Source organism: Streptomyces sp. NPDC046870 (assembly GCF_040704595.1).
GTDB lineage: Bacteria > Actinomycetota > Actinomycetes > Streptomycetales > Streptomycetaceae > Streptomyces > Streptomyces argyrophylli.
This window is the reverse complement of record NZ_JBEYXM010000002.1, coordinates 194,909-251,532: the sequence shown is the minus strand read 5'-3', so window position 1 is coordinate 251,532 and position 56,624 is coordinate 194,909. Positions and strand designations below refer to the sequence as shown.

The window sequence follows — 56,624 nt, the reverse complement described above, 5'->3', positions numbered from 1 at the left end:
CGCCGCCGCCCGCCTGGTCGCCGCCCTCCACGACGAGCACGCGCGCGTGGCGATCCCCGGCTTCTACGACGGCATCGTCGAGCTGACCGACCGCGAGCGCGAACTCTTCGCCGAGCTGCCCTTCGACGAGGAGCGCTGGCTACGCACCGCCAAGTCCTCCGCCCTCCACGGCGAAGCCGGCTATTCGACCCTGGAACGCATCTGGGCCCGCCCCACCGTCGAGGTAAACGGCATGGGCAGCGGCTACCAGGGCCCCGGCAGCAAGACGATCATCCCCGCCACGGCCATGGTGAAGCTGTCCTTCCGGCTGGTCGCCGGCCAGGACCCCGACCACATCGAGAAGGCCGTCCGCGCCTGGGCCGCCGAACAGGTGCCCACCGGGATCCGGCACGAGATCGAGTTCGGCTCCGCCACACGCCCCTGCCTGACCCCGCTCGACCACCCCGCGCTGCGGTCCGTGGCCCGCGCCATGGGCCGCGCCTTCCAGGAGCCCGTCCGCTTCACCCGGGAGGGCGGCTCCGGACCCGCCGCCGACCTCCAGGAAGTCCTCGGCGCCCCCGTGCTCTTCCTGGGCATCTCCGTCCCCTCCGACGGCTGGCACGCACCCAACGAGAAGGTCGAGCTCGACCTCCTGCTCAAGGGCGTCGAGACCAGCGCCTACCTGTGGGGTGACCTGGCCCGGAACTGGCGCACCGCACCCTGACCGGCCGGCGCCGTACGGCGGGGCACCGCGCGGGGGGCACACTGGAAGGACCGCCCCGACCGACCCGCCGCCCCGGCCCCGCCCGGCCCGGTGCCCTCCCGCCCTACGTCCCGCCGAACCGCCCGCCGAAAGAACCGCCGCACTGGGGGAGTTGGAAGCACCCGTGACCACCTGGACCGACCACACAGCCGACCGACCCATCTCACTGACCGCCCCGAGCGGCATCGACCGCGCCGCCCACCACCGGCTGGACGAGGCCTGGCTCGCGGCGGCGTGGAGCCACCCCACGACCCGCTGTTTCGTGGTGTCCGGCGGCCAGGTGCTCATCGACGAGACCCCGGACGGCCGGACCGAACTCGTCATGACGCCGTCCTTCGAGGCCCCGCTCACCGAGGCGCACCGCTACTTCCTCGGCATCGACGACGACGGTGTCAGCTACTTCGCGCTCCAGAAGGACGCGCTGCCCGGCCGCATCGACCAGTCCGCGCGCCCGGCGGGGCTGCGCGAGGCCGGCCTGCTGCTGTCGCCGCGCGACGTCGGGCTCATGGTGCACGCGGTCGGGCTGGAGAACTGGCAGCGCACCCACCGCTTCTGCTCCCGCTGCGGCGAGCGCACGGTCATCGCCGCGGCCGGCCACATCCGCCGCTGCCCCGCCTGCGGCGCCGAGCACTACCCGCGCACCGACCCCGCCGTGATCATGGCCGTGACCGACGAGGACGACCGCATCCTGCTCGGCCGCCAGGTCCACTGGCCCGAAGGCCGCTTCTCGACGCTCGCCGGTTTCGTGGAGCCCGGCGAGTCCATCGAGCAGGCGGTGCGCCGCGAGGTGTCCGAGGAGGTCGGCGTCACCGTCGGCCCGGTCGAGTACGTCGCCAGCCAGCCCTGGCCCTTCCCGTCCAGCCTGATGCTCGGCTTCATGGCCCGCGCCACCTCCACCGAGATCGACGTCGACGGGGACGAGATCCACGAGGCCCGCTGGTTCTCCCGCGAGGAGCTGCACGCGGCCTTCGAGGCCGGCGAGGTGCTGCCGCCCTACGGCATCTCCATCGCGGCCCGCCTGATCGAGATGTGGTACGGCAAGCCCCTGCCGACCCGCAGCTTCGTCTGAGACGGCGAACGGCGGCCCCCGAGCCGGTTGTGGACTCGGGAGCCGCCGTTCGGCGCACTCGGACTCAGGCGGCGAGCTTCTGCTTGACCTGGGCCAGCGACGGGTTCGTCAGCGTGGAGCCGTCCGCGAAGAGCACGGTGGGGACGGTCTGGTTCCCGCCGTTCGCCTTCTCCACGAAGGCGGCGGACTCGGGGTCCTGCTCGATGTTGACCTCGGTGTAGGCGATGCCCTCCCGGTCCAGCTGGCTCTTCAGCCGCCGGCAGTAGCCGCACCAAGTCGTGCTGTACATCGTCACAGTGCCCTGCATGTCTCTCGCGCTCCTCAGGCAGCTCGGATAGATCGTGCGCTGAGGAGAACGTAAGCCACCGCCCCGCCATTCCCGAGCGACCGGCTCGCCAGTCCTGGGCCACGGGGCCGCCCGTCCCGGGTGACGGGGCCGCCGGTCCTGGGCGACAGGGCCGCCGGTCTCGTGCGATCGGCCCGCCGGTCACCCGTGAGGGGGCCGCCCGTCTCGTGCGGCGGTTCCGCCGTTCCGCGCGACCGGCTCGCCCGTCCCGGGTGACCGGGTGGCGGGTCTCACGCGCCGGAGCCTCCGGTCTGGTGCCTCCGCCCTGCCAGTCCCCTGCGACCGCCCTGTCAGTCACGCCCGTCCGCCCCGCCCCTTCCCCTGCGACCGCCCCGCCGGCCAGGCGCGGCCGGGCCCCGGTTCCCGGCCATCCTGCCCGCAGGGCCCGGCACCCGCTCCCGGCTGTGACGCCTGCCGCATTAGTACGACTACGAGCCCCAGCCTGTGGACAACCGGCACAGCCGTCCCGGGCGACCTGGCAGCATGGCGGTGTGACAGCAGCAGCGCATTCCACCCTTTTCCCGCAGGGCACCGGCGCCTCCGCCCACGCGGCTCCGCCGAGCGGGGCCGACGCGGTGCTCGAAGGGCTCGACCCCGAGCAGCGCGAGGTGGCCACCTCCCTGCACGGTCCGGTGTGCGTGCTGGCCGGAGCGGGCACCGGCAAGACCCGGGCGATCACCCACCGCATCGCCTACGGGGTACGCGCCGGCGTCCTCCAGCCGTCCAGCGTGCTCGCCGTCACCTTCACCAACCGCGCCGCCGGAGAGATGCGCGGCCGGCTGCGCCAGCTCGGCGCCCAGGGCGTCCAGGCCCGCACCTTCCACTCCGCCGCCCTGCGCCAGCTCCAGTACTTCTGGCCGAAAGCGATCGGCGGCTCCATGCCCCGGCTCGTCGACCGCAAGATCCAGCTCGTCGCCGACGCGGCCGCCGCCCTCGGCACCCGGCTCGACCGCAACGAGCTGCGGGACGTGACCGCCGAGATCGAATGGTCCAAGGTCACCCAGACCGTCCCCGCCGACTATCCGTACGCGGCTGCGAAGGCTGGCCGAGAGGCCCCCCGCGACCCGGCGGAGATCACCCATCTCTACGCCGCCTACGAGGACCTCAAGCGCGACCGCGCCGTCATCGACTTCGAGGACGTCCTGCTGCTCACCGTCGCCATCCTCCAGGACCGGCAGGACATCGCCGAACAGGTCCGCGCGCAGTACCAGCACTTCGTCGTGGACGAGTACCAGGACGTCAGCCCCCTGCAGCAGCGGCTGCTGGACCTGTGGCTCGGCGACCGCGACAACCTGTGCGTCGTCGGTGACGCCAGCCAGACCATCTACTCGTTCACGGGAGCAACACCCGACCACCTCCTCGACTTCCGCGCCCGCCACCCCGGCGCGACCGTCGTCAAACTGGTCCGCGACTACCGCTCCAGCCCCCAGGTCGTCCACCTCGCCAACGGCCTGCTCGCCCACGCCCGGGGCCGCGCCGCCGGCCACCGGCTGGAACTCGTCTCCCAGCGCCCCCCGGGGCCCGAACCCGTCTACACCGAGTACACCGACGAACCGGCCGAGGCCGAAGGCGCAGCCCGCCGCATCCGCGAGCTGATCAACGCGGGCGTCCCGGCCGCCGAGATCGCCGTCCTGTTCCGCACCAACTCCCAGTCCGAGACCTACGAGCAGGCGCTCGCCGACGCCGGCGTGCCCTACCAGCTGCGCGGCGCCGAGCGCTTCTTCGACCGGCCGGAGGTCCGCAAGGCCAGCATCGCCCTGCGCGGCGCGGCCCGCTTCGGCGGCAACGACTCCCTCCTCGACGACGCCGTCGACCTGCCCTCCCAGGTGCGCGCCGTCCTGTCCGGCGAGGGCTGGACCAGCGAACCCCCGGCCGGCTCCGGCGCCGTCAGGGAGCGCTGGGAATCCCTGGCCGCCCTGGTCAACCTCGCCCACGACCTCGCCGCTGCCAGACCCGGAGTCACCCTCGCCGACTTCGTGGCGGAACTGGACGAACGGACCAACGCCCAGCACGCCCCCACCGTCCAGGGCGTCACCCTGGCCTCCCTGCACGCCGCCAAGGGCCTGGAGTGGGACGTCGTCTTCCTGGTCGGCATCGCCGAGGGCATGCTGCCCATCACCTACGCCCGCACCGACGAGCAGATCGAGGAGGAACGCCGCCTGCTGTACGTCGGCGTGACCCGCGCCCGGGAACGACTCCATCTGTCCTGGGCCCTGTCCCGCTCACCCGGCGGACGCCCCAACCGGCGGCCGAGCCGCTTCCTCGACGGCCTGCGCCCCGGCACCACCCCCACCGTCGGCCACACCGGCGCCGGCACGGGCGCGGGCGTCGAACGCGGCACCCCGGCGAGCGCCACCGTCACCCCCCGGCGCACCCAGCGCACCCCCGCCCGCTGCCGGGTCTGCGGCCGCACCCTCACCGACGCGGGCGAGATGAAACTGATGCGCTGCGAGGACTGCCCCTCGGACATGGACGAGGGTCTCTACGAGCGGCTCCGCGAATGGCGCGCGGTACAGGCCGGGCGCAGCGGCCAGCCGCACTTCTGCGTCTTCACCGACCGGACGCTGATGGCCATCGCGGAGGCGTGCCCGCAGAGCCCCGCCGAACTCGCCCGCATCCCCGGCGTCCTCAACCGCAAGCTGCGCAGCTACGGAGCCGACGTTCTGGCCATATGCGCAGGTCAAGAACCCGTTGGAGACGACGGCGGCAACTGATGCCAACTCGTCGAAAAAATAGTTTGCGCACGCCCCGCGAATCCCCATAGGTTCTACGCACGGAAGCAGCGGCCTTCTCCGAGGCCCGGGTTCCGTGATGTACTTGCATATCCGAACGGGACCGGTTCACCCCGGTCCCTCGAGACGCCGAGAGGAGGCGAGTCCAGTGATCAGCATCAACATCAGCACCACCGTCAGCACGGCCAAACTGACCGATCGCTCGGCCGTCTCCACGTGCATGCTCGGCGCCTCGAACCAGGGCACCGGTCTGTCCGGCATCCGTGCCGTGCGCCCGGCGTCCTCCCTTGCCCTCGCGGGTCTTCCCATCCGTGAGCGCAATGAGCGACCGACCAAGGCACTGGAAGCGGTAGCGGCACAGGCGCACGCCTATGCCTTTGCGGCGGCCGGTGCCGGATTCCGGAAGCAGACGACGCAGCACCACCTGATGTGGGCCTTCCGTGGGCCAGAACCCTGGAGTGATCCAGCCTGATCGCCGATCAGGCCGGCGCCTTCAGGGCCGCGGAACCCCATCCGGGATCCGCGGCCCTTCTGTTTTCCCCGAACGGGGACGACGGAGCGAAGGGGCCTCGGGACAGGAAGAGAACCCGGTACCCAGCCGACACCCGGTCAACCGGCCGGAACGACCAGACGAGGAAGACCACCCGTGCAACTCGAAGCGCACGCCCCGTCCGTACCGCCTTCGCAAACCATTCCCCCGCCCGGCCTCACGGAGGACTCCACCTTGACCCCCCTCACCGCGCTCACCGCGCTCGACGACGCCATCGAGAACCTCGGCGTACCCGTCCCCTGCCGCTCCTACGACCCGGAGGTCTTCTTCGCCGAGTCGCCGGCGGACGTGGAGTACGCCAAGTCCCTCTGCCGCACCTGTCCGCTGATGGACGCCTGCCTCGCCGGCGCCAAGGAGCGGCGCGAGCCCTGGGGCGTCTGGGGTGGCGAGCTGTTCGTCCAGGGCGTCGTCGTCGCCCGGAAGCGTCCCCGTGGCCGCCCGCGGAAGAACCCGGTCACGGCATGAACACCGCAGGAACGATCGACCGCCCCCTCACGCACGACCCCAAGAAGCAGGCCCCGATGAAGCCGTCCACCAGCGAGCCCGCCGGCTCCGCGACCTCAGACTTCACCACCACCGGCGCGACCGAAGCGCGCCAGAACAGGAACCGTGAGATGCAACTCATGCAAGAAGCCCTGGCTCGTGCCCATATGCACGAGCGACTCCATGACGCCGCGCAGGAACGCCGGGCCGTCCGCCTGGCGGTCGCGCAGCGGATGCAGCGGCGAGCCGAGCGCGCCTCGCTGCGCGCCCGCCGCGCGCTCGCCATGGCCGTCATGCAGTAACGAACACACCTGAGCAGCGGTGGCCTCCCGGAGCAGGGAGGCGAAGCCTCCCGCGGGGGCCGGTCCGGCCGAACGGACCGGCCCCCGCTGTGCGTTGCGCACGACGATCCACCGGTCACGGGGTTATCGTCACCGGGTGACGAGTCTTCCCGGCGGAAGTGATCAGGGCGGCTCCACCGCGGAACGCCACCGCCTGGTGTGCGCCCGCTGCGGCACCCCCGCCGACGGCCCCCAGCCGGTCACCTGGACCTGCTCGGTGGAGAACGGCGCCCGCCAGTACTTCTGCGACGCCTGCTCCCGGGAGAACCTCCGGGCGATCGAGGGGCGGCTGGACTCGGCCTGGTGGTGAGATTCCTTCTCCTGGGGGGCCTCCCCCCCCGCCCCCTCCCCCCACCCCCACCCCCCTCAGAACTCAGGGCACGCCGACTACGCCCCCTCCGCCGACTCCCCGTCCTCGGTGCCGGTGTCCTCGGGCGCGTCGGCGGCGAAGCCCGGGAGCCATTCCTCCAGTTCCTCGCGGAGGCGTACGCTGGCGCCGAGTTGGCACAGCACTCCGATCGTGCTGAGGGTCACCCGGTGTATCAGCAGATAGGCCGGCGGCAGGTTGAGCTGTTTGCCGAGCTGGTAGGCGGGGGAGCGGGGGTCGGCGATGCGGGCGGCCTGGCCGCGCATCCAGGAGCGGGTGAAGGTGAACGTCTCCACGCGGGCTGGCTCGATGATCGGCAGCAGGTAGTCGAGGACCGCGTCCGGGTCCAGCTCCACGGTCTCCTTCACGAAGCCCTCGGCGCACAGCAGCTCGTAGACCATCTCCGCCTCGCCGTCCAGCGTCATCCGCAGCGAGACGCCGATCGGGGTCGGCAGGCCGCCCGGGAGCCGGTCGACGGTACCGAAGTCCAGCACTCCCAGGCGCCAGTCGTCCGGACCGCCCGGGCCGCCGGGCAGCAGACGGAAGTTCCCCGGATGGGGGTCGGCGTGCAGCAGGCCGGTGCGGGCCGGACCGGAGAAGAGGAAGCGGGCCAGGAGCTGGCCGGCCCGGTCGCGCTGCTCCTGGGTGCCGTCCGCGATGACCTCGGACAGCGGGACGCCGTCGATCCACTCGGTCACCAGCACCTGCTCGCACTGGTGCACCACCGCCGGGACGACCACGTCCGGGTCGTCCGCGAACTCCTCCGCGTGGGCGCTCTGCGCCTGGGCCTCCAGCCCGTAGTCCAGCTCCTCCGATACGCGGTCCCTCAGCTCCGCGATCAGCGGTTTGATGTCCATGCCCGGGATGAGCGGACCCAGCAGCCGGGCGAACCGGCTCAGTTGACCGAGGTCGGAGAGGAGCGCCTCGCCCGCGCCCGGGTACTGCACCTTGACCGCCACCTCACGGCCGTCGTGCCACACCGCCCGGTGCACCTGGCCGATGGAGGCCGCGGCGGCCGGCTTGTCCTCGAACTCCTCGAAGAGGTCGCGCCAGTCCGGCCCGAGCCGTTCCTGGAGCACCGCGTGCACGGTGCGGGTCGGCATCGGCGGGGCGGCCTCCTGGAGCTTGGTCAGGGCCGCGCGGTAGGGACCGGCGATCTCCTCCGGCAGCGCCGACTCGAAGACGGACAGGGCCTGCCCGAACTTCATCGCGCCGCCCTTCAGCTCGCCGAGCACCTTGAACAGTTGCTCCGCCGTGCGCTGTTGCAGCTCACGGCCGACGATCTCCGCGGACTCGCCCACGATCCGCTTGCCCAGCCCCCAGGTGGCCCGGCCGGCGAAGCCGAGCGGGAGCGCGGCGAGCTTGGCGGTACGGGTGACCGCCTTCCGGGGAAGATCAGACATGGGCCCTCCAGGTGCCAGTCGGCCGTGCCGCGCCTGCTTCGCGTCGCCGCTTCGTCGACGGCCGTCGCACCGCCATTGTCGCGCGCGTCCCGCCATCGGTTGCGGAGTGCTGCCGTTTCTCTCTCCCGGCCGCCCCGCAGTCGCATTCCGGATGCGGCCGGACCGGCCGGGCGCGCCAGTCCAGACCGGGCAGGGACACCTCCCAGCGGGTACCCGCGGCGGACGGTGAGCACCCGTCGAGGAAGGCCAGGGCGTGCGCCGCGGCGAGACCGGCCACCGCCGTGGCCAGTGTCAGGTCGCAGGCCCCGGCCCGGCGGCCCCTTCCGGACCGCCACTGGGTGACCAGACGGGGCCAGGCCGGGTCGCGGTCCGTGCGGTCCCGGTCCAGGCAGCCGGCGCAGCCCGACTCGCCGGGCAGGACGAGCGGGCCGACGACACCCGTGCCCTCCACGACCCCGGCGTAGAGATGTGGGGTGCCGGTGGCCATGAGCGGTTCGGCGGTGAACGGGTCCGGGGCGTGCACGGCGACCTCGTCGCGGGGCGCGAAGATCACCAGGGAGAGGCCGGGCTCCTCGGCGCCCGAGCCCGGGGAGTGGGCGTGGCGTGGTGGACGGTCCGGTGCGGCGCGGCGGACGGCGGCCCGGGCAGCGGTGTCCCTGCGGTCGCCCAGCGACTCGTCGGTCAGTCCGCCCGGTGCCAGGTCCCACGGCTCCACCCGGCCCACGTCGCACACGTCGACCTCGCCGACGCCGGCGCCCGAGAGCACCGATGCGAGCAGGGCGCCGACCCGGCCCGCGCCGCGCACGCGGACGTGCAGGGCGCGCCGGGCCGCGAGCCGGGCGAGCGCGCCGCCCGGCTCGGGTGTGAGGAGGGACAGCGAGGCGAGGTCGGGGCGCAGCCGTTCGAGGACGCTCGTCTTCTCCCGCAGCGCGTCGGCGGCCGGTCCGCCGCCGCGCGTGTCGTCGAGGAGGCCCGCGCGGGCCAGCCGCTCCACCAGCGCGTCGACGTGGTGGGCCGGGACGCCCGCCCGGCGGCCCTCCTCGCGCAGCAGCGGCAGTCCGCGGGTGCCGTCGAGCAGGTCCAGGAAGCTGCCGGTCGCCGTGGCGACCGGGCCCAGGGTCAGGGCGTGCGCCGGGGTCATCCCGAACTGCACGGTGTTGCGGTCGCGCCAGCCGCGCCGCAGCGCGGGCTTCACCACCGGATGCATGAGTGGTCCCCCGTGTCCGTGAGTGCGTGTCTGCGCCAGCATGCCCGGGTCGTGGCCGGTATGCCGTGAGTTATCCACAGGCTGGGGGTGTTCTTCCTATCAATGGGGCGGGGGAAGTGGTGCAAAAAGGATGGGTGGATCGGTCGTACGAATCAAACGCACGGTGGGGGATCCGGAGTGACCCGTCCCCGGGCCGGGACTTCGCCCCGGTCCAGCGGGTAACGTCGGGGCGTGCCCGCCGACCCACTGCACCGCGCAGGTGAACCACAGCGCAGCACGACGAGCCAGCCGCCCCGAGGCTCGGGGACGAGCGCGATCGAGGTCCGCAGGAGCGCCCGGCGCCGCCGGACCGTCTCCGCGTACCGCGAGGGCGACCGCACCGTCGTGCTGATCCCCGCCCGGATGTCGAAGGCGGAGGAGCAGCGCTGGGTCACCCTCATGCTCGACAAGCTCGCCGCCCAGGAGAGCAAGCGGGTGCTGGGCGACGCCGCGCTGGCCGAGCGTGCCGAGCGGCTGTCCGCCCAGTACTTCGACGGCCGGGCCCGGCCCGCCTCCGTGCGCTGGGTCACCAACCAGAACACCCGCTGGGGTTCGTGCACCCCGGCCGAGGGCAGCATCAGGCTGTCGCACCGGTTGCAGGGGATGCCGGAGTACGTCGTCGACTACGTGCTCTGCCACGAGCTGGCGCATCTGCTGGTCCCCGGTCACGGTGCCGACTTCTGGCGGCTGCTGGAGGCCTACCCGCGCACGGAGCGGGCCCGCGGCTACCTCGAAGGGGTGGCCGCCGCCGCCCGGCTGCCGCACGTGCCGGGTGCGCATGACGAGGAGGAGACCTGAGCGGACTCCGGGCGTCCGGCGTCCTGCCGGGGTGAGCGGGAGCCGTCCCGCGCGCCGGGTGCCGTCCGTGTGGGCGGCCGGGTGCGGTTGTGTACCGGGTCTGTACCGACCAGCACCCTCGGGGGTCGCCGCCGGTCTTTGCCGTTAGCCTGGCGCGACGCACTCACATTCGGGATGGGGGACGGTCGTAACGCATGGCCAGGGAATTCCAACGCGGCCACAAGGCCAGGATCAGTGACCTCACCGCGGGCACGGATCTGTACGTAGGCGTGCAGATCTCCGGCCCAGGACTGACCTTCGACATCAGCTGCTTCGGTCTGGACGCCGACGAGCGTCTCTCGGACGACCGGTACTTCGTCTTCTTCAACCAGCCGAAGTCCCCGGAGGAGTCCCTCCAGCTGCTGGGCGCCCAGGCGGGTGACACGGAGTCGTTCCGGGTCACGCTCGACCGGATCCCCTCGCACATCCGCAAGCTGTCCTTCACGGCGACCGTCGACGGCGCCGGACAGATGTCCCAGATCGCTCCCGGATACCTGCGCATCGTGGCGGGCGGCGAGGAGGTCGCGCGGTACTCCTTCAGCGGCGCGGAGTTCTCCACCGAGCGGGCCGTGATGCTCGGTGACCTCTACTTCAAGGACGGGTGGCGGTTCGCCGCCGTCGGACAGGGGTTCGACGGCGGTCTGGAGGCGCTGCTGAAGAACTTCGGCGGCGAGGTGCTGGAGGAGGAGCCCGCCGCCCCGCAGCAGCCGCAGCCGCAGGCCGGCGCGGCACCCGGCTTCGCCCCGCCCGCCCAGAGCACGCCCCCACCCGCGTTCGGCGCCCCGGCCCCCGCGCCCGCGCCGGCCCCGCAGGGGTTCGCCCCGCCGCCCGGCCACACCCCGCCCCCGGTCCCGGCGCCCGGCCCGAACGTGCACGCCGCGCCGACGGTCGTCGCGCCCCTGACCCCGCCCGGAGCCGGCACCGTCCCGCCGCCGGCCCCCGCACCCGCGCCCTACGGCCAGCCGCCGCAGCAGCCGTCGTACGGTGGCCGGCCCGACGCGCCGCTGCCCCCCGGCTACGGCCAGCAGCCCGCACCCTACGGCGGTCAGCCCACCCCGCCCATGCCACCGGGCTACGGACAGGTCCCCGGCCGGCAGCCCGCGGCGTACCAAGTGCCGCAGAACGCGCCCCAGGGCGGTGCCGGGGTGACGGCCGCGCTCCAGGCGTTCAAGGAGACTCCGACCGGGCAGCGCTGGACCCAGCAGAACAAGAAGCTGATCCGCGTCGACCTCGGCATCGGCGGCCAGCCCGTGCTGGCCAAGCAGGGCAGCATGGTGCTCTACCAGGGCAAGGTCGACTTCAGCTACAAGGGCGCCGGGTTCGCCGGACGGATCGTCGGCAACGCCACCGGCCAGGAGATGCAGCTGATGCGCTGCACCGGCCAGGGCCAGGTGTTCCTCGCCGAGAACTCCACCCACCTGCACCCCGTGGAGCTCCAGGGCGACGCGATCTGCGTGTCCGCCGAGAACGTCCTCGCCTTCGACGAGAGCCTCCAGTACGAGGTCCGTCGCATCGAGGGCCACGGCATCCCCGGCGGCGCGCTGTTCACCATGCAGTTCCAGGGCACCGGCACGATCGTCGTCAAGACGCACGGCACACCCGTGGTGCTGCCGGTCACGCCGACCACCTTCGCCGACTGCAACGCCGTCGTCGCCTGGTCGGCCGCCTCCCAGGTGATCGTCTCCAGCCAGGTCCGCATGCGCCGCAACGCCTACCCGGGCGACACCGGCGAGAGCGTCAACCTCCAGTTCCGGGGCGCGCCCGGCAACTTCATCGTCGTCCAGCCCTACGAGGTCTGAAGGAGCCCGTCATGAACCAGCCGCTCGCGGGCTTCGCCCCCGCACCCGTCACCGCCCGCATGGAGAACCACGGCAACCACATGCTGAAGGTCGCCCTCCAGACCGGGAACGACCTTCTCGCGCGCGTGGGGTCGATGGTCGCCTACGAAGGCTTCATCCAGTACGAGCCGAACCCGCCCGCCGTCCGCCAGATCGCCCGCGACTGGGTCACCGGCGAGGGCGCCCCGCTGATGAAGTGCTCCGGCGACGGCCTGCTCTACCTCGCCGACTACGGCGCCGACGTCGTCGTGATCAACCTCGACGGCGACGGCATCTCCGTCAACGCCAGCAATCTCCTCGCCTTCGACGCGCACCTGACCTGGGGCGTGGAGCGTGTGAAGGGACTCGCGAAGTTCGCCGGCCAGGGCCTGTGGAACACGAGGATCTCCGGGCAGGGCTGGGTCGCGCTGACCTCCCGGGGCAAGCCGATCGTCGTGGACTGCGGCGGCGGCGAGGACGAGACGTACGTCGACCCGGACGCGCTCGTCGCCTGGTCGCCGAACCTGAAGGTGAAGGGCAAGCGCAGCTTCAAGGCCCAGTCGCTGATCGGCCGGGGCAGCGGCGAGGCCTACCAGATGGCCTTCTCCGGCCAGGGCATCGTCGTCGTCCAGCCCAGCGAGGACAGCACCGACCGCCTCCGGTTCCGGGGCTGAGGGGGAGCCAGAACACCATGCAGAGCCCGCTTTTCGCACACAACGACGTCCAGACGCAGGAGCGCTGGAGCCTGCAGAACCCGCAGATGCTCCGGGTCACCCTGGAGGGCCACGACGACCTGCTCGCCCGCAAGGGCACCATGGTCGCCTACCAGGGCCTGGTCGAGTTCGACGCCGAGTACCGCAGCAACGGCCAGGCACGCGCGCGTGCGTACACCGGCGAGGGCCTGGACCTGATGCGCTGTCACGGGCAGGGCACCGTCTACCTCGCCAACCTCGCCCAGCACGTGCACATCATGGACGTCGAGCAGGACGGGCTGACCGTCGACAGTTCCTACGTCCTCGCCATGGACTCCTCGCTGCACCACGAGGTCGTCGCCGTCGACAGCCTCTACGGGATCTCCGGCTCCGGGAAGTACCAGCTCAACATCACCGGCCGCGGCCGGGTCGCCCTCATGACCTCCGGGGCGCCGCTGCTGATGCAGGTCACCCCCGACCGGTACGTCAACTGCGACGCCGACGCGATCGTGGCCTGGTCCACCGGGCTGCGCGTGCAGATGCAGGCCCAGACGCACTCCTCCGGCGTCTGGCGACGGCGCGGCAACACCGGTGAGGGCTGGGAGCTGAGCTTCATGGGCACCGGCTTCGCGCTGGTCCAGCCCAGCGAACTGCTGCCGCCGCAGAACGCGGTGATCGGGCAGGGCCTCGCCGCCCAGTTCGGCATGGGGCAGCAGGGCGCGCGCGGGCAGAACCAGGGCAACGTCTGGAGCTGAGCCGCGCGAGGCGAGGGGGTGACCGCCCGAGCGGCCACCCCTCGCACGCTCAGAGCCGGGCGCGCGTGGCGTCCAGCAGGCGTACGACCGACGCGTCGGCCACGCCCGCCACCTCGTCGTAGGCGTACCAGCGCAGGTCGAGCGACTCGTCGCTGATCCCGTGCACCGCGCCGGGCGGGGCCAGGACCGCGTACTGGACGTCGAAGTGCCAGCGGCACGGTGGCGGGATCGGATGCCGGTCCAGCAGCACCGGGCCACCGGGAAGCAGCGTCAGCCCGGCGATGCCGGACTCCTCGGTCGCCTCCCGCAGGGCGGCCGCCTCGAGCGTCGGGTCGCCCGGTTCGCAGTGGCCGCCCATCTGCAGCCACATCCGCAGCTTCCGGTGCAGTGTGAGCAGCACCCGGCCGCGCTCCGGGTCGACCACCAGGGCGCTGGCCGTGAGATGACCCGCGTGGCAGGCCTTCCACAGGCCGTCCGGGTGGGCGACCAGATGGTCCAGGTAGGCCTGGCGCAGCTCTTCCTGGCCCTCGTACCCCTTCAGGACGAGGACCGCTTCGTCGTACAGGCTCACTCGGCGTCGTCGCCCTTGCCGCCGTCGCCGCCGGCCTCGTCCTTCTCGCCGTCCTTCTTGCGCAGGTCGGGCTTGTCCGCGGGGCCGCCCGCCGCCTCGCCGAGCATCTTGTCCAGCTCGGAGAAGTCCAGCTGCTCGCGGTGGACGAAGCCGTCCGGGTCGTCCAGGTCGGTCGCGGTCGGCAGCATGTCCGGGTGGGCCCACAGGCCGTCCCTGCCGTCGACCCCGCGCGCGTCCGTGAGCGAGGCCCACAGCCGGGAGGCGTCGCGCAGCCGGCGCGGGCGCAGCTCCAGACCGATCAGCGTGGCGAACGTCTGCTCCGCCGGGCCACCGGTCGCGCGGCGCCGGCGCAGCGTCTCGCGCAGGGCGTCGGCGGACGACAGGCGCGGCTTCGCGGCGGCGTGGACCACCGCGTCCACCCAGCCCTCCACGAGCGCCAGAGCGGTCTCCAGACGGGCCAGGGCGGCCTTCTGCTCGGGCGTGTCCTCCGGCTGGAACATGCCCTGCTGGAGCGCGTCCTGCAACTGCTCCGGGTTCTGCGGGTCGAACTGGCCGACCACGTCCTCCAGCTTCGCCGTGTCGACCTTGATGCCGCGCGCGTAGCCGTCGACCGCGCCGAACAGGTGCGAGCGCAGCCACGGCACGTGCGCGAACAGCCTCTGGTGCGCGGCCTCGCGCAGCGCCAGGTACAGCCGCACCTCCTCCTGCGGGACGCCCAGGTCCTTGCCGAACGCCGCCACGTTGGCCGGGAGCAGCGCGGCCTTGCCGGCCGGGCCCAGCGGAAGGCCGATGTCGGTCGAGCCGACGACCTCGCCCGCGAGCACGCCCACGGCCTGTCCGATCTGGGTGCCGAACATGGCGCCGCCCATCGAGCGCATCATGCCGATCAGCGGGCCCGCCATGGCCTGCATCTCCTCCGGCAGGACGTCGCTCATGGCCGCGCCGACCCGCTCGGCGACCGGGTCGACCAGCTCCTGCCAGGCGGGCAGGGTCGCCTCGACCCACTCCGCGCGCGACCAGGCCACCGCCGAGCCGGAACCCGACGGCAGGGACGTCGCGTCGTCCAGCCACAGGTCGGCCAGGCGGACGGCCTCCTCCACCGCCCTGCGCTCGGACGGGCCGACGCTCGCGTCCTTCGTGCCGTCCGACGTGCCCTGGGCGACCGTCTGGCGGGCGATCTGCTTGGCCATGTCCCAGTTCACCGGGCCGCCCTCGTACGAGAGCATCTGGCCGAGCTGCTGGAACGCGGCGCCCAGGTCGGTGGGGTTCAGGGAACCGAACATGGCTGCGAGCGGGTTGTCGGCACCGGGGCCGCCAAAGCCGCCGGCTCCGGGCAGGCCGCCGAAACCGAACGGATTGGCCGGTCCCTGCCCACCACCGCTCTGCTGGTCCTTCTTCTTGCCCTCGTCGCCGTCTTCCGGCTCCTCCGGCGGAAGGCCGAAACCGAATGGGGTGTCACTCACGGGAATCCTCGGCTGGTAAGGCCACCGGTTTCGCTCCGGTGGCGCGGCTGCCCGACAACACCACCCAGCGTAGACACCCCGACCCGATCGGGCCTCGGTGCTTCGCCCACGGAACGCCTGCGGCAGGATGGATGCACCTGGTACGTACGCGTCACTCGCGCCCGTACTGAAGACAACCGCTGGAGACGCCCGGTGAGTTCCCCAGATCCGCAGGTTCGCGCAGCGCGAAACCGTTCAACCTCTCCCGCCGTGCGCGGGCCCGTCGTCGCGGTGACCGGCGCCGCCACCGGGGTCGGCGCCCTGCTCACCGAGCGCCTCGCCGCGTCCCAGGAGATCAGACAGGTCCTCGCCATCGACGAACGGCGAGGCGAGTGCGCCGACGCGCAGTGGCACATCCTCGACGTCCGCGACCCCGCCATCGCGGACAAGCTGCGGGGCGCCGACGTCGTCGTCCACCTCGCGCTCGACCTCGACCTGGAGACCGATCCGGCGGCACGCACCGCTTACAACGTCCGGGGGACACAGACCGTCCTGACCGCCGCCGCGGCGGCCGGTGTGCACCGGGTGGTGCTGTGCACCTCCGCGATGGTCTACGGCGCGCTGCCCGACAACGAGCTGCCGTTGTCGGAGGACGCCGAGCTGCGCGCCACCGCCGAGGCGACCGGCGTCGGGGACCTGCTGGAGATCGAACGCCTGGCGCGGCGCGCCCCGCGCGCGCACCCGGGCCTGAACGTCACCGTGGTGCGGCCGGCCGTCCTGGTCGGCGGCACGGACACCGCGCTGACCAGGTACTTCGAGTCGCCGCGGCTGCTGGTCGTGGCCGGGTCGCGGCCCGCGTGGCAGTTCTGCCACGTCGAGGACCTGTGCAGCGCCCTGGAGTACGCCGTGCTGGAGAAGGTCGACGGGGAACTGGCCGTCGGCTGCGACGGGTGGCTGGAGCAGGAGGAGGTCGAGGAGCTGAGCGGCATCCGGCGGATGGAGCTGCCCTCGACGGTCGCGCTCGGCGCGGCGGCCCGGCTGCACCGGATCGGGCTCACCCCGTCCCCGGCGGGGGACCTCGCGTACACGATGTACCCCTGGGTGGTCAGCGGCAGCCGGCTGCACGACGCGGGGTGGCGGCCGAAGTGGACCAACGAGGAGGTCCTCGCCGAGCTGCTGGAGGAGGTGTCCGGCCGGCACACGGTGGCCGGGCGGCGGCTGGGCCGCAAGGACGCGACGGCCGCGGGTGCGGCGGGGGCGACGGTCGCCCTGCTGGGCGCGGCAGCCGTGGTACGGCGCGCCCGGAAGGCCCGGCGGCGCGTCTGACGTGCGGGAAGCAGCCGATGCGGAAGCTCCGCTGTAGGAGCCTCCAAGCGGCCCGCGCGGGTGCCTGCGAAAACTCGTATTCCGCGTTGTCACACCCGTGGGGCACGATGGGGGCATGGCGCTTACGAACGATCACCCCGGTGAGCAGGCGGCTCAGGACCCCATCAGGCTGATCGGCATCCGGGAGACCCCGCTCTCCGTGGACGAGGTGTTCCAGGCCGTCGGGGACGACGCGGCCGGGGGTGTCGCGCTGTTCGTGGGGACCGTGCGGAACCACGACGGGGGTGCCGACGTGGACGCGCTCGGGTACTCCTGCCACCCGAGCGCCGAGGCCGAGATGCGGCGGGTCGCCGAGAAGGTCGTCGCGGACCACCCCGTGCGGGCGCTGGCCGCCGTCCACCGGGTGGGGGACCTGCGGATCGGGGACCTCGCCGTCGTCGTCGCCGTGGCCTGCCCGCACCGCGCGGAGGCCTTCGACGCCTGCCGCAAGCTGATCGACGACCTCAAGCACGAGGTGCCCATCTGGAAGCACCAGAAGTTCTCGGACGGCACGGAGGAGTGGGTCGGCGCCTGCTGACCGCGCCGACCGCCACCTGATCCCGGCCGAGGGACGCCGGCTTGCTCCGACCGGGGCCCGTCGGCGCCGGACGGGTCGTCCGCTGATGGGGCCGGGGCCCCTGGTGCCGGATGGCGGCTCGCCGATCCGGGCCGGCGTCCGCGGACTCGCGCTCCGGCCGTCTGCCGACTCCAGGCCCGGCCGTCAGGCGATTGTGGCGCGGGTTCCCGCTGTCCCGGCCGGGGCCCGGCAGTGCCGGACGGCCGCCTGCTGATCCGGGCCGGCACCCGGCCGGCTCCCGGCCCGTCGCCGGCCCGTCCCGGGCGCCCGCTGAATGTCCCGAGTCCGCTGCTGCCGGTGCCGGACGGCGGCACGCCGTTCCGGGCTCGGCGGCCGCTGACTCCCGCCCCGGAGCGCTCCGGCGCCCCCCGGTTCGGGCCCGGCACCGCTCATCCCGGTCATCCGCCCGCTGGGGCCTCCTCCGCGCGACACCCGTCCACGCCCCGGCGACCGCAGCCCCCGTCCGGTGCGCGCCGACCCAGCCCCGACCCACCCGAGTCCAGCGCCCGCCCACGCCGACCGCGACCCCACCCCGGACCGGCGCCCGCCCACCCCGAGCGGACGCTTCCGCCCTCGCCGCTGATCCGTCTGGGCTTTCGCGGGTCCCCCGAAGGCGTCACACGCCGCACACGGTTTCCTCCGGTTGCGTAACCGGGACCCTAGCGTGAGCGTTGTCCGTGCAGACCGTTAATCTGCTGATCAGTCATTTGCGGACGCTCGTGGCGTATGGGAGGTCGGCATGGGGGTGCTTGTCTGGTTGCTGATCCCGCTTCTGGCCGCGATCGGCGGCGGGCTGTGGGGCACCTGGGCCAATCGGACCCGCAAGACGCGGAGCGACGGCCCTGAGCTGGACGGATACGCCCGGTTCCGCGAGGCCATGGAGAAGTCCCACACGGGTGCGCGCGGCGCCTGACGGGGGTGCCCTGACGGTGCGCTGACAGTCGCGTCCCGTACTGTCGTGGCATGCCACGCCGCACCGCGACGATGCTCGCCTCGACCCTGATGCTGATCGCGCTCCTGTGCGCGGGAGTCCTCATCCCCGTGCCGTACGCGGAGATGTCTCCCGGCCCGACCGTGAACACGCTCGGCGAGCACGACGGCGAGCCGGTGCTGCAGATCTCGGGGCACAAGACCTATCCGACGGACGGCCATCTGAACATGACCACCGTCCGGGTCACCGGCGCCGACTACCGGATGAACATGGTCGAGGCCGTCTACGGCTGGCTCGCCCACGACAGCAAGATCGTCCCGCACGACACGCTGTACCCGGACGGCAAGACGGAGGAGCAGTCCTCCCAGGAGAACGCCGAGGAGTTCAGCCAGTCCCAGGAGAGCGCCAAGGTCGCCGCCCTGAAGGAACTGGGCGTCCCGGTGAGGTCCTGGGTGATCGTCTCCACGGTCGTCAAGGACTCCCCGGCCGAGGGCAGGCTGCACGCCGGTGACGTGATCAAGGCCGTCGACGGAACGGCGGTCAAGCAGCCGTCCGACGTCGCCAGGCTGGTCACCAGGCACAGGCCGGGGCAGAAGGTCGTCTTCACGGTCGTGCCCGCCAAGGAGCAGGCCGCCGCCGAGAAGGCGCACCGGACGGCGACCAGGACGCAGGACGTCACCATCACGACGACGACCTCCCACGACACCGGGGCCGAGCGGGCCGTCGTCGGCATCTCCGCCGGAACCGACCACACCTTCCCGTTCACCATCGACATCAAGCTCGCCGACGTCGGCGGGCCCAGCGCCGGCCTGATGTTCGCCCTCGGCATCTACGACAAGCTCACCCCGGGCAGCCTCACCGGCGGGAAGTTCGTCGCCGGCACCGGCACCATCGACGACAACGGCACGGTCGGCCCGATCGGCGGCATCGAGATGAAGACCGTCGGCGCGCGCGACCGCGGCGCCCAGTACTTCCTGACCCCCGCCGACAACTGCGCGGCCGCCGCCAAGGACACCCCGGGCGGCCTCACCCTGGTCAAGGTCAAGACCATCGGCGACGCCCTCGGCGCCCTGAAGGACATCCGCAGCGGCGACACCGCCGCACTGCCGAAGTGCACCACCAAGGGCTGAACGGGCCGTGACACGGCCCGGGGCGCTCCCTGACCACCAGGGGCGCCCCCACCGCCGTGCACCCGGGGGAGCGGGTCAGTCCGCGAACGTCGCCGCCAGCGCGTCCGCCAGGCCGGGCACCAGGTCGGGGCCGGTCAGGACCTCCGTCGCGGAGTCCTTCTCCCGCAGCCGCAGCGCCGACTCCCGGCTGCCGTCGCGCAGCACGGCCACCGTCATCCGGACCTCCTGGCGCTCGGGGTGCTCGGCCACCCACCGGGCCAGCCCGGCCTCGTCGAGACCGGAGGGGACCTGGGCCTCGGCGGACGGCGGCAGCATCAGGCGCTCCACGACGAGCGCGCAGCCGGCCACCGCGTCGGGCCAGGCGATCGTGCCGAGGAACTCGTCGAGGGGCTTGCCGGACGGGAGCTCGTCCTGCTCGATCGGGGTGAGACCGGCGGTCTCGGACGCGTCCTCCAGGCCCAGCTGGGCCGCGAGCGAAGGTTCCTGAGCCCGCAGCCGTGCGGTGTCTACGAGGGCGAAGAGGCGAGCGGGCTGGTCCCAGCCGAGGCCGGAGACGTACTCGTCGATCTCGAGTACGGCCCGGGTGAGCGGGCTCGCTGCCATGGGAGTGTTGGACATGGTCACAATCCTGCCTCGTTCCCGGCCGGAATCGGGAACCGAGTAAACCGTGAGTAAGTTGCATAGGTGTGGGCCCGCGATCACGGGGGGCCACGGCGGGCCCGCGAACCCGAGGGCCTGACGGATCGACAGCGAACTTCGAGGTGCGCACCTTGGCTTTCCAGATGCCGGACCGCGGCGGAGGCCCGACGGGGCCACGGATCAGAGCGGGCCGCCCGTCCCGGAGGGTCCGAGCCCTGCTCGTGACACTGGGCGTCCTTGCCGTCCTCGGCATGGCGTTCACGATGTTCGCGGGCTTCTGGACGGAGTGGCTGTGGTACCGGTCGGTGCACTACTCGTCCGTGTTCACCACCACCCTGTCGACCAAGGTCGGGCTCTTCTTCGTCTTCGGCCTGCTGATGGCGGCCGCGGTCGGCCTCAACATCTGGCTCGCGCACCGGCTGCGGCCCCCGCTCAGCGCCATGTCCATGGAGCAGCAGAGCCTCGACCGCTACCGCATGGCCGTCGCGCCGTACAAGAAGTGGCTGCTGCTCGCCGTCACCGCCCTGGTCGGGCTGATCGCGGGCGCCTCCGCGTCGAGCCAGTGGCGGACCTGGCTGATGTGGGTGAACGGCGTGCCCTTCCACCAGAAGGACCCGCAGTTCCACCTGGACGTCTCCTTCTACGCCTTCGACCTGCCCTGGTACCGGTTCCTGCTGGGCTTCGGCTTCGCCGCCGCCATCCTGTGCCTGATCGCCGCGGCGCTCACGCACTACCTGTACGGCGGGCTGCGGGTCACCAGTCCGGGGGCGCGCGCCACCGCCGCCGCGACCGGACACCTGTCGGTGCTGCTCGGCATCTTCGTCGCCCTCAAGGCGGTCGCCTACTGGCTCGACCGGTACGGCCTCGCCGTCAAGTCCAGCGACTTCAAGGCGACCGGCAACTGGACCGGCCTGCGCTACGTCGACGCCAACGCCTACCTGCCGGCCAAGACGATCCTGTTCTGCATCGCCGTCATCTGCGCGCTGCTGTTCTTCGCCACCCTGTGGCGGCGCACCTGGCAGCTGCCCGTCATCGGCTTCGGCCTGATGGTGCTGTCGGCGATCCTGATCGGCGGCCTCTACCCGGCCATCGTGCAGAAGTTCCAGGTCCAGCCGAACGAGCAGGCCAAGGAGGCGCCGTACGTCCAGAAGAACCTGAAGGCGACCCGCGAGGCGTACGGCATCGACCAGGCCAAGGTCACCGAGTACCCGGGCAAGTCCACGACCCAGGACAAGACGAAGCTGCGCGACCAGGTCGACGCCACGGCCAGCATCCGCATCATGGACCCGAACGTCGTCTCGCCGACGTTCCAGCAGCTCCAGCAGATCAAGGCCTACTACGGGTTCCCGACCAACCTCGACGTCGACCGGTATGCCAAGGACGGCAAGGAGCAGGACACCGTCATCGGTCTGCGCGAACTGAACCTGGACGGCATCCCGAAGAACAACTGGATCAACGACCACTTCCGCTACACGCACGGCTTCGGCGTGGTGGCCGCCAAGGGCACCGAGGCCGACTCCGAGGGCCGGCCCGTCTTCACCGAGAAGAACCTGCCGTCCCAGGGCGACCTCGGGACGTACGAACAGCGGATCTACTACGGCGAGAAGACCACCACGTACTCGATCGTCGGCGGCCCCCAGAAGGAGGTCGACTACTCCGACAACGAGCGTGAGATGACCACCAGCTACCAGGGCGGAAGCGGGGTCAACCTCGACAACCCGGTCAACCGGGCCGCGTACGCGGTGGCGTTCAACGAGCCGCAGATCCTGTACTCGGGCGCGATCGGCAAGGGCTCCCGGATCCTGTACAACCGCACGCCCAAGGAGCGCGTGGAGGCGGTCGCCCCCTGGCTGACCATCGACGGCGACGCGTACCCGGCCGTCGTGAACCACCGCATTCAGTGGATCGTCGACGCCTACACGACGTCGAACGGCTACCCGTACGCCTCCCGTACGACCCTCGGTGACACGACGGCCGACTCGCTCACCGCCACGAACAACTCGCGCGCGGTGGTGGCCCAGCAGAACCAGGTCAACTACATCCGCAACTCGGTGAAGGCGACCGTCGACGCGTACACCGGCGAGGTCAAGCTGTACCAGTGGGACACCCGGGACCCGGTGCTGAAGACCTGGATGAAGGCGTTCCCCGACACGGTGGAGCCGCGCAGCGCGATCTCCCCGGAGCTGATGGACCATCTGCGCTATCCGCAGGACCTGTTCAAGGTGCAGCGCGAGCTGCTCACCCGCTACCACGTGACGGACGCGCAGACCTTCCTCACCGGCAGCGAGGTGTGGCAGGTCCCGGACGACCCGACGAACAACTCGGGCAGCGCGGTGCCGCCGTACTACCTGAGCATGAAGATGCCGGGCCAGAGCGAGCAGGCGTTCTCGCTGACGACGACGTTCACGCCCAACGGGCGGGACAACCTCAGCGCCTTCATGGCCGTCGACTCCGACCCGCGCACCAGCGACTACGGCAGGATCAGAGTCCTGAAGCTGCCGACGAACACGACCGTCGACGGCCCCAAACAGGTCCAGAGCCAGTTCAACTCCGAATCGGACATCGCGGAGACCATCAGCCTCCTCAGCCGCGGGCACTCGAAGGTCGAGTACGGCAATCTGCTGACCGTGCCGCTGGACGGCGGACTGCTGTACGCGGAGCCGGTCTACGTCCGCGGCGGCTCGCTCAAGTACCCGTTGCTGAGGAAGGTCCTGGTCACCTACGAGGGAAAAACCGCCTTCAAGAACACCCTGGACGAGGCCCTCAACGAGGTGTTCGGGGTGAAGAGTTCGACCAGTCCGCCGGAGACCGGCACCACGCCTCCCCCCGGCACCGGCAACCCGACGGTCAAACAGGCGCTGGAAGACGCGCAGAAGGCCTTCGACGCCGGGCAGCAGGCGCTGAAGAACGGGCCGGACTGGGACGCGTACGCCAAGGCGCAGAAGGACCTCCAGGACGCGCTGAAGCGGGCCGAGGACGCCCAGTCCAAGACGGGCGGCACCGGCGGCGGGAACGGCGACAAGAGCCGGAGTTGATCAAGACGCCCCCGCGCCGTGGTACGGTTGACACACAACGGCGCGGGGTGGAGCAGCTCGGTAGCTCGCTGGGCTCATAACCCAGAGGTCGCAGGTTCAAATCCTGTCCCCGCTACTGAAGTCGAAGGCCCGGATCCAGACATGGATCCGGGCCTTCGTGGTGTGCGAACTCATGTGCTGAGGGGAGGGACCGGCCGCGCCGCCGTGGGGAGTTGGGCGGTATGTGTTTGACTTGTCTCTCTGTGGGCATGTCGACAAAACGCTCAAGTGACCTCACGGGCTGCGGTATACCGGGTGTACCCAGGTTGCAGGTGGTGCGACGATGGACGTTATGGGGGACAAGGCAACTCTGTTCGAGTCAGGGCGATTTGTGCAGCCTTCCGACGCGGAGCCGGCCCGCGACGAGTTGGCGGACATGGGGGAAGCCGGCGAGGAGACGCGCCTCGCACTCGCCGCGCAGAGCGGTGACGCCGAGGCCGCGAGCGTCCTCGGAGCCATGCTGCTGCGCCGCGGCGACCTCGACGGAGCCGAACCCCACCTGCGCACGGCCACCGCGGCCGGTGACCGGGCCGCGGCCAACAACCTGGGCGTCCTGCTGCACCAGCGGGGCTACCCCGAGGAGGCGGCCGGCTGGTGGCGGATCGCCGCCGTCGCCGGTTCCGCCGCCGCCGCGCACGCGCTCGGCCGGCACCACCGCGAGCGCGGGGACGAGCCGGCCGCCGAGTACTGGCTGCGCCAGTCCGCCGAGCAGGGCCACGTCCTCGGCGCCTACGCGCTCGCCGACCTGCTGGAGCACCGCGGCGACGTCGGCGCCGAGCACTGGATGCGCGCCGCCGCCGAGCGCGGGCACCGGGAGGCCGCCTACCGGCTGGCACGCGCGCTCGACCGCGCGGCCGGACCCGGGGAGGAGACCGGGGGTGACAACACCGGCGAGGAGGCCGAACAGTGGTACCGGCAGGCCGCCGCGCGCGGGCACCGGCGGGCCGCGCTCCAGCTCGGGGCGATCCTGGAGAAGCGCGGCGAGCTGAAGGAGGCCGGGCGCTGGTACCTGACCTCCGCCAAGGACGGCGAGCCGCGGGCCGCCTGCGCGCTCGGCTTCCTGCTGCGCGACGCCGGCGACACCGAGAGCGCGGCCGTGTGGTGGCTGCGCGCCGCCCAGGACGGCGACGGCAACGCGGCCAACGCGCTGGGCGCGCTGCACGCCGAGCGGGGTGAGACGCAGACCGCCGAGCGGTGGTACCGGGCCGCGCTGGACGCCGGCGACGACAACGGCGCCTACAACCTCGGGCTGCTCTGCGCCGAGCAGGGCCGCACCGCACAGGCCGAGCAGTGGTACCGGCGCGCCGCGTACGCGGGGCACCGCGAGGCCGCGAACGCGCTGGCCATCCTGCTGCTCCAGAACGGCGACCCGACCGGGGCCGAGCCCTGGTTCTCCAAGGCCGCCGAGGCCGGAAGCGTCGACGCCGCGTTCAACCTCGGCATCCTCTACGCCGGGCGCGGCGAGGACGCGATGGCGCTGCGCTGGTACGAGCGGGCGGCGGCCGCCGGGCACGCCGAGGCTGCGCTCCAGGTCGGGATCGCCCGGCTGCGCGAGGGCGACGAGCAGGAGGCCGAACGGCATCTGCGCTGTGCGGCGGGCGGCGGCAGCGCGGAGGGCGCGTACCGGCTGGCCACCCTGCTCGACGCGCGCCGGCCGCCGGAGCCCGCGCACGAGCTGGGCGAGACCGTTCAGGAGAAGACCGAGTGCGAGGAGTGGTACGAGCGTGCCGCCTCGCAGGGGCACCGGCGGGCGCAGGTGCGGGTCGGCATGCACGCGGCGGCGCGGGGTGACGTGGTGGAGGCCGCGCGGTGGTACCGGGCGGCGGCCGAGGCCGGGTCGCGCAACGGCGCCTTCAACCTGGGGCTGCTGCTCGCCCGCGAGGGGAGCGAGCCCGAGGCGGCGGTGTGGTGGGCCCGGGCCGCCGATGCCGGGCACGGGCGGGCGGCCCTGCGGCTGGCCCTCGTCTACGCGCGTCGCGGTGAGCTGGCGGAGGGGCAGCGGTGGGCCGACAGGGCGGTGGCGCTGGGGCCGGCGGAGGTGTCCGAGCGGGCGGGACGGCTGCGGGACGCGCTGCGGGAGGAGCTCTCGGCGTGACGCCGGACACCCCGGCCTCTGTTGATTTGCTTCCGGGTGCTTCCCTCACGTAGTGTCGTATTCATCGACGCGGGGTGGAGCAGCTCGGTAGCTCGCTGGGCTCATAACCCAGAGGTCGCAGGTTCAAATCCTGTCCCCGCTACTGAAGGCCGAGGGCCGGAATCCAGAGATGGGTTCCGGCCCTCGGTGTTTTCGTCTCTGGTGCGTCCACGGCAACGGCCCTACGCGAAGAGCCCCGGCGGATGCCGGGGCTCCAGGGAAGCGGTGTGGGTACGCGGTCCGCTCACGCGCCCGAGCAGTTCGGGCACAGCCCCCGGTACGTGACCTCGACGTCCGACACCGTGAAGCCGAAGCGCTCGGTGTCGGGGAGGTCGGCCAGGGGGTTGCCGGTCGGGTGCACGTCGCGGATCGCGCCGCACCGGGCGCAGACCAGGTGGTGGTGCGGCCGGTGCGCGTTCGGGTCGTACCGCTTGGCGCGCTTGTCCGTCGAGACTTCCAGCACCTCGCCGAGCGAGACCAGCTCGCCGAGCGTGTTGTAGACCGTCGCCCGGGAGATCTCGGGCAGCTTGGCGACAGCCCGTGCGTGGACCTCGTCGGCGGTCAGATGGACGTGCTCGCCGTTCAGGACCTCGGCCACCACGCGTCGCTGCGCGGTCATCCGCCATCCGCGTCCACGCAGCCGTTCCAGAAGGTCGCTCATGGCCACCAGCCTAACAGGAAGAGTCCCCAGGTCGGGAATAGGTGTGATTTTGGATTGCTGTTTGACTTAGACAATGTCCATTGTAGGATCGGAACCGGCTTTGGCCACAGGACAGGACTAGTCAGTGATGACGCAGGAGGCGTACGTGACGCAGGGACCGCTCACCACGGAGGCCGGTGCCCCGGTCGCCGACAACCAGAACAGCGAGACGGCGGGCGTCGGCGGGCCGGTCCTCGTCCAGGACCAGCTGCTGCTGGAGAAGCTGGCGCACTTCAACCGCGAGCGCATCCCGGAGCGCGTGGTGCACGCCCGGGGCGCCGGCGCGTACGGCACCTTCACCGTGACCGCCGATGTCACGCCGTACACCCGCGCCGCCTTCCTCTCCGAGGCCGGCAAGCAGACCGAGGTCTTCCTGCGCTTCTCGACCGTGGCCGGCAACCTCGGCGCGGCGGACGCCGTCCGCGACCCGCGCGGCTTCGCGCTGAAGTTCTACACCGAGGAGGGCAACTACGACCTCGTCGGCAACAACACCCCGGTCTTCTTCATCCGGGACGCGATCAAGTTCCCGGACTTCATCCACACCCAGAAGCGCGACCCGTACACCGGCAGCACCGAGGCCGACAACGTGTGGGACTTCTGGTCGCTGTCGCCGGAGTCGACGCACCAGGTGACCTGGCTGTTCGGCGACCGCGGCATCCCGGCGTCGTACCGGCACATGGACGGCTTCGGCTCGCACACCTACCAGTGGAACAACGCGGCCGGCGAGGTCTTCTGGGTCAAGTACCACTTCAAGACCGACCAGGGGATCAAGAACCTGACCGCCGAGGAGGCGGACGTCCTCGCGGGCAAGGACCCCGACTCGCACCAGCGTGACCTGCGCGAGGCGATCGAGCGCGGGGAGTTCCCGAGCTGGACCGTGGGCGTGCAGATCATGCCGGCGGCGGACGCGGCGACGTACCGCTTCAACCCGTTCGACCTGACCAAGGTGTGGCCGCACGCGGACTACCCGGTCATCGAGATCGGCAAGCTGGAGCTGAACCGCAATCCGCAGAACATCTTCGCCGAGGTCGAGCAGTCGATCTTCTCCCCGTCGCACTTCGTGCCCGGTATCGGTCCCTCGCCCGACAAGATGCTCCAGGGCCGGCTCTTCGCCTACGGCGACGCCCACCGCTACCGCGTCGGCATCAACGCCGACCACCTGCCGGTGAACCGCCCGCACGCCACTGAGGCGCGCACCAACTCCCGTGACGGCTTCCTCTACGACGGCCGGCACGGCGGTGCGAAGAACTACGAGCCGAACAGCTTCGGCGGGCCGCAGCAGACCGGCCGTCCGCTCTGGCAGCCGTTCGACGGCTTCGCGGCCGGCACCGGCAACCACCCGACGCCCGCGCACGCCGAGGACGACGACTTCGTGCAGGCGGGCAACCTCTACCGGCTGATGTCGGAGGCGGAGAAGGAGCGGCTGGTCGCCAACCTCGCGGGCGCGATCTCGCAGGTCTCGCGCGAGGACATCGTCGAGCGCGCGATCGGCAACTTCCGCAATGCCGACGCCGACTTCGGCAAGCGGCTGGAGGCGGCGGTGCAGGCGCTGCGCGGCTGAGCCGGCCGCCCTCGCGGCTGGGCGGGCCGGACCCCACGGTGCTCGGGGTCCGGCCCGCTTCGCGTGTCACAGCGCGGGCGTGGGCTCGCGGGCCGGGAGCCAGCGGCGGACGATGTCGCGGACCGAGACGATCCCGGCCACATCGCCCCGGTCGAGGACGATGAGGTGCCGGAAACCGCCGTGCGCCATGGCGCGGGCCGCCTCCTCCAGGGTCCAGGTGGGGGCGGCGAAGACGACGTCGGTGGTGGTGTGGGCGTGGATGCGCTCCGCGTCCGGGTTCTGTCCGAGGCCGACGGAGTTGAGGATGTCGCGTTCGGTCAGGATGCCGATGCCGCCGGCGTCCGGGTCGAGGACCACGGCGGCGCCGACGCGGCGGGCGGACATCAGGGCGGCTGCCTGGCGGAGGGTGTGGGCGGGGCCGAGGGTGAGAATCACCGTGCTCATGGCGTCACGGACGAGCATGGACGGAGCACCTCCTAGGAACCCCCGGGAAAGTTCAGGGATTCACAAGTTCACAAGTGGGGGTGGGCCCAGAGTGCCAGGTAAAGGGCGGGTCAACAAGAGGGCGCGCGGCGCGAGTTGAGGGCGTGGCGGGAGTACTCCGGTGCTGTCCCCGTTCCTCACGTGCGCGGGTCGAGGTACTCCAGCAGCTCGTCGTGGAGGAGGCCGTTGGACGCCGCCGCGTCACCGCTGTGCGGGCCCGGCCGGCCGTCGAGGCCGGTGAAGGTGCCGCCCGCCTCCGTCACGATGATCGCGTTCGCGGCTATGTCCCACAGCGACAGCTCCGGCTCGGCGCAGATGTCCACGGAGCCCTCGGCGACCATCATGTACGGCCAGAAGTCGCCGTACGCGCGCGTGCGCCACACCTGGCGGGACAGCCCCAGGAAGCCGTCCAGGCGGTTGCGCTCCTCCCAGCCGGTGAGCGAGGAGTACGCGAAGGAGGCGTCCGCGAGCCTGCCGACGCGCGAGACGTGGATCCGGGTCGCGGAGGTGATGTTGCGGCCGGTGAAGGCGCCGTGGCCCTTCGCCGCCCACCAGCGGCGGCCGAGCGCGGGGGCGGAGACCACGCCTACGACGGGCTGGTAGCCCCCCTCGCCCGCCTCCATCAGCGAGATCAGGGTGGCCCAGACCGGGACGCCCCGCACGTAGTTCTTCGTCCCGTCGATCGGGTCGATCACCCAGCGGCGGGGGCCCGTGCCCTCGACGCCGTACTCCTCGCCGAGGACGGCGTCCCGTGGGCGGGCGCGCTGGAGCCGGCCGCGGATGAGTTCCTCCGCGGCCTTGTCCGCCTCGCTCACCGGGGTCATGTCCGGCTTCGTCTCCACCTTGAGGTCGAGGGCCTTGAACCGGGCCATGGTGGCGGCGTCGGCCGCGTCCGCGAGGACGTGGGCGAGGCGGAGGTCGTCGAGGTAGTCGGGCATGTGCAGAACGGTATCCGGCGGGACCGGCGCGGGGCCACCAGGGGCGCGGGAACCGCGCGGCCGGGCGGACGCACCGTCCGCCCCGTCGCAAACCCTTGACAGTGCATACAAGCACGTCAAATCTGGGCGCAGAGTCGGTGTGGTCCAGGGAGGCGAGGATGCCTGCTGCCCGGGAGTCGCTGTTGGACGCCGCCTACACGGCGCTCGCGCGCCGGCCGTGGTCCGCCGTGCGCATGGTCGACGTGGCCGCGTCGGCCGGGGTGTCCCGGCAGACCCTGTACAACGAGTTCGGCAGCAAGGACGGCCTGGCCCGGGCGCTGGTGCGGCGGGAGGCCGACGGATACCTCGCCGGCGTCGAGCGGGCCCTCGCCGGCTCCGCCGGGGCGCGGGACCGGCTCACCGCCACCGCCGAGTGGACGGCCGCCGTAGCCCGGGACAACGTACTGGTCCGGGCCATGCTCACCGGCTGCTGGACCGAGTGGCTGCCGAGTCCGCCGCTCACCGCCGTGCCCTCCGCCACCGCGGTACCGGCGCAGCGCCGGGCGGACGGGCCGCTGCCCGCGCCGCGCGACTTCGTGCGGATCGTGCGCGACCGCGCGGTGACCGCGCTGGCCGGTCCCGGCGCCGACCCGGCCGGCACCGCGGAACTGCTCCGCTCCTGCGAACTGGTGGTACGCCTCGCCCTGTCCTGCGTGGCGGCGCCGCCGGAGGAGGGCGGGTTGGCGGAGCTGGTACGGGCGGTGCTGCCACGGCACCTGGTGTGAATCCGCACGAGCCCGGCCTGATCCGAACGAGAGGCCCTAGTGGGCGGAGCCCGACAGCTGGAGTCCGATCACGCCGATGATGACCAGGCTGATCGACACGATCTTCAGGGTGGAGACCAGGTCGCCGAGGAAGACCATGCCGTAGATCGCGGTGCCCGCCGCGCCGATGCCGGTCCACACGGCGTAGGCGGGGCCGACGTCCAGCTTCCTCAGGGACAGGGTGAGCAGACCGAAGCTGCCCAGGGCGAACGACGCGAAGGCGATCGTGGGCCACAGCCGCGTGAACCCGTGCGAGAGCTTCAGGCACACGGCGAAGCCGGTCTCCAGTATCCCGGCCACTATGACCAGCAGCCACGCCATGTGCGGTCCTCCCGTTGATCCGGATCTCCGGCTCGGTGCGATTATGCACTTACCGGCCGCGCGGCCCGGCAAACAACGCGAGGCTCAGTCGCCTTCCTTGCGCTCCCTGGTGGCCAGCAGCCGGCGCAGCGAGTACAGCCGGGCCGGGTCCGCGTGCCCCTCCTCCACCCACGCGTCCAGCGCGCAGTCCGGCTCGTCGTGGCTGCACGCGCGCGGGCAGCCCGCCGTACCGGGTTCGAGGTCGGGGAAGGCGTGGATCACCCGCGACGGATCGATGTGCGCGAGACCGAAGGAGCGGACCCCGGGGGTGTCGACGACCCAGCCGTCCGTTCCGGCCAGCGGCAGGGCGAGGGCGGACGTGGTGGTGTGCCGGCCGCGGCCCGTCACCGCGTTCACATGGCCCGTCAGACGCCGGCGCTCGTGCGGCACCAGCGCGTTGACCAGGGTCGTCTTGCCGACGCCCGAGTGACCCACGAACGCGGTGATCTTGCCCGCGAGGTGTTCGCGGACCATGTCCGCCGCGTCCCCGTTCTCCAGTTCCCCGCGGCTGGTGACGACGTACGGGATGTCGAGGGCGCCGTACAGCTCCAGCAGCTTCTCCGGCGGGGCCAGGTCCGACTTGGTCATCACCAGCAGCGGCTCCAGACCGCCGTCGAAGGCCGCGACCAGACAGCGGTCGATCAGCCGGGGGCGGGGCTCGGGATCGGCCAGGGCCGTCACGATCGCCAGCTGGTCGGCGTTGGCGACGACCACCCGCTCGTACGGATCGTCGTCGTCGGCCGTGCGGCGCAGCACCGAGGTGCGCTCCTCGATGCGGACGATCCGCGCGAGCGTGTCCTTGGTGCCGGACAGGTCACCGACCAGGGCCACCCGGTCGCCCACCACGGCCGCCTTGCGGCCCAGCTCGCGCGCCTTCATGGCCATCACGACCCGGTCCTCGACCAGGCAGGTCAGCCGTCCCCGGTCGACGGTGAGGACCATGCCCTCGGCCGCGTCCTCGTGCTTGGGCCGGATGTTCGACCGCGGCCGGTTGCCCTTGCGGTTGGGGCGGCTGCGGATGTCGTCCTCGTCGGTGTGCTTGCCGTAGCGGCGCATGGCGTACGTCCCTACTGCCCGAGCATCCCGGTCCACAGCTCGGGGAAGTCCGGCAGGGTCTTCGCCGTCGTCGCCACGTTCTCGATCCGCACGCCCGGTACGGCGAGGCCGATGACCGCGCCGGCGGTCGCCATGCGGTGGTCCTCGTAGGTGTGGAAGGTCCCGGCGTGCAGCGCGCGCGGGCGGATGTGCAGGCCGTCGGCCGTCTCCGTGACGTCACCGCCCAGCTCGTTGATCTCCTTGGTGAGCGCGGCCAGCCGGTCCGTCTCGTGCAGCCGCAGATGGGCCACGCCCCGCAGGGTGGACGGCGAGTCGGCGAGCGCGGCCACGGCCGCGATGCCCGGGGTCAGCTCGCCCACGTCACCGAGGTCCACGTCGATGCCGTGGACCGCCCCCGAACCGGTGAACTCCAGGCCCGACTCGGTCAGTTCGCAGGAACCGCCCATCTCGGTGAAGATCTCCCGGAGCCTGTCACCCGGCTGGGTGGTCCGCGCCGGCCAGTCCGGGATCACCACCTTGCCGCCGGTGACCAGGGCCGCCGCCAGGAACGGCTGCGCGTTGGACAGGTCCGGCTCGATCGTCAGGTCCCGTCCGAGCAGCGCGCCCGGCGTCACCCGCCACACGTTGGGCTCACCGCCCGACTCCGGGGTGTCCACCTGGGCGCCGACCGCGCGCAGCATGTCCACCGTCATCCGGATGTGCGGCACCGAGGGCAGGCTGGCGCCGGTGTGGCGGACCTCCACGCCCTGGTTGAAACGGGGGCCCGACAGCAGCAGCGCCGAGACGAACTGCGAGGACGAGGAGGCGTCGATCGACACCGGGCCGCCGTCCAGGGCCCCGCCGCCGTGCACGGTCAGCGGCAGCGTGCCCCGGCCGTCGTCGTCGATCCGGGCGCCGAGCACCCGCAGTGCGTCGATCACGCCGTTCAGGGGACGCTCGTACGACCGCGGGTCCCCGTCGAACCGGACCGGGCCGTCGGCCAGCGCGGCCACCGGAGGCAGGAACCGCATCACCGTGCCCGCGTTGCCGACGTCGACCGTGGCCGGGCCGGACAGGCCCGTGGGCAGCACCCGCCAGGCCTCGCCGGTGCCGTCCGGGCCCACGCCCTCCTCGATCTCCACGCCCATGGCCCGCAGCGCACCGGCCATCAGCAGGGTGTCGCGGGACCGCAGCGGGCGGCGCAGCCAGCCGGGCTCGGAGGCCAGGGCCGCGAGGACCAGAGCGCGGTTGGTGACCGACTTGGACCCCGGCACGTGGACCGTCGCGTCGACGGCTCCGCTCGCGTGCGGGGCGGGCCAGAGGGCGGTGGAGGAGGTGTTCGGGGCCATGGGGCCACTTTATAAGGAGGCCGCGCCGTCAACCTTCCAGCAGCCAGCGGCCCCCGCCGATCAGCGAGCACAGCGAGACCGCGTGGAAGAGGAACAGCCACAGGCCCGCCGGCACGTGCGTCAGCCGCGACAACTGGTCCGCGTCCGAGTCCCCCGCCCCCGACCGGGACCGCTTGGCCTGGAGCTCGAACGGCGGCCGCACCCCGCCGGACAGCAGGAACCACACCACCGCGTACGCGAACGCGGCCTGCACCCGCGGCCCCGCCAGCCAGGACACCAGCAGGAAGGCCCCGCCCGCGAGGACCACGGTCAGCACGCCGTAGGCGTTGCGGATCATCACCAGCATCGCCACCAGCAGGGCGGTGGCCGCCCACAGCAGGAGGGTGATGCGTCCGGCGGCCAGCAGGGCGGCCCCGCCGAGGCCCAGCAGCGAGGGCGCCGTGTAGCCCGCCGCGGCGGTCAGGATCATGCCCAGCCCGTACGGCTTGCCCCGGCTCACGGTGAGACCGCTGGTGTCGGAGTGCAGCCGGATGCCGGTGAGCTGCCGGCCGGTGAGCAGGGCGACCAGACCGTGACCGCCCTCGTGCGCGATGGTGATCGCGTTGCGGGATATCCGCCACACCGGGTGCGGGACGACCACGGCGAGGGCGGCGGCCAGCGTGGCCAGCACCACCCACAGGCCGGGATCGGGCTGGGTGCCGGTGAGCCGGTCCCAGAGGTCGGGCAGCGCGGTGGCGGCGAGGCTGTCCATCGGTCGGAGTGGCTCCCTGTACTGGTACGGAGTCTGGCAGTGTGGCACGTATGTGCGGACGGTATGCATCGAGTCGTGGGCCCGAGGATCTCGCGGGCATCTTCGGGGTCGAGACGGGGGTCCCCTCGGGGCGAGCGGAGTCGGGCCTGCGGGGGAGGGAGCCCGAGGAGACCCTGGAGCCCGACTACAACGTGGCGCCGACCAAGGAGGTCTACGCCGTCCTGGACCGCCCCCTGAAAGACGCGGACTCCCCGCGTCCGGTTCGCCAGCTGCGCAGGCTGAAGTGGGGCCTGGTCCCGTCCTGGGCGAAGACCCCGGAGGGCGGCGCCCGGATGATCAACGCCCGCGCGGAGACCGTCCACGAGAAGCCCGCCTACCGGCGCGCCTTCGCCGCCCGCCGCTGCATCCTGCCGGCCGACGGCTACTACGAGTGGGTCACCGGCGCCCAGGAGCGCGACCTGGAGGTGGAGGGCAGGAAGAAGCGGCCGCGCAAGCAGCCGTACTTCGTGCTGCCCGCCGACGGCTCGGTGTTCGCGATGGCCGGCCTGTACGAGTTCTGGCGCGACCGGACCCTGCCCGACGACCACCCGCGCGCCTGGTGGGCCACCTGCTCGGTGATCACCACCGAGGCGGAGAGCACCCCGCTGGCCGTGGCCCCCGCCGAGGGCCCGGGCTCCCTCGCCGAGATCCACCCCCGGATGCCCCTGATGCTCACCCCGGACCGCTGGGACGCCTGGCTCGACCCCTCCCGCACCGACCCCGACGACCTGCGCGCGCTGCTCGCCCCGCCGCCGGCCGGCCTGATGCGCGCCTACCCGGTCTCCACCGCCGTCAGCAACGTCCGCAACAACGGCCCGGAGCTGCTGAAGGAGCTTCAGGCTCCGGAAGAGGGCACACTCTTCTGACGTGACCGAGGCGACAGACGTGACAGAGGTGACCGCACAGACCGTCGGTACGCAGGCCGGGGACGCCCGGATCACCTGGCACCCGGCGAAGAGGGCCCGGCTGGTGCTGGCCGTCGGGCACGGCGCCGGCGGTGGCATCGAGGCACGCGACCTGCGGGCGCTGGCGGCCGTGCTGCCCGCCCACGGCGTGACCGTCGCCCTCGTCGAGCAGCCCTGGCGGGTCGCCGGCAAGAAGGTCGCGCCCGCGCCGAAGACCCTGGACACCGGATGGCGGGGCGTGTGGCCCGCGCTCACCGGGCCGGGTCTGCCGGTGATCTCCGGGGGGCGCAGCGCCGGCGCCCGGGTCGCCTGCCGCACGGCGGCCGAGCTGGGCGCGCACGCCGTGCTCGCGCTGAGCTTCCCGCTGCACCCGCCGGGCAGGCCGGAGAAGTCCCGGGCGGAGGAACTGCTGGGGGCCGGGGTGCCCACGCTGGTCGTCCAGGGCGGCAACGACCCCTTCGGGAAGCCGGCGGAGTTCCCGGAGGGTGACTTCCGGCTCATCGAGGTGCCCCACGGCGATCACGGGTTCGCCGTTCCCAAGCGCGCGGAGATCACCCAGGAGCGGGCGCTGGAGGTCGTCACCGGCGCGGTACGGGAGTGGATCGCGTCACTCGGGTGACCCGGGAATGTTGTGCGGTGGGCCGCTGTTGAGCCGATCGGAAGTGCCGACGGCTTCGGCACCGACGTCGCAGGAGAGGAAGTCCGCCGCATGGGTTCGACCATCTGCCCGGCCCGCAGCAGCCGCAGTGACCTGGACTGGTCCGTGCTGCACGCGGCCAAGACCGCTCCTATTCGAGCGGCGGCAGGCACGGGTCGTGTTCTATCCTCCGAATCGAGTGGGATCGGTTTCGGTCCCATCCGGGATCTTGAGGAGGTGGGTCCGGTCACCGGTACCGACGCAGGGACCGACAACGGCCAGGCGGAGCTGCCCGAGGGCCAGGGCGTCAGCGCGGACGCGTCCGATGAGTCGACCGCGGAGCGCAGCGCGCGCTTCGAGCGGGACGCGCTCGAATTCCTCGACCAGATGTACTCGGCCGCGCTGCGCATGACGCGCAACCCGGCCGACGCCGAGGACCTGGTGCAGGAGACGTACGCCAAGGCGTACGCGTCCTTCCACCAGTTCCGCGAGGGCACCAACCTCAAGGCGTGGCTGTACCGCATCCTCACGAACACCTTCATCAACTCCTACCGCAAGAAGCAGCGCGAGCCCCAGCGCTCCGCCGCGGAGGAGATCGAGGACTGGCAGCTCGCCCGTGCCGAGTCGCACATGTCGACCGGTCTGCGCTCCGCGGAGTCGCAGGCGCTCGACCACCTGCCCGACTCGGACGTGAAGGCCGCGCTCCAGGCCATCCCCGAGGAGTTCCGCATCGCCGTCTATCTCGCGGACGTCGAGGGGTTTGCCTACAAGGAGATCGCGGACATCATGGGGACACCCATCGGTACGGTGATGTCCCGGCTGCACCGGGGCCGCCGTCAGCTGCGCGGCATGCTGGAGGACTACGCCCGTGAGCGCGGGCTGGTCCCGGCCGGCGCCGGAGAGTCGAACGAAGCGAAAGGCTCGGGCTCATGAGCTGCGGAGAGCCGCACGAGACGGACTGCAGTGAGGTCCTCGACCACCTGTACGAGTTCCTCGACAGCGAGATGCCGGACGTCGACCGCGACAAGTTCCAGCACCACTTCGAGGAATGCTCGCCGTGCCTGGAGAAGTACGGCCTGGAGCAGGCCGTGAAGAAGCTGGTGAAGCGGTGCTGCGGGCATGACGACGTGCCCGCCGACCTGCGGGCCAAGGTCATGGGGCGGATCGACCTGATCCGTTCCGGGCAGACCGTGCCGGAGCACGATGTCACCAAGGCCCCGGCGGCACCGCGGGAGTCCTGACACGCCGGGGCACATCACCCGAACGTGCTAATGCTCAGGTCATAAGCCCCGCATCCCCCGATTCCGCCCTAGGCTCCGAGCCTGGAGGAGGCACGGTCGGGGAGGGGCGTGATGGACGCGGTACCGGCAAGGGCGCGCGGCTACGTCGCCGCCGTCGCCCTGTCGGCCGTCCTCTGCCTGCTGCCCCTGCCGGTGACGCACACCCCCTGGGAGGCAGCGGCCCTGCTGGCCGCGCTCTACGCGGCCTGCGAGCACGCCGTGCGCCGCCGCTTCGGCGGCACCTTCTACCCGGTGCTGCTCGCCGGTGCGTTCCTGCTGCCCCCGGCGGCCGCCGCGCTCGTCCCGGTGCCCGCCGCGCTGCTCTCCCCGGTCGAGCATCCGCCCGTCCTGCTCCGGCGCGTGTGGCGGGCCGCCCAGCCCGCGCTCGCCGTGTGGGCCGCCGCCCGGACGCACCGCGCACTCGGCGGCGAGGACGCCGTCCTCGGCTCGGACTTCCCCTCCGCGCTGCTGCCCGCGGGCGCGGCCGTCCTCGCGTTCTGCCTGGTGCTCACCGCGCTCGACGGCGGCCTGCGCGCGGCGGCCGGGCTGGTGCCGCTGCGGCGGGCCTGGCGCGGGCTGCTAACGCGCTCACCGGCCCCGATCGCCGTGCACGGACTCGCCGGGCTGATGATGGCCGTGCTCTGGCGCAGCCCCTACGGCCCCGTCGCCGCGCTGCTCGTGCTGCTGCCGATGGGCGTCTCCTGGTGGGTCTTCGCCCTGTACCACCGCGAACGCGCCGCCCACCAGGCCACCATCCGCGCCCTCGTCCAGGCCGTCGACATCAAGGACGGCTACACCCGCGGCCACAGCGAACGCGTCGGACACGCCTCCGTGCTGATCGCCCGCGAACTCGGCATGGACGACGACCGCGTCGAGGTGCTGCGCTTCGCCGGCATCCTGCACGACGTCGGCAAGCTGGGCGTGCCCACCCGGCTGCTGCGCAAGGACGGCCCGCTCACCCCGGAGGAGCGGCGGATCATCGAACTGCACCCCGAGTACGGCCACCAGATGGTCCGCGGCATCTCCTTCCTGGGCGAGGCCCGCGCGGCCATCCTCCACCACCACGAACGGCTCGACGGCAGCGGTTACCCGTACGGCCTGGCCGGTGACCGCATCCCCGAGTGCGCCCGGATCGTCGCCGTCGCGGACGCATTCGACGCCATGACCTCCACTCGCTGCTACAGCAGGGCACGCCCGGTCGAGGCCGCCGTCGCCGAACTGGAGCGCTGCGCCGGGGCCCACTTCGACCCCCGGATGGTCGGCGCGCTGGTCCGTGCCCTGCGCCGCTCCGGCTGGCATCCGGCGGTCACCGCCGACGAACCCGTCCACGGCACCGCGCCCGCGGAGCGGACCCCCAGCACCGGGGCACCCCGATGACCGCCCTGCGGCTGATCCACGGCGCCGCCGCCCTCGTCGCGGCCGGCTCCCTCGCCGTCACCCTCTGGACCGGCCTGCACGACCGGGGCGTCGCGCTCGCCTTCGGCGTGCTCATAGCCGCCGGCGAACTGACCCGCTGGAGCGACGAGCAGGGACAGCGGCAGGCCGCGCCGCTCGGTGCCGCCGGCGCCCTGTCGTACGCCCTGCTGGGCGCCGACGCCGGACGGCCCGGCCAGCACGGAGCCGCGCAGGTCGTCACCGTCGTCCTCCTCGCCACCGTGCTCGGCGCCGTCCCGCACATCTGGTCCGGCCGCAGCCCCACCGTCGACCACCTGACCCGCCGGCTCCTCACCGTCGGCTTCGCCGCCGTCTGCTTCCAACCCCTCTACAGCCAGGGCGTCTTCGCCCGATGGGGCGGCCCCGCCTACGCCCTGCTGCTGCTCACCCTGCTCGCCCTCACCTCCCTGTGCGGTGCGGTCCTGGCCGCCGCGCTCGCCCACTGCCGCACCCGCTGGCCGTTCGGCCCGCTGCTGCGCGAGGAGCTGCGCGGACTGCTCGGCATCGGCTCCGCGATCTGCGCGACCGGCGCCGTGATGGCCCTGGCGGTCGCCGTCGTCGGCCTGTGGGCACTGCCCGTGTTCTGCCTGCCCATGCTGCTCGTGCAGCTCTCCCTGAGCCGCTACGCGGCCGTCCGCGCCACCTACCGGCAGACCATCGCCTCCCTGGCCCGCGCCACCGAGATCGCCGGCTGCACCCCCGCCGGGCACGCCCACCGCGTCGCCGCGCTCAGCCTCGCCGTCGGCCGGGACCTCGGCCTGACCGGACCCGAGCTGACCGTCCTGGAGTACGCGGCCCTGATGCACGACATCGGCCAGCTCAGCCTGGTCGACCCGGTCCCGGCCGGCGCCACCGCCGGCCTGCCCGCCGCGGAGCAGCGGCGCATCGCCCTGCTCGGCGGTGCGGTCGTCCGGCAGACCGGCGTGGACGCGGCCGTCGCCGTCGTCGTGGAACGGCAGGCCGACCCGTACCGGGAACAGCCGCTCGCCGCCCGGATCGTCCGCGCCGTGAACGCCTACGAGGAGCGGTCCCGTGACGCCGGACCCGAAGGCCCGCTGCGCGCGCTGGAGGAGCTGCGGCTCGGCACGGCCGGGGACTACGCTCCGGAGGTCGTGGAGTCGCTCGCCCGGGTGCTGGCCAGGCCACCGGGCGTGCGCGAGCGGGTGCCGTCGCGGCGAACGGGACTGTCTGACCCCGCGCCCGGCTGGGTAACCCATGGGTAATGAGCGCCTTTCCCACGGCACGTGGTTGGATGCGAGGGAGAGGGTGTCCGGGGGCACAAGCCAGCCCACAGCGGGAAATGGAACTGGCAGGCGGGAATCGTGAGGATCTTCGGCAAGGGACGGCACCGGCCCTCCGCCTCCTGGCGGCAGGCCACCGACCGGGCGTTCACGCTCATCGGCGACGGCCGGTACGAGGACGCGGGCGAGCTGCTGACACGGGCCGCCGATCTGGAACCCTGGCTGTCGGAGTCCTGGTTCAACCTGGCCCTGCTACACAAGTTCCGGCACGACTGGGAGCAGGCGCGCGCGGCCGGACTGCGCGCGGTCGCCCTGCTCGAACGGGAGACCGGGGCGCCCGACTGGTGGAACGTCGGCATCGCCGCGACCGCTTTGCAGGACTGGCCGCTGGCCCGCCGCGCCTGGCAGGCGTACGGGCTGAAGGTGCCGGGGGGAGCCGCGGCCTCCGCCGAGCCCGTCGGCATGGAGCTGGGCAGCGCGGCCGTACGGCTCTCCCCGGAAGGCGAGGCCGAGGTCGTCTGGGGCCGCCGGCTGGACCCCGCGCGGATCGAGGTGCTGTCGATCCCGCTGCCCTCCTCCGGGCGGCGCTGGGGGGAGGTCGTGCTGCACGACGGCGTCCCGCACGGTGAGCGCACCACCTCGGACGGGCACTCCTACCCGGTCTTCGACGAGATCGAGCTGTGGGCGCCGTCGCCCGTCCCCACCTGGGTGGTCCTGCTGGAGGCGGCCACCGAGGCCGACCGGGACGCGCTGGAGCAACTCGCCGCGGACGCGGGCTTCGCGGCGGAGGACTGGTCGTCGTCGGTACGGCTGCTGTGCCGGATGTGCAGCGAGTCCCGCATGCCGTCCGACGAGGGCGAGGGGGTGCACCTGGACCCGCACGACCACAGCGAGCCGGGTCACCCCGGGCCGCTCGGGCACCGCACGGACGGACAGCTGTGGGTGCCGGAGCGGGAGTGCGGTGTCGCGGCCCCGGCATCCCTCGTGCGGGGGCTTCTCGACGGATGGGTCGCCGACAGCCCGGACTCGCGGGACTGGCGCGATCTGGAAGAGGTCTGCTGAGCGGGCGCCGTACCCTGTATCAGCAACATCTCTGCCCTGTTCTTTGAGGAAGGCGTACGTCGGTCATGGCGCAGCAGGACACCGATCAGCAGCACGCGGGCGTGCTCCCCGTCGACGGCGAGGGCTACGTCGTCGACACGGAGGACTGCGAGGAGCGCGAGAGGGCCTGGCGCGAGCGCGGCACCTCCCGGCCGATCACGGTCGTCGGCAACCCGGTGCTGCACAAGGAGTGCAAGGACGTCACCGACTTCGGCGAGGAGCTCCAGCAGCTCGTCGCCGACATGTTCGCCAGCCAGCGCACCGCCGAGGGCGTGGGCCTGGCCGCCAACCAGATCGGTGTCGACCTGAAGGTCTTCGTCTACGACTGCCAGGACGACGAGGGCGTCCGGCACGTGGGCGTGGTCTGCAACCCGAAGCTCGTCGACCTGCCCGCCGACAAGCGCCGGCTGGACGACAGCAACGAGGGCTGCCTGTCCGTGCCCACGGCCTACGCGTCGCTCGCCCGCCCCGACTACGCCGAGGTGACCGGCCAGGACGAGCTGGGCAACCCGATCAAGGTCCGCGGCACCGGCTACTTCGCCCGCTGTTTGCAGCACGAGACCGACCACCTCTACGGCTACCTGTACATCGACCGGCTGTCGAAGCGGGACCGCAAGGACGCGCTGCGGCAGATGGCGGAGAACGAGCCACGCTACCCCGTGGTCGCCAACGACTGAGCGACGCCGCGCACTCGGGGCGCCCCGTCCGGGATCCTTCCCGGGCGGGGCGCCTTCGCGTTGCCGCATCCCGCTCGTTCGTGCGTCGAACAACCGGTCCCTTCTACGCCCCTGGTGATCCTTAACCAGTCACACAAGGGGGGATTCGAGGCGCCTTGGGGTGGTGAATGAGGCAAATCCGTTCCCACGGCGGTCAGTTGTGGTGCTGAATGGAAGTGCGGGACACGCAACGGCGCACGCCCGGCACAACGGGAGGGGTGTGCGCTCCTGGCGGCTGAGAGGGGTTTGTTCGTGCAGGCTTTCCCACACAGCACCACAGCGACGCAGACGGCGGTCGTAGTCCCACCGTCACTGGCACTCCCGGTGATCGAGTCCGCCTTTCCACGGCAACTGCATCCGTATTGGCCACGGCTCCAGGAGAAGACCCGGCTCTGGCTCCTGGAAAAGCGGCTCATGCCGCCGGCCAAGGTTCAGGAATATGCCGATGGCCTGTGCTACACCGACCTCATGGCGGGCTACTACACCGGCGCCCCCGACGAGGTCCTCCAGGCCATAGCCGACTACAGCGCCTGGTTCTTCGCCTGGGACGACCGCCACGACCGCGACATCGTGCACGGCCGGGCGGGCGACTGGCGGCGGCTGCGGCACCGGCTGCACGCGGCTACGGACGCACCCAGGCACCATCTGCACCACCCCGACCCCTTGGTGGCGGGCTTCGCGGACAGCGTGCTGCGGCTGTACGGCTTTCTGTCACCCACCTGGAACCAGCGGTTCGCCCGCCACTTCCACGCGGTCGTCGAGGCCTACGACCGTGAATTCCGCAACCGCACCGAGGGATACATACCCGGCGTCGAGGAATACCTCGCGCTGCGCCGCCTCACCTTCGCGCACTGGATATGGACGGACCTGCTCGAACCCAGTGCCGGATGCGAACTCCCGGATGCCGTCCGGAAAAAGCCGGCTTACCGACGGGCGGCCCTTCTCAGTCAGGAATTCGCCGCCTGGTACAACGACCTCTGTTCGCTTCCGAAGGAAATAGCGGGCGACGAGGTGCACAATCTCGGAATCAGCCTCATCACCCACAAGGGGCTGACCCTCGAAGAAGCGGTGGACGACGTCCGGCGGCGCGTCGAGGAATGCGTCAGCGCATTCCTCCAGGCCGAGCGGGACGCCCTGGGGTTCGCCCGCGAGATCGACGACGGAACGGTCCGCGGAAAGGAGCTGAGCACCGCGGTCCAGTCCTGTGTCGGCAATATGCGCAACTGGTTCAGCTCCGTCTACTGGTTCCACCACGAGTCCGGCCGGTACATGGTCGACAGCTGGGACGACCGCTCCACGCCCCCGTACGTCACGAACGAAGCGGCAGGTGAGAAATGACCGTCGAGTCGGTACAGCCCGCGAACCCCGGGGCCCCCGCGAACGCGGGGACGCCCGTGAACCCCGAGACGTCCGGCCTGCGTGAACCGCCCCTGGCCGGAGGTGCCGTACCGGTCCTCGGGCACGGTCTGAAACTGGTCCGCGACCCGCTCGCCTTCATGTCCGGGCTGCGTGACCACGGAGACGTCGTCCGGCTGAAGCTCGGCCCCAAGACGGTGTACGCCGTCACCACCCCGGCGCTCACCGGAGCGCTGGCCCTGAACCCCGACTTCAAGATCGACGGCCCGCTGTGGGAATCGCTCGAGGGTCTGCTCGGCAAGGAGGGCGTGGCCACCGCGAACGGCCCCCGGCACCGCCGGCAGCGGCGCACCATACAACCGGCGTTCCGGCTGGACGCGATACCCGGCTACGGCCCGGTCATGGAGGAGGAGGCGCACGCCCTGACCGACCGCTGGAAACCCGGCGGCACCATCGACTGCACCTCCGAGTCCTTCCGGGTCGCCGTCCGCATCGCGGCCCGCTGTCTGCTGCGCGGCGACTACATGGACGAGCGCGCGGAACGGCTCAGCATCGATCTCGCCACCGTCTTCCGTGGTATGTACCGCCGGATGGTGATCCCGCTCGGCCCGCTCTACCGGCTGCCGTTCCCGGCGAACCGTGAATTCAACCGGGCGCTGGCCGATTTGCATCTGCTGGTGGACGAGATCGTCGCCGAGCGGAGGGCATCTGGTCAAAAGCCGGACGATTTGCTGACGGCATTGCTGGAGGCGAAGGACGACAATGGCGACCCCATCGGGGAACAGGAGATCCACGACCAGGTCGTCGCCATACTCACCCCCGGCAGCGAAACAGTCGCGTCCACGATCATGTGGCTGCTCCAGGTCCTCGCCGCACATCCGGAACACGCCGAGAAGGTACGGACCGAGGTCGAATCCGTGACCGGCGGTCGACCGGTCGGATTCGAGCACGTCCGCTCGCTCACGCACACCAACAATGTCGTCGTCGAGGCCATGCGGCTCCGGCCCGCCGTATGGATATTGACGCGGCGCGCGGTGAGCGACACCGCGCTCGGCGGCTATCGCATTCCGGCCGGGGCGGACATCGTCTACAGCCCGTACGCCATCCAGCGCGACCCCCGCTCCTACGGCCGCCACCTCGACTTCGACCCCGACCGCTGGCTGCCCGAGCGGGCCAAGGAGGTGCCGAAGTACGCGATGAGCCCGTTCAGCGTGGGCAACCGCAAGTGCCCCAGCGACCACTTCTCCATGACCCAGCTGAGCCTGATCACGGCGGCGGTCTGCGCGAAGTACCGCTTCGAACAGGTCGCCGGCTCCGACGACACCACCCGCGTGGGCATCACGCTCCGCCCGCAGAACCTGCTGCTGCGGGCGACGCCCTGGTAGGCCGCCTGTACCGGCGCGCGCTCAGGCGGCCTCCGGGCCCCGGAACGCGCGCCGGTAGGCGTGGGGGGTCGTCCCCAGCGCCCGGACGAACTGGTGGCGCAGCGCGGCGGCCGTACCGAACCCGGTGCGCCAGGCGATGGCGTCCATCGTCTCGTCCGTGCCCTCCAGCAATTGCTGTGCCAGCAGTACCCGTTGGCGCAGGATCCACCGGTACGGCGTGGTTCCGGTCTCCTGCTGGAAGCGCCGGGCGAAGGTGCGCGGCGCCATGTGGGCGCGGGCGGCGAGCTGTTCGACGGTCACCTCCTCGTCGAGGTGGGCCTCCATCCAGGCGAGCACCTCACCGACCGTGTCGCAGGGCGCCTTCGGCAGGGGCCGCTCGATGAACTGCGCCTGCCCGCCGTCCCGGTGCGGGGGCACCACCATCCGACGGGCGATCTTGTTGGCGACCTCCGGCCCCTGCTCCTTGCGCACGAGGTGCAGACAGGCGTCGATCCCGGCGGCGGTGCCGGCCGAGGTGATCACGGGGTCCTCGTCCACGTACAGCACGTCAGGCTCGACCGTGAGCCGCGGGTAACGCCGGGACAGCTGTTCGGCGTTGTGCCAGTGCGCCGCGCACCGCCGCCCGTCCAGCAGCCCCGCCGCGGCCAGCACGAACACCCCGGAGCAGACGCTGAGCACCCGGGTGCCCCGGTCCACGGCCCGCCGCAGCGCCGCCAGCAGCTCCTCCGGATACTCGCGCCGCGTATAGGTCTCCCCGGCCGGTACGGCGATCAGATCGGCCTCTTCCAGCCGCTCCAGGCCGTACGGCGTGGACACGGTGAACCCGCAGTGGGTGCTCAGGACGGGCCCCTCCGCCGACACCACGGCGAAGTCGTACACGGGCAGTCCGTCGTCGCTGCGGTCGATGCCGAACACCTCGCACACGACACCCAGCTCGAAGGGATGCACTCCGTCCAGCAGCACGGCGGCCACGTTCTTCAGCATGCTGCCAGTGTGCCTCGGCAGTGGCAGGAATTCGAGGCTCTACGGCAGTCCTGCCACTCCCGGTAAGGAGTGTCAGGCGCGACAGTGGTGTACATGAACGGAAACCAGATCGAAGGCATGATCGGAATGCTCGCCACTCTCGGGATCCTGGTCCTCCTGATCCTCCCGTCCGTGCTCGGCATCGTGCGCGAACGGCGCATCGACCGCCAGCTCCGGGCGGCCGAGCGGCCGGCGGCACCCCGGCCCACCGGGCCGGCGCAGGAGCCCGAGCCTCGCAGGAGGCGTCACGGCGCGGCCCGCCCCGCCTGACGAGCCCTGGCCGCCCGCTGTGTAACCTCGCCTCCCACACCACAAGGGGAGGGAACATGCGAGGCAGAACGGCCGGGAAGGCCTGGGCCCTTGCGGGCGGGGCCGCGGCCCTGACGCTGCTGACCGCGACGGGCGCCCACGCGGAGGGCAGGGGGGACATCCGCGTCGTGAAGACCGTCGTCAACAAGGGCAGGAACGTGATCGTCGGGACGTCGAAGAGGGTCACGTTCCCCATCGCCCTCACGATCAAGGACAACTCCGGCGTGAAGGGGGTGACCGATGCCGGCACCCTCAACACGGCTTACGGCTGGGACTTCTTCGAGTGGAGCGGGACGTCCTGCGTGAAGAAGTCGCACACCACGTCGGTGTGCACGGTCACGATGACGGTCGCCCCGGCCTGGATCCGCGACAGCGACGACATGGACAGCAACAAGCTGGCCGGCGTCTGGCAGGCCAACGCCACCGTCAAGGCGAACGACGGCGACTACTGGATCTCCGACCGGATCGCCGAGTTCAAGGTCAAGCGGGCCTCGCGACTGACCACGGACGCCTCGCCCGAGCCCGTCGCCAAGGGCGCCAGGCTGACCGTCACCGGCAAGCTGTCCCGGGCGAACTGGGAGGACCTGAAGTACCACGGGTTCACCGGGCAGGACGTGCAGCTCCAGTTCAAGGCGGACGGCGCCGCCCACTACCGCACGGTGAAGACCGTGCGCACGGGCGACGCCGGAAAGCTCAGCACCAAGGTCACCGCCACCGCGGCGGGCAGCTGGCGCTGGTACTTCCCCGGCACGACGACGACCGCGCGGGTCGTGTCGGCCGGGGACGCGGTGAAACTGAAGTAACGGCCCCTCAGAAGTCCTCGTCCAGGTCGACCGTGCCCTCCACGGCGACCTGGTACGCCGACGGACGGCGCTCGAAGAAGTTCGTCAGCTCCTGTACGCCCTGGAGCTCCATGAAGGAGAACGGGTTCTCCGAGCCGTACACCGGGGCGAAGCCGAGGCGGGTGAGGCGCTGGTCGGCGACGCACTCCAGGTACTGGCGCATGGACTCGGTGTTCATGCCGGGCAGGCCGTCACCGCACAGGTCGCGGGCGAACTGGAGCTCGGCCTCGACGGCCTCGCGGAGCATGTCGGTGACCTGCTGCCGGAGCTGGTCGTCGAACAGGTCGGGTTCTTCCTTGCGGACGGTGTCGACGACGTCGAACGCGAAGCTCATGTGCATGGTCTCGTCGCGGAAGACCCAGTTGGTGCCGGTGGCCAGGCCGTGCAGGAGGCCGCGGCTGCGGAACCAGTAGACGTAGGCGAAGGCGCCGTAGAAGAACAGGCCCTCGATGCAGGCGGCGAAGCAGATGAGGTTGAGCAGGAAGCGGCGGCGGTCGGCCCTCGACTCCAGGCGGTCGATCTTCTCGACCTCGTTGATCCACTTGAAGCAGAACTCCGCTTTCTCGCGGATGGAGGGGATGTTCTCCACGGCGGCGAAGGCGGCGGCGCGGTCGTCGGGGTCGGGGAGGTAGGTGTCCAGGAGGGTCAGGTAGAACTGGACGTGGACGGCCTCCTCGAACAGCTGGCGCGACAGGTACAGCCGCGCCTCCGGCGAGTTGATGTGCTTGTACAGCGTCAGCACCAGGTTGTTCGCCACGATCGAGTCGCCGGTGGCGAAGAAGGCGACGAGCCGGCCGATGAGGTGCTGCTCCTCCGGTGTCAGCCTGGCGAGGTCGGCGACGTCGGAGTGGAGGTCGACCTCCTCCACGGTCCAGGTGTTCTTGATGGCGTCCCGGTAGCGTTCGTAGAAGTCGGGGTAGCGCATGGGGCGCAGGGTGAGTTCGAAGCCCGGGTCGAGCAGGTTGGCGTTACGGGTGGTCATTACTGGCAGGCCTCGCAGGACTCGGGGTTTTCCAGGGAGCAGGCGACCGCCTCGGGGGTGGTGGGCTGCTGTGCGGGGACGGTGGCCTGGGCGGCGCGGGCGATGCGGGTCGCGGGGCGGGAGCGCAGGTAGTACGTCGTTTTGAGCCCGGACTTCCAGGCGTAGGCGTACATGGAGGAGAGCTTGCCGATCGTCGGCGTCTCCAGGAACAGGTTCAGGGACTGGCCCTGGTCGAGGAACGGGGTGCGGGCGGCGGCCATGTCGATCAGGCCGCGCTGGGGGATCTCCCAGGCCGTGCGGTACAGGGCGCGGATGTCCTCGGGGATCCAGGGGAAGTCCTGGACGGAGCCGCCCGAGTCGCGCAGGGCTTCGCGGGTGCGGGTGTCCCAGACGCCGAGGTTCTTCAGGTCCTGCACGAGGTAGGAGTTGACCTGGAGGAACTCACCCGAGAGGGTCTCGCGCTTGAACAGGTTGGAGACCTGGGGCTCGATGCACTCGTACACCCCCGCGATCGACGCGATCGTGGCCGTCGGCGCGATCGCGAGGAGAAGCGAGTTGCGCATGCCCGTCTCCGCGATCCGCCTGCGCAGCGCGTCCCAGCGTTCGGGCCAGGTGAAGTCGACGTCGTAGTGGTCGGGGTGGAGGACTCCCCGTGCGGTGCGGGTCTGCTTCCAGGCGGGCAGGGGGCCGTTGCGTTCGGCGAGGTCGGCGGAGGTCTCGTAGGCGGCGAGCATGATCCGCTCGGCGATCCGCGTGGAGAGCGCCTTGGCCTCGGGGGAGTCGAAGGGCAGGCGGAGCCGGAAGAAGACGTCCTGCAGGCCCATCGCGCCCAGGCCGACCGGGCGCCACCTGGCGTTGGAGCGGCCCGCCTGCTCGGTGGGGTAGAAGTTGATGTCGACCACGCGGTCCAGGAAGGTGACGGCCGTGCGGACCGTCTCGTCCAGCCGCTCCCAGTCGATGTCCCCGGCCGTGGTGTCCACGAAGGCGCCGAGGTTGACGGACCCCAGGTTGCAGACGGCCGTCTCGCCGTCGTCGGTGACCTCCAGGATCTCGGTGCAGAGGTTGGAGGAGTGGATGACGTTGCCGGGTTCGGCGGTCTGGTTGGCGGTGCGGTTGGCCGCGTCCTTGAACGTCATCCAGCCGTTGCCGGTCTGGGCGAGGGTGCGCATCATCCGGCCGTACAGGTCCCGCGCCGCGATGGTCCTCTTCGCCAGGCCCGCCGCCTCGGCCCTGCGGTAGGCGGTGTCGAACTCCTCGCCCCACAGGTCGACCAGCTCGGGCACGTCGGCCGGGGAGAACAGCGACCACTGCCCGTCGGCGTCGACCCGGCGCATGAACTCGTCCGGGATCCAGTGCGCGAGGTTGAGGTTGTGGGTGCGGCGGGCGTCCTCGCCGGTGTTGTCCCGCAGCTCCAGGAACTCCTCGATGTCGGAGTGCCAGGTCTCCAGGTAGACCGCTGCCGCGCCCTTGCGCCGGCCGCCCTGGTTCACCGCCGCTACCGACGCGTCCAGCGTCTTCAGGAACGGCACGATCCCGTTGGAGTGCCCGTTCGTCCCCCGGATCAGCGAACCGCGCGAGCGCACACGGGAGTACGACAGACCGATGCCGCCGGCGTGCTTCGACAGGCGGGCGACCTGGTGGTAGCGGTCGTAGATGGAGTCCAGCTCGTCGAGCGGGGAGTCCAGCAGGTAGCAGGACGACATCTGGGGGTGCCGCGTACCGGAGTTGAAGAGGGTGGGGGAGGACGGCAGGTAGTCCAGGCGGCTCATCAGCCGGTACAGCGCCGCCACTTCGTCCACGGAGCGGGTCGTGTCGTCCTCCGCCAGGCCGCTCGCCACGCGCAGCAGGAAGTGCTGGGGCGTCTCCACGGCCTTCCGGGTGACCGGGTGGCGCAGCAGGTAGCGGCTGTGCAGGGTGCGCAGACCGAAGTAGCCGAAGCGGTCGTCGGCCGCGGGGTCGACCAGTGCGTCCAGGCGCTCGGCGTGCAGCCGCACGAACGCGGCGGTGCGGTCGGCGATCAGGCCCTCGCGGTGGCCGGCCGCGACCGACTCGGTGAAGGACGTCACGCCCTGCGAGGCGGCCTCGTCCCGGATGGCGAGGGTCAGCAGCCGGGCGGCCAGCTTCGAGTACGCGGGGTCCTCGGAGATCAGGCCGGCGGCGGCCTCCGTGGCCAGCTCCCGCAGCTCCGCCTCGTCGGCCCGCGCGGACCGGCCGCGCAGCGCGGCGGCGGCCACCCGGCCCGGGTCGGCGTCGGGCAGGTCGGCGGTCAGCTCGGTCAGGGTCCGCAGCAGCGCGGCACCGGGACCGTCGGTCTCCGGCTCGCTGACTGAAGCCGGGTCGGCTGGCGCGATGGTCACGTGGGGCTCTCCCTCGCTCGGCACGGGGCCTGGCGGAGGCAGGGGCGGTCACGAGCGCGCACGGCGTCGCGTCCACCGGCCCATTCCACGAGGCCCGGACGTCGGAACCACCCGGGCCTGGACGGCCGGGTGCACCGCCGGCAGGTCTTCGGACTCGACACGCGTGCGGGGGCACACGGGTACACCGTTGCGGGACAGTTCCGGATTCACACCGGATTCCCCTGCGACGACAGCGAGGACGAGCATACATCTAGTGCCGGGCTGCCATGTCACCCCCAGATGTTGTGTCGACGCGGCCTCAGAGGGTCAACTCGCACGCGAGGAGCGTGAGGTCGTCCCGGCCCGGGAGGACCGCGGGCATCCTGATCCCCCGCCTCTCCCGGACCGGCGATGTCGGACATGGGGCAGCCGGAGGTGACCCCACCGAGGAGCACGCCGTCGCGGGCGGCCACGAGGACGTCCGCGGCGGCGGCCCGCTTCGCCGCGTCCCTCGGCTCGCCCCGGTACCGGTCGCTCTCGTCGAAGGCGAGGAGGCCGTCACGGAGACAGGCCCCGGCGGTGATCTCGCCCAGGTCTCACTCGCCGGGAGCGGCTTGCCGGGTTGCGGGGCGGAATGCCCATGTTTTCATGGAAAGAGGTGCTGTGTGGGGTCCTCCGTGCCGAAAGCTGGTCTCGGAAGGAGAACGCACCATGACGAGAATCGTCCGCCACCCACCGGGCAAGGAACGACCACGCAACGCGCCGATGGCGACGCTGTACGTGCGACGGGCGTGGCGCCGGATCAGACGGTTCCTCCTGGCCTACTGGCACCACCTGACCATCAGTTCGGAAGCCCGGCTCGACACCACCCGCCCCCGCAAGTGGCGCAGATGGGCCTCGTACACCAACGCGAACCGGGTCGTCTGGGCCCTCGCCGCCCTCGCCGTCCTGGCGTGGCTCGCGGAGGGCGTGTACATCCTGGTCTCGCACCACACGACGCGGTTCGAGACGTGGCGGAAGGACAACGCGGGCTTCGACGCCCTCCTCCGCTTCGTCGGTCCTGTGCTCTCCGCCTCGATCGCCGCCGCCCTCTTCCTGTTCTTCTGGTACTGGTGGACCAAGCGGCGCTACCTCGCGAAGGCACGCAGGCATCCCCGCGCTCTGGTACCCACCGCCGGCCCCGACATCGCCGAGATCGTGGGCCGCGAGGAGATCGTCCGGGTCATCGCCCAGCGGCTGCGGCAGCGTGAGACCCGCAGGCCCTATGTGCTGGTCGGTGGTGTGGGCACGGGCAAGACGGCCGTCCTGGTGCGGCTCACGGAACTGCTCGCCCGCCAGCACGCCGTGCCCGTGCCGATCCGGCTGCGGGACGCCACCGGCGCCGAGCTGAACTTCGAGCGCATGGCCAGGGAACGGTTCGCCGAGGAAGCACCCCGCGGCATCCTCGCACGCACCAAGAACGACCGGGTCTGGCAGCAACTGCTCGCCGACGACAAGGTGGTCGTCCTCGCCGACGGCCTGGAGGAGGCGGTCCTCGACGAGCGCCTCCAGGAGGACAGGGACAACATCATCCGCCGGGCCATCGAGTGCGCCCACGAGGAGAAGCTGCCGCTGGTCATCGCGTCACGGCCGCACAGTCCGCTGGAGAGCACCCCCGCCGCGATCGTGGAGCTGGAACCGCTCAGCGAGGAGGAGGCGCTCTACTTCGTCGAGGCCCGGATCCCGGAGACGGACGAGCGCCGGGTGGACTGGATCGTGGAGACCGCGGAGGTCACGGAGTCGCCCATCTACCTTCAGATCGCGCGCGAACTGCACCACCACGGCGGCCTGGAACGCGACCGCCCGCGCGGGGACAGGGACCGGCTGGACACCCGGAGCTGGGACCGCAGCACACTGCGGCTGTGGCTGCTCGAGACCTGGGACCTCGCGGTGCGGGAGGGCCGGCTGCGCGGGGACGTCGAGCTGAACCCGCAGGAGCGCGGTGACACCCTGGAGGTGGTCTCGGCGCTCGCCTGCATCGGACTGCTCCAGGACAAGCTGGAGGTCGGCTTCGCCGAGCTGCTGGGCGACGGCGTACACCCCGGTCCGGCGCTGCGGACCCGGGCCCGGGCGGGGCACGTGTGGGCCGGCAGACCCGGTTCCCACCACTACGACAAGCGAGGGAACGCCTTCTCGGAGTGGCACCGGGAGCGGATCTGGGACACGCTCTGCGGCCATCTGAGCCAGGAACAGAGAGAGCGTCTGACCCAGGGCGACATGTACCAGTGCCAGTCCGCGCTCGCCCACCTGGCGGCCAACGCGGACAGGCTCCAGTTGGTGGAGAGCTTCGAGAAGAGGGTGCGCTTCCCCCACAGCATCATGCAGGCCTACTTCGGCTTCCGCCTGCTGCGGCACCTCGACGAGCGCGACGCCGGCGAGCTGATCGAACAGGCGCTGCGGCCGCCGGGCCCCAGCCGTGAGCTGCTCATCGCCGCGGTGCTGCACTCCCGTCACCGGGTGGCGAGGCTCTCGGCCAGGGGAGGCTGTCTCGGGGCCGAGTGGCAGAAGACCCGGACCGAACTGGTGCGGCGCGCCCCCCTGTACGGCCACCCCCTGGCCGAGCGGCTCTTCGTGGCCGCGAACCACCGTGCTAACGATCCCAAGGCCCTCGACCTGTACGCGGCGGCCCTGGAGGTCGACAGCGTGGAACGCCGGTCACGGCTGCTGTACGACATCGTCGAGCGGGTGCACAGCCGCTGGCCCGACATCCAGGGCGACCGCCGCACCGTCGAGGACGCGAAGCTGGCCCTGCTCAAGCAGCTCGGCACGGCACTGCGCGCCGCCTCGGAGAAGACCGACACCATGCCGCTGTACGACCACCTCTTCCACATCGGCAAAGTGGAGACCTCGCACTCCGTACGCCTGGCGGTCGCCCAGGAGGTCGGCAGCGGCGGCAACGACGCGTTCGCCTTCATCCGGGAGAGAATCGGCCTGGACACCGACCCCATCGCGGAGTACGACAAGGCGGTCGGCCGGCTGAGAGCCGACAAGAGGGACCGGTACAACGACTGGACGGAGCGGATGCGGAAGGCGCTGGCCGACCGCGCTCCCTCGCGGAACGCGTCGTCGAAGGAGGTCGAGCGGCTTCAGGAGGAGCGGAAGGAGATCAAGCGGCGGTACCGCACGGCCCGCATCGAGCTGTGCCGGGAGTTCATGATGCGGGCCTGGATGCTCCCCATGCTCCTGGGTTCGGTCGACGACGCCCATCGCGACGAGGCCCGGGACCGCCTGATGAAATGGCTGCGCCACCTCGATCCGAAGGACACCCACGGCAGCCCTGACCTGCCCCTCCTGCTGGAGGCCGCGCTGGCCCAGGGCTTCAAGTTCGCGGCCAACCGGCGCAAACGCCACCCGCACTCCTACCCGGGCAGCCGGGCTGATCTGATCCGGCAGGCGGAGACCGTGCTGCAGCAGTCCCGCTGCTGGTACTCGCAGGTGATGCTCCTTCAGGCGCTGTGCCTGTGGGAGCTGCCGGACAGCGCCGGCCGCCATGAGCAGGACGCCGACAGCGCGGTGTGGCAGGACGACTCCGCCGACGGTTCCGGCGAGCCGTCCCGGGCGATCGGCGGGTGCAACGCGGTGCAGACGGTGCAGCGCTGGCTGTCGATGGCGGGCACGGTGAACCCCGCGCCCGGATGGAACGGCGGCGACGGCGACGCGCCCCGGCGGGTGCTGCACCCGTTCGTGGCCGAGGCGGGCGACCTGGTGGCCATGGCACTGGAGACCGGGCAGCCCGAACGGTTCCTCTGGATCGACGAGAAGACCGTCACCGACAACATCGGCTCGCGCACCGGGAACAACCGCGGCTACCGCAAGCACAACCTGTGGATCCCGCCCTCCGCCGGCTGGAGCACCCTCGACGGGCGCGCCCAGCGCCTCGTCGCCGACGTGCTGATCATGCTGAACCTGATCGAGCGGGACGGCTATCCGAGCGAGGTCGAGGAGCGCATCGCGCGTGCCGAGCGCCCCGGCACGCCGCTCCCGCCGTGCATCGGCACGGACCGCGAACCGCTGCGGCCCGATCTGCGGCCCGGCACCTCCGCCCCGCCGCCGCCGGGCAGCGCCTGTCTGCCCGACTGCAAGTTCCAGCTGTGCCCGTACCCGCCCCGGGGCGGAGTGCCCCGGGGCGAGATCCGCGAGCCGTTCTGCCGCCAGCAGCAGGTCCTGCTGCCCGGTCCGATACGCCGGAAGCTGCCCCGGACCGTGCACCGGAAGACACCGCCCTGGGTGAGCATGCGCGTCCGCGAACTGGACGGCTTCTGGGACGCGATGGCCGGGCGCACGCGTGACTGAGCGCCCGGCCGGGACGCGGACTAGTGAACGCTGCCCGCGGTGGCCGGGGGAAGCTCCACCTGGACACCGGGGTCGCCGGCGTCCGCCGTGTAGTCCTCCGGCTTGGTCTCGTCGACGCCCTCGGGAGCCTTGACGGCCTTCAGGACGAAGGTGAGGACGACGGTGACCAGGACGTTCAGGACGAACGCGGTGAGACCGATGTAGCCGATCTCCCCGATGCCGGGTATCTCCTTGGCGTTGCCGCCGAAGTGCTTCTGCGTCGGCGAGGCGATGCCGTAGGCCGCGGCCGTGCCGTAGATCATGCCGACCGCCCAGCCGGCGAGCAGCGCCCAGCGGTGGAACCAGCGGGTGAACAGGCCGCCCACCAGCGCCGGGAAGGTCTGCAGGATCCAGATGCCGCCGAGGAGCTGGAAGTTGATGGCGACCGTCTTGTCCATGGTGAGGACGAAGACCAGCGCACCGACCTTCACCAGCAGCGAGACCAGCTTGGAGACCTTGGTCTCCTGCTCCGCCGTCGCGTCGGGCTTGATGAAGTCCTTGTAGATGTTGCGGGTGAAGAGGTTGGCCGCCGCGATGGACATGATGGCCGCCGGGACCAGCGCGCCGATGCCGATCGCCGCGAACGCCACGCCCGCGAACCAGTCCGGGAACATGTCCTCGAACAGCTGAGGGATCGCCAGCTGGCCGTTGGTGACCTTCACGCCGGCAGCGATCGCCATGAAGCCCAGCAGCGCCAGCAGACCCAGCATGAGGGAGTACAGCGGCAGGATCGTGGTGTTGCGGCGGATCACCTCACGGCTGCGGGACGACAGCGTCGCGGTGATCGAGTGCGGGTACATGAACAGCGCCAGCGCGGAGCCGAGGGCCAGCGTGGCGTACGTCCACTGGCTCGCCTCTCCCGGAGCCAGCGCCCCGCGCGGCTTGTGGGTGGCCGGATTCACCTGGCTGAACGCCTGGCCCGCCTTGGCGAAGACGTCGTCGAACCCGCCCAGCTTGATCGGGATGTAGATGATCGCCACCGCGATGACGAGGTAGATCAGGCCGTCCTTGACGAACGCGATCAGCGCGGGGGCGCGCAGACCGGACGAGTAGGTGTAGGCCGCCAGCACGCCGAAGGCGATGAGCAGCGGCAGGTCCTTCACGAACCAGTTGGTGTTCTCGCCGCCGCCGACGCCCATCACGTCCAGCACCGCCTGGATGCCGACGAGCTGGAGCGCGATGTACGGCATCGTCGCCAGGATGCCGGTCACCGCCACCGCCAGCGACAGGCCCTTCGAGCCGAACCGGCCGCGCACGAAGTCGGAGGTGGTGACGTACCCGTGGCGGTGCGAGACCGACCACAGACGGGGCAGGAACGTGAAGATCAGCGGGTACACCAGGATCGTGTACGGCACCGCGAAGAAGCCGGACGCGCCCGCCGCGTAGATCGCCGCCGGGACGGCGACGAAGGTGTACGCCGTGTACAGGTCGCCGCCCAGCAGGAACCAGGTGACCCAGGTGCCGAAGGACCGGCCGCCCAGACCCCACTCGTCCAGGGAGTGCTCGTTCTCGGCCCTGCGCCAGCGTGCGGCCAGGAAGCCCATGACCGTGACGGCCAGGAAGAAGAAGATGAAGACGCCGAGCGCGACGCCGTTGACGCCGTCCTTCACTTCACCGCACCCCCGTTCGTGTCCTTGCGGGCGCGCTGGTCACGCTGCCACAGCTTGTACGCCAGCATGGTGAGCGCGGTGGAGATCAGCACCCAGAGCATCTGGTACCAGTAGAAGAACGGGATCCCGATGAACGCGGGATCCGTCTTGGCGTACGAGCCGACCCACAGCATCGCCACGAAGGGCGCGACGAGACACAGGGCGATGACCACCCTGACCGGTGTCACCACCGGTGGTCTCACTTCAGGCGTTTCGGACATGCCACGGCTCCGTCTCCTCGCTGATCACCTGTGTAATGCGCAGGCAATCTAGGTGACGGTGTCCCGGGAGTGGAAGACCTCGTCCGCATATCGGTATATCGATTCAGCGAACATGCCCGGGCACCGGCCGCCGGCGCCTACTCCACCGGCCGCTTGAGCCGCGCCACGAACTTGTACCGGTCCCCCCGGTACACCGACCGCACCCACTCCACCGGCTTGCCCTCGCGGTCCAGCGAGTGCCGGGAGAGCATCAGCATGGGCAGGCCCACGTCGGTGCCGAGCAGCCCCGCCTCGCGCGGTGTGGCCAGGGAGGTCTCGATGGTCTCCTCGGCCTCGGCGAGGTGGACGTCGTAGACCTCGGCGAGCGCGGTGTACAGGGAGGTGTACTTCACCAGCGACCGCCTGAGGGCGGGGAAGCGCTTGGCGGACAGGTGGGTGGTCTCGATGGCCATCGGCTCGCCGTTGGCCATGCGCAGCCGCTCGATGCGCAGCACGCGCCCGCCGGCCGTGATGTCGAGCAGCTCGGCGAGCCGGTCGTCGGCGGTGACGTACCCGATGTCCAGCAGCTGCGAGGTCGGCTCCAGGCCCTGGGCGCGCATGTCCTCGGTGTAGGAGGTGAGCTGCAGCGCCTGGGAGACCTTGGGCTTGGCCACGAAGGTGCCCTTGCCCTGGATGCGCTCGAGCCGGCCCTCCACGACCAGCTCCTGAAGCGCCTGGCGCACCGTGGTGCGGGAGGTGTCGAACTCGGCGGCCAGCGTGCGCTCGGGCGGGACCGGGGTGCCCGGTGCCTGCGTCTCCGTCATGTCGAGCAGGTGCTTCTTCAAGCGGTAGTACTTCGGCACGCGCGCGGTACGGGTGGTGCCGGCCTCGTTCTCCGCACTGCTGACGTCGGTGCTCATGCTCTGCCTTCCCGGCTCCGAATGCCGAAAGCGACCGACATCCCCATCGGCCACGGCTCACATCGTGGCACGGGTTGTCGTGTCAGCACTCCACCCGCACGCTCCGTGATCTCCTCTATATACCGTTGCGCCCGCTGTTGGTCTAGTCCAACGGGAGGGTGGGCCCGGCGGGCCCGTGGTGCCGGGGCCGTTCCCTCGTCGGGCGCCGCGGGTCAGATCCCCTGCCAGTCCGGCTTGTTGGCGTACGTGTGCCGGAAGTAGTCGGCCAGCTTCAGCTTGGAGGCGGCGGCCTCGTCGGCGACCACCGTCGCGTGCGGGTGGAGCTGGAGCGCCGAGGCCGGGCAGACCGCCGCGACGGGACCCTCGACGGTCGCGGCGACCGCGTCCGCCTTGCCCTCGCCGGTCGCCAGCAGCACCAGGTGGCGGGCCTCCAGGATCGTCCCGATGCCCTGGGTGATGACGTGGTGCGGGACCTGCTCGATGTCGCCGTCGAAGAAGCGGGCGTTGTCGACGCGGGTCTGCTCGGTCAGCGTCTTGATCCGGGTCCGCGAGGCGAGCGAGGAGCACGGCTCGTTGAAGCCGATGTGCCCGTCGGTGCCGATGCCGAGCAGTTGCAGGTCCACGCCGCCGGCCCCGGCGAGCGCGCGGTCGTACGCCTCGCACGCCGCCTGGACG

General features: G+C 71.6%; 52 protein-coding genes, 2 tRNA genes, 1 pseudogene and 1 riboswitch (2 of these 56 running past the window's edge). Of the genes and pseudogenes, 34 read left to right on the top strand and 21 right to left on the bottom strand.

Translation table 11 applies throughout. The features are described 5' to 3' along the window. Both AB0946_RS05625 and nudC read left to right on the top strand, forming a co-directional pair. Positions 1 to 703 carry the 3' portion of a dipeptidase gene (locus AB0946_RS05625; protein WP_366759321.1) on the top strand. 701 nt of this gene lie to the left of the window's left edge, so only the last 703 of its 1,404 coding nucleotides appear in the window; its start codon lies beyond the left edge, outside the window; the stop codon is at positions 701 to 703. A gap of 163 nt (positions 704 to 866) precedes the next feature. Continuing rightward, complete coding sequence (gene nudC / locus AB0946_RS05620; protein WP_366759320.1) at positions 867 to 1,811, top strand: NAD(+) diphosphatase; 945 nt, start codon at positions 867 to 869, stop codon at positions 1,809 to 1,811. A gap of 64 nt (positions 1,812 to 1,875) precedes the next feature. Here nudC and AB0946_RS05615 read toward each other — a convergent pair whose 3' ends face one another. Further along, positions 1,876 to 2,118: a mycoredoxin gene (locus AB0946_RS05615; RefSeq protein ID WP_103817699.1), complete on the bottom strand. Its 243-nt coding sequence runs from the start codon at positions 2,116 to 2,118 to the stop codon at positions 1,876 to 1,878. Between the two features lie 443 nt (positions 2,119 to 2,561). Between AB0946_RS05615 and AB0946_RS05610 the strand changes: the two genes are divergently transcribed. The 5 genes from AB0946_RS05610 to AB0946_RS05590 all read left to right on the top strand — a co-directional run bounded on the left by AB0946_RS05610 (position 2,562) and on the right by AB0946_RS05590 (position 6,573). Next, the gene (locus AB0946_RS05610; protein WP_366759319.1) at positions 2,562 to 4,871 is read left to right on the top strand and encodes an ATP-dependent DNA helicase UvrD2; all 2,310 of its coding nucleotides are present in this window, start codon (positions 2,562 to 2,564) and stop codon (positions 4,869 to 4,871) included. Between the two features lie 166 nt (positions 4,872 to 5,037). Continuing rightward, complete coding sequence (locus AB0946_RS05605; RefSeq protein ID WP_366759318.1) at positions 5,038 to 5,361, top strand: hypothetical protein; 324 nt, start codon at positions 5,038 to 5,040, stop codon at positions 5,359 to 5,361. A 174-nt stretch (positions 5,362 to 5,535) separates the two neighbouring features. Further along, the gene (locus AB0946_RS05600) at positions 5,536 to 5,904 is read left to right on the top strand and encodes a WhiB family transcriptional regulator (protein ID WP_366759317.1); all 369 of its coding nucleotides are present in this window, start codon (positions 5,536 to 5,538) and stop codon (positions 5,902 to 5,904) included. After that, complete coding sequence (locus AB0946_RS05595; protein ID WP_366759316.1) at positions 5,901 to 6,224, top strand: hypothetical protein; 324 nt, start codon at positions 5,901 to 5,903, stop codon at positions 6,222 to 6,224. The genes AB0946_RS05600 and AB0946_RS05595 overlap by 4 nt, the downstream gene beginning before the upstream one ends. A gap of 136 nt (positions 6,225 to 6,360) precedes the next feature. Beyond that, the gene (locus AB0946_RS05590; RefSeq protein WP_366752022.1) at positions 6,361 to 6,573 is read left to right on the top strand and encodes a hypothetical protein; all 213 of its coding nucleotides are present in this window, start codon (positions 6,361 to 6,363) and stop codon (positions 6,571 to 6,573) included. A gap of 77 nt (positions 6,574 to 6,650) precedes the next feature. On the opposite strand, the gene AB0946_RS05585 is transcribed toward AB0946_RS05590, so the two are convergent. Beyond that, positions 6,651 to 8,033 carry an AarF/ABC1/UbiB kinase family protein gene (locus AB0946_RS05585; RefSeq protein WP_366759315.1) on the bottom strand — a complete coding sequence of 461 codons (1,383 nt, stop codon included), beginning with the start codon at positions 8,031 to 8,033 and terminating at the stop codon, positions 6,651 to 6,653. Beyond that, positions 8,026 to 9,240 carry a TOMM precursor leader peptide-binding protein gene (locus AB0946_RS05580; RefSeq protein ID WP_366759314.1) on the bottom strand — a complete coding sequence of 405 codons (1,215 nt, stop codon included), beginning with the start codon at positions 9,238 to 9,240 and terminating at the stop codon, positions 8,026 to 8,028. The genes AB0946_RS05585 and AB0946_RS05580 overlap by 8 nt, the downstream gene beginning before the upstream one ends. Before the next feature lie 231 nt (positions 9,241 to 9,471). Between AB0946_RS05580 and AB0946_RS05575 the strand changes: the two genes are divergently transcribed. The 4 genes from AB0946_RS05575 to AB0946_RS05560 all read left to right on the top strand — a co-directional run bounded on the left by AB0946_RS05575 (position 9,472) and on the right by AB0946_RS05560 (position 13,380). Continuing rightward, complete coding sequence (locus tag AB0946_RS05575; RefSeq protein WP_366759313.1) at positions 9,472 to 10,077, top strand: M48 family metallopeptidase; 606 nt, start codon at positions 9,472 to 9,474, stop codon at positions 10,075 to 10,077. Positions 10,078 to 10,271: 194 nt separating this feature from the next. Then, a complete protein-coding gene (locus AB0946_RS05570; protein WP_366759312.1) occupies positions 10,272 to 11,915 on the top strand; it encodes a TerD family protein in 1,644 nt (547 codons plus the stop codon). 11 nt (positions 11,916 to 11,926) lie between these two features. Further along, positions 11,927 to 12,607 carry an AIM24 family protein gene (locus AB0946_RS05565; protein ID WP_366759311.1) on the top strand — a complete coding sequence of 227 codons (681 nt, stop codon included), beginning with the start codon at positions 11,927 to 11,929 and terminating at the stop codon, positions 12,605 to 12,607. Between the two features lie 17 nt (positions 12,608 to 12,624). After that, positions 12,625 to 13,380 (top strand): AIM24 family protein, encoded by a 756-nt coding sequence (locus tag AB0946_RS05560; protein ID WP_171153004.1) that lies wholly within the window; start codon positions 12,625 to 12,627, stop codon positions 13,378 to 13,380. A 49-nt stretch (positions 13,381 to 13,429) separates the two neighbouring features. Here the strand turns inward: AB0946_RS05560 and AB0946_RS05555 are convergent, their stop codons facing one another. After that, positions 13,430 to 13,951 carry an NUDIX hydrolase gene (locus tag AB0946_RS05555; RefSeq protein WP_366759310.1) on the bottom strand — a complete coding sequence of 174 codons (522 nt, stop codon included), beginning with the start codon at positions 13,949 to 13,951 and terminating at the stop codon, positions 13,430 to 13,432. Next, positions 13,948 to 15,414, bottom strand: a complete 1,467-nt coding sequence (locus AB0946_RS05550; protein ID WP_366759309.1) for a zinc-dependent metalloprotease — start codon at positions 15,412 to 15,414, stop codon at positions 13,948 to 13,950. Before AB0946_RS05550 ends, AB0946_RS05555 begins: the two co-directional genes overlap by 4 nt. Positions 15,415 to 15,606: 192 nt before the next feature. Here AB0946_RS05550 and AB0946_RS05545 point away from each other — a divergent pair, with 192 nt between their 5' ends. The 4 genes from AB0946_RS05545 to AB0946_RS05530 all read left to right on the top strand — a co-directional run bounded on the left by AB0946_RS05545 (position 15,607) and on the right by AB0946_RS05530 (position 19,396). Then, on the top strand, positions 15,607 to 16,719 hold the full coding sequence (locus tag AB0946_RS05545; RefSeq protein ID WP_366759308.1) for an SDR family oxidoreductase: 1,113 nt from the start codon (positions 15,607 to 15,609) through the stop codon (positions 16,717 to 16,719). A 115-nt stretch (positions 16,720 to 16,834) separates the two neighbouring features. Then, a complete protein-coding gene (locus AB0946_RS05540) occupies positions 16,835 to 17,296 on the top strand; it encodes a molybdenum cofactor biosynthesis protein MoaE (protein ID WP_366759307.1) in 462 nt (153 codons plus the stop codon). A gap of 778 nt (positions 17,297 to 18,074) precedes the next feature. Beyond that, positions 18,075 to 18,248, top strand: a complete 174-nt coding sequence (locus AB0946_RS05535) for a hypothetical protein (RefSeq protein ID WP_171152993.1) — start codon at positions 18,075 to 18,077, stop codon at positions 18,246 to 18,248. A 50-nt stretch (positions 18,249 to 18,298) separates the two neighbouring features. Further along, entirely contained in the window at positions 18,299 to 19,396 is a 1,098-nt protein-coding gene (locus AB0946_RS05530; RefSeq protein ID WP_366759306.1) for a PDZ domain-containing protein, read from the top strand. A gap of 75 nt (positions 19,397 to 19,471) precedes the next feature. Here the strand turns inward: AB0946_RS05530 and AB0946_RS05525 are convergent, their stop codons facing one another. Continuing rightward, entirely contained in the window at positions 19,472 to 20,014 is a 543-nt protein-coding gene (locus tag AB0946_RS05525; protein WP_366759305.1) for a PPA1309 family protein, read from the bottom strand. A gap of 164 nt (positions 20,015 to 20,178) precedes the next feature. On the opposite strand from AB0946_RS05525, the gene AB0946_RS05520 reads away from it, so the two are divergent. The 4 genes from AB0946_RS05520 (at position 20,179) to AB0946_RS05505 (ending at position 25,346) form a co-directional block, all read left to right on the top strand. Beyond that, positions 20,179 to 23,070, top strand: coding sequence for a UPF0182 family protein (locus AB0946_RS05520; protein ID WP_366759807.1), 2,892 nt, complete (start codon positions 20,179 to 20,181; stop codon positions 23,068 to 23,070). Between the two features lie 41 nt (positions 23,071 to 23,111). Continuing rightward, positions 23,112 to 23,185 (top strand) — tRNA-Met (locus AB0946_RS05515). 207 nt (positions 23,186 to 23,392) lie between these two features. Continuing rightward, complete coding sequence (locus AB0946_RS05510) at positions 23,393 to 25,204, top strand: tetratricopeptide repeat protein (protein WP_366759304.1); 1,812 nt, start codon at positions 23,393 to 23,395, stop codon at positions 25,202 to 25,204. A gap of 68 nt (positions 25,205 to 25,272) precedes the next feature. Then, a tRNA-Met gene (locus AB0946_RS05505) sits at positions 25,273 to 25,346 on the top strand. Between the two features lie 141 nt (positions 25,347 to 25,487). Here AB0946_RS05505 and AB0946_RS05500 read toward each other — a convergent pair. Continuing rightward, positions 25,488 to 25,904, bottom strand: coding sequence for a Fur family transcriptional regulator (locus tag AB0946_RS05500; protein WP_366759303.1), 417 nt, complete (start codon positions 25,902 to 25,904; stop codon positions 25,488 to 25,490). A gap of 145 nt (positions 25,905 to 26,049) precedes the next feature. On the opposite strand from AB0946_RS05500, the gene AB0946_RS05495 reads away from it, so the two are divergent. Next, entirely contained in the window at positions 26,050 to 27,504 is a 1,455-nt protein-coding gene (locus AB0946_RS05495; protein ID WP_366759302.1) for a catalase, read from the top strand. A gap of 66 nt (positions 27,505 to 27,570) precedes the next feature. Here the strand turns inward: AB0946_RS05495 and AB0946_RS05490 are convergent, their stop codons facing one another. Together AB0946_RS05490 and hisN are read right to left on the bottom strand one after the other, a co-directional pair. Next, positions 27,571 to 27,966: a CBS domain-containing protein gene (locus tag AB0946_RS05490; RefSeq protein ID WP_366759301.1), complete on the bottom strand. Its 396-nt coding sequence runs from the start codon at positions 27,964 to 27,966 to the stop codon at positions 27,571 to 27,573. Positions 27,967 to 28,124: 158 nt separating this feature from the next. Next, positions 28,125 to 28,925 (bottom strand): histidinol-phosphatase, encoded by an 801-nt coding sequence (hisN, locus tag AB0946_RS05485; RefSeq protein ID WP_366759300.1) that lies wholly within the window; start codon positions 28,923 to 28,925, stop codon positions 28,125 to 28,127. 158 nt (positions 28,926 to 29,083) lie between these two features. Between hisN and AB0946_RS05480 the strand changes: the two genes are divergently transcribed. Continuing rightward, entirely contained in the window at positions 29,084 to 29,689 is a 606-nt protein-coding gene (locus tag AB0946_RS05480) for a TetR family transcriptional regulator (RefSeq protein ID WP_366759299.1), read from the top strand. A gap of 36 nt (positions 29,690 to 29,725) precedes the next feature. Here AB0946_RS05480 and AB0946_RS05475 read toward each other — a convergent pair whose 3' ends face one another. From AB0946_RS05475 to AB0946_RS05460, 4 genes are all read right to left on the bottom strand, one after another. Then, positions 29,726 to 30,049: a multidrug efflux SMR transporter gene (locus AB0946_RS05475; protein WP_103812495.1), complete on the bottom strand. Its 324-nt coding sequence runs from the start codon at positions 30,047 to 30,049 to the stop codon at positions 29,726 to 29,728. Between the two features lie 84 nt (positions 30,050 to 30,133). Beyond that, entirely contained in the window at positions 30,134 to 31,144 is a 1,011-nt protein-coding gene (rsgA, locus tag AB0946_RS05470; protein WP_366759298.1) for a ribosome small subunit-dependent GTPase A, read from the bottom strand. An 11-nt stretch (positions 31,145 to 31,155) separates the two neighbouring features. Further along, positions 31,156 to 32,472 (bottom strand): 3-phosphoshikimate 1-carboxyvinyltransferase, encoded by a 1,317-nt coding sequence (gene aroA / locus AB0946_RS05465; RefSeq protein ID WP_366759297.1) that lies wholly within the window; start codon positions 32,470 to 32,472, stop codon positions 31,156 to 31,158. Between the two features lie 28 nt (positions 32,473 to 32,500). Next, positions 32,501 to 33,223, bottom strand: a complete 723-nt coding sequence (locus tag AB0946_RS05460; RefSeq protein ID WP_366759296.1) for a M50 family metallopeptidase — start codon at positions 33,221 to 33,223, stop codon at positions 32,501 to 32,503. Positions 33,224 to 33,273: 50 nt separating this feature from the next. Here AB0946_RS05460 and AB0946_RS05455 point away from each other — a divergent pair, with 50 nt between their 5' ends. From AB0946_RS05455 to AB0946_RS05410, 10 genes are all read left to right on the top strand, one after another. Continuing rightward, positions 33,274 to 34,128 (top strand): SOS response-associated peptidase, encoded by an 855-nt coding sequence (locus tag AB0946_RS05455; protein ID WP_366759295.1) that lies wholly within the window; start codon positions 33,274 to 33,276, stop codon positions 34,126 to 34,128. A 1-nt stretch (position 34,129) separates the two neighbouring features. Continuing rightward, entirely contained in the window at positions 34,130 to 34,786 is a 657-nt protein-coding gene (locus tag AB0946_RS05450; RefSeq protein WP_366759294.1) for an alpha/beta family hydrolase, read from the top strand. 255 nt (positions 34,787 to 35,041) lie between these two features. Next, positions 35,042 to 35,737 (top strand): RNA polymerase sigma factor SigR, encoded by a 696-nt coding sequence (gene sigR, locus AB0946_RS05445; protein WP_014674890.1) that lies wholly within the window; start codon positions 35,042 to 35,044, stop codon positions 35,735 to 35,737. Continuing rightward, on the top strand, positions 35,734 to 36,045 hold the full coding sequence (rsrA, locus tag AB0946_RS05440; protein ID WP_171152966.1) for a mycothiol system anti-sigma-R factor: 312 nt from the start codon (positions 35,734 to 35,736) through the stop codon (positions 36,043 to 36,045). The genes sigR and rsrA overlap by 4 nt, the downstream gene beginning before the upstream one ends. A 111-nt stretch (positions 36,046 to 36,156) precedes the next feature. Beyond that, positions 36,157 to 37,461 (top strand): HD-GYP domain-containing protein, encoded by a 1,305-nt coding sequence (locus AB0946_RS05435; protein WP_366759293.1) that lies wholly within the window; start codon positions 36,157 to 36,159, stop codon positions 37,459 to 37,461. Then, positions 37,458 to 38,741: a metal-dependent phosphohydrolase gene (locus AB0946_RS05430; RefSeq protein ID WP_366759292.1), complete on the top strand. Its 1,284-nt coding sequence runs from the start codon at positions 37,458 to 37,460 to the stop codon at positions 38,739 to 38,741. The genes AB0946_RS05435 and AB0946_RS05430 overlap by 4 nt, the downstream gene beginning before the upstream one ends. A 99-nt stretch (positions 38,742 to 38,840) precedes the next feature. Next, entirely contained in the window at positions 38,841 to 39,821 is a 981-nt protein-coding gene (locus tag AB0946_RS05425) for a tetratricopeptide repeat protein (protein ID WP_366751995.1), read from the top strand. 65 nt (positions 39,822 to 39,886) lie between these two features. Next, a complete protein-coding gene (gene def / locus AB0946_RS05420) occupies positions 39,887 to 40,537 on the top strand; it encodes a peptide deformylase (RefSeq protein WP_366759291.1) in 651 nt (216 codons plus the stop codon). Positions 40,538 to 40,828: 291 nt separating this feature from the next. Next, positions 40,829 to 41,914 (top strand): epi-isozizaene synthase, encoded by a 1,086-nt coding sequence (cyc1, locus tag AB0946_RS05415; protein WP_366759290.1) that lies wholly within the window; start codon positions 40,829 to 40,831, stop codon positions 41,912 to 41,914. After that, positions 41,911 to 43,317 (top strand): cytochrome P450, encoded by a 1,407-nt coding sequence (locus tag AB0946_RS05410; protein ID WP_366759289.1) that lies wholly within the window; start codon positions 41,911 to 41,913, stop codon positions 43,315 to 43,317. The genes cyc1 and AB0946_RS05410 overlap by 4 nt, the downstream gene beginning before the upstream one ends. 21 nt (positions 43,318 to 43,338) lie before the next feature. Here the strand turns inward: AB0946_RS05410 and AB0946_RS05405 are convergent, their stop codons facing one another. Next, entirely contained in the window at positions 43,339 to 44,301 is a 963-nt protein-coding gene (locus tag AB0946_RS05405) for a helix-turn-helix domain-containing protein (RefSeq protein WP_366759288.1), read from the bottom strand. A 93-nt stretch (positions 44,302 to 44,394) separates the two neighbouring features. Between AB0946_RS05405 and AB0946_RS05400 the strand changes: the two genes are divergently transcribed. Continuing rightward, entirely contained in the window at positions 44,395 to 44,610 is a 216-nt protein-coding gene (locus AB0946_RS05400) for a hypothetical protein (protein WP_366759287.1), read from the top strand. 56 nt (positions 44,611 to 44,666) lie between these two features. Beyond that, positions 44,667 to 45,452 carry a hypothetical protein gene (locus tag AB0946_RS05395; RefSeq protein ID WP_366759286.1) on the top strand — a complete coding sequence of 262 codons (786 nt, stop codon included), beginning with the start codon at positions 44,667 to 44,669 and terminating at the stop codon, positions 45,450 to 45,452. Between the two features lie 7 nt (positions 45,453 to 45,459). On the opposite strand, the gene AB0946_RS05390 is transcribed toward AB0946_RS05395, so the two are convergent. From AB0946_RS05390 to AB0946_RS05380, 3 genes and pseudogenes are all read right to left on the bottom strand, one after another. Beyond that, positions 45,460 to 46,473, bottom strand: a complete 1,014-nt coding sequence (locus tag AB0946_RS05390) for a ribonucleotide-diphosphate reductase subunit beta (protein ID WP_366759285.1) — start codon at positions 46,471 to 46,473, stop codon at positions 45,460 to 45,462. Then, positions 46,473 to 48,830, bottom strand: coding sequence for a ribonucleoside-diphosphate reductase subunit alpha (locus AB0946_RS05385; RefSeq protein WP_366759284.1), 2,358 nt, complete (start codon positions 48,828 to 48,830; stop codon positions 46,473 to 46,475). Before AB0946_RS05385 ends, AB0946_RS05390 begins: the two co-directional genes overlap by 1 nt. Before the next feature lie 121 nt (positions 48,831 to 48,951). After that, positions 48,952 to 49,089: riboswitch (cobalamin riboswitch) on the bottom strand. A gap of 112 nt (positions 49,090 to 49,201) precedes the next feature. Further along, a pseudogene (locus AB0946_RS05380) lies at positions 49,202 to 49,402 on the bottom strand (GNAT family N-acetyltransferase); the annotation flags it as partial. Positions 49,403 to 49,520: 118 nt separating this feature from the next. Here AB0946_RS05380 and AB0946_RS05375 point away from each other — a divergent pair. Then, a complete protein-coding gene (locus AB0946_RS05375) occupies positions 49,521 to 53,141 on the top strand; it encodes an ATP-binding protein (protein ID WP_366759283.1) in 3,621 nt (1,206 codons plus the stop codon). Between the two features lie 20 nt (positions 53,142 to 53,161). On the opposite strand, the gene mctP is transcribed toward AB0946_RS05375, so the two are convergent. From mctP to nagB, 4 genes are all read right to left on the bottom strand, one after another. Then, the gene (gene mctP / locus AB0946_RS05370; RefSeq protein WP_366759282.1) at positions 53,162 to 54,790 is read right to left on the bottom strand and encodes a monocarboxylate uptake permease MctP; all 1,629 of its coding nucleotides are present in this window, start codon (positions 54,788 to 54,790) and stop codon (positions 53,162 to 53,164) included. After that, complete coding sequence (locus AB0946_RS05365) at positions 54,787 to 55,050, bottom strand: DUF3311 domain-containing protein (protein ID WP_366759281.1); 264 nt, start codon at positions 55,048 to 55,050, stop codon at positions 54,787 to 54,789. The genes mctP and AB0946_RS05365 overlap by 4 nt, the downstream gene beginning before the upstream one ends. A gap of 137 nt (positions 55,051 to 55,187) precedes the next feature. After that, positions 55,188 to 55,949, bottom strand: coding sequence for a GntR family transcriptional regulator (locus AB0946_RS05360; RefSeq protein ID WP_058081861.1), 762 nt, complete (start codon positions 55,947 to 55,949; stop codon positions 55,188 to 55,190). A gap of 212 nt (positions 55,950 to 56,161) precedes the next feature. Beyond that, positions 56,162 to 56,624, bottom strand: partial view of a glucosamine-6-phosphate deaminase gene (gene nagB, locus AB0946_RS05355; RefSeq protein ID WP_366751981.1) — the 3' portion only. The gene runs 323 nt beyond the window's last position; 463 of the gene's 786 nt are visible here — the last part of the coding sequence; the start codon falls outside the window, past its right edge; it ends in the stop codon at positions 56,162 to 56,164.

Coding starts and splice junctions, on each gene's coding strand:
- AB0946_RS05615 (WP_103817699.1), bottom strand. CDS start 2,118: ATGCAGGGCACTGTGACGATGTACAGCACGACTTGGTGCGGCTACTGC.
- AB0946_RS05595 (WP_366759316.1), top strand. CDS start 5,901: ATGAACACCGCAGGAACGATCGACCGCCCCCTCACGCACGACCCCAAG.
- AB0946_RS05585 (WP_366759315.1), bottom strand. CDS start 8,033: ATGTCTGATCTTCCCCGGAAGGCGGTCACCCGTACCGCCAAGCTCGCC.
- AB0946_RS05580 (WP_366759314.1), bottom strand. CDS start 9,240: ATGCATCCGGTGGTGAAGCCCGCGCTGCGGCGCGGCTGGCGCGACCGC.
- AB0946_RS05570 (WP_366759312.1), top strand. CDS start 10,272: ATGGCCAGGGAATTCCAACGCGGCCACAAGGCCAGGATCAGTGACCTC.
- AB0946_RS05565 (WP_366759311.1), top strand. CDS start 11,927: ATGAACCAGCCGCTCGCGGGCTTCGCCCCCGCACCCGTCACCGCCCGC.
- AB0946_RS05560 (WP_171153004.1), top strand. CDS start 12,625: ATGCAGAGCCCGCTTTTCGCACACAACGACGTCCAGACGCAGGAGCGC.
- AB0946_RS05540 (WP_366759307.1), top strand. CDS start 16,835: ATGGCGCTTACGAACGATCACCCCGGTGAGCAGGCGGCTCAGGACCCC.
- AB0946_RS05535 (WP_171152993.1), top strand. CDS start 18,075: ATGGGGGTGCTTGTCTGGTTGCTGATCCCGCTTCTGGCCGCGATCGGC.
- AB0946_RS05530 (WP_366759306.1), top strand. CDS start 18,299: ATGCCACGCCGCACCGCGACGATGCTCGCCTCGACCCTGATGCTGATC.
- AB0946_RS05525 (WP_366759305.1), bottom strand. CDS start 20,014: ATGTCCAACACTCCCATGGCAGCGAGCCCGCTCACCCGGGCCGTACTC.
- AB0946_RS05520 (WP_366759807.1), top strand. CDS start 20,179: ATGCCGGACCGCGGCGGAGGCCCGACGGGGCCACGGATCAGAGCGGGC.
- AB0946_RS05510 (WP_366759304.1), top strand. CDS start 23,393: ATGGACGTTATGGGGGACAAGGCAACTCTGTTCGAGTCAGGGCGATTT.
- AB0946_RS05500 (WP_366759303.1), bottom strand. CDS start 25,904: ATGAGCGACCTTCTGGAACGGCTGCGTGGACGCGGATGGCGGATGACC.
- AB0946_RS05490 (WP_366759301.1), bottom strand. CDS start 27,966: ATGCTCGTCCGTGACGCCATGAGCACGGTGATTCTCACCCTCGGCCCC.
- hisN (WP_366759300.1), bottom strand. CDS start 28,925: ATGCCCGACTACCTCGACGACCTCCGCCTCGCCCACGTCCTCGCGGAC.
- AB0946_RS05480 (WP_366759299.1), top strand. CDS start 29,084: ATGCCTGCTGCCCGGGAGTCGCTGTTGGACGCCGCCTACACGGCGCTC.
- AB0946_RS05475 (WP_103812495.1), bottom strand. CDS start 30,049: ATGGCGTGGCTGCTGGTCATAGTGGCCGGGATACTGGAGACCGGCTTC.
- rsgA (WP_366759298.1), bottom strand. CDS start 31,144: ATGCGCCGCTACGGCAAGCACACCGACGAGGACGACATCCGCAGCCGC.
- aroA (WP_366759297.1), bottom strand. CDS start 32,472: ATGGCCCCGAACACCTCCTCCACCGCCCTCTGGCCCGCCCCGCACGCG.
- AB0946_RS05460 (WP_366759296.1), bottom strand. CDS start 33,223: ATGGACAGCCTCGCCGCCACCGCGCTGCCCGACCTCTGGGACCGGCTC.
- AB0946_RS05455 (WP_366759295.1), top strand. CDS start 33,274: ATGTGCGGACGGTATGCATCGAGTCGTGGGCCCGAGGATCTCGCGGGC.
- rsrA (WP_171152966.1), top strand. CDS start 35,734: ATGAGCTGCGGAGAGCCGCACGAGACGGACTGCAGTGAGGTCCTCGAC.
- AB0946_RS05435 (WP_366759293.1), top strand. CDS start 36,157: ATGGACGCGGTACCGGCAAGGGCGCGCGGCTACGTCGCCGCCGTCGCC.
- AB0946_RS05430 (WP_366759292.1), top strand. CDS start 37,458: ATGACCGCCCTGCGGCTGATCCACGGCGCCGCCGCCCTCGTCGCGGCC.
- def (WP_366759291.1), top strand. CDS start 39,887: ATGGCGCAGCAGGACACCGATCAGCAGCACGCGGGCGTGCTCCCCGTC.
- AB0946_RS05410 (WP_366759289.1), top strand. CDS start 41,911: ATGACCGTCGAGTCGGTACAGCCCGCGAACCCCGGGGCCCCCGCGAAC.
- AB0946_RS05405 (WP_366759288.1), bottom strand. CDS start 44,301: ATGCTGAAGAACGTGGCCGCCGTGCTGCTGGACGGAGTGCATCCCTTC.
- AB0946_RS05400 (WP_366759287.1), top strand. CDS start 44,395: ATGAACGGAAACCAGATCGAAGGCATGATCGGAATGCTCGCCACTCTC.
- AB0946_RS05395 (WP_366759286.1), top strand. CDS start 44,667: ATGCGAGGCAGAACGGCCGGGAAGGCCTGGGCCCTTGCGGGCGGGGCC.
- AB0946_RS05390 (WP_366759285.1), bottom strand. CDS start 46,473: ATGACCACCCGTAACGCCAACCTGCTCGACCCGGGCTTCGAACTCACC.
- AB0946_RS05375 (WP_366759283.1), top strand. CDS start 49,521: ATGACGAGAATCGTCCGCCACCCACCGGGCAAGGAACGACCACGCAAC.
- AB0946_RS05365 (WP_366759281.1), bottom strand. CDS start 55,050: ATGTCCGAAACGCCTGAAGTGAGACCACCGGTGGTGACACCGGTCAGG.
- AB0946_RS05360 (WP_058081861.1), bottom strand. CDS start 55,949: ATGAGCACCGACGTCAGCAGTGCGGAGAACGAGGCCGGCACCACCCGT.